Here is a 57671-nt window from a genome sequence, read left to right on the forward strand (position 1 = left end):
GTCTTTAAGAGCCGCCCTTCTCTTGGAGACGACCTGCCAGACGGAAGGGACCTTAAGGGGTTCTGGACGGACGGTAAGCGCTTATGTTTCTGCGGTTTTCTGGCTTTGTGCTACGAACTGCAGAGGGTGCGAAAAAGGGTGTTGACGGAGTTCGGACGGCCTCATATATGCCGCCCTCTCCTGAGACGCTCAACTGGTTGAGACGGTGCCGAAGGGCACGGATCGAAAGCCGGGTTTCGCGCTTCAAATTGCAGGTTTCGCGGGTCACTGCGAAGTTCTGCAGAAAGCGCAAAAAAGGGTGTTGACGGGGAATTCGGTGGCTCATATAAGCCGCCACTTCCGAAGCGGGGCAGACTGCTCCAGCCGAGGAAACGGGCTCCGGCCCGGGTTGTTTGACATCGTAGGATTATGGAAGAGAAACGCAGGCGGCATGAATGGCTTGCGGAGCCCTCAGGGGCTCCAATGCGATCATGACGATGCGTTTCAAGGAAATACCTTTCACTATTATTGGTTTCGGCCAGTGATTTTGTGAAAAGGGTTTCCCGTCAAAACGCAAAATTGCAATCAGCAATTTCCGGCCTCTATTCCAAGAGGTCGAGTACGTCAGAGATCGAGCACTCAACCTGAGAGTTTGATTCTGGCTCAGAACGAACGCTGGCGGCAGGCTTAACACATGCAAGTCGAACGACATAGTGGCAGACGGGTGAGTAACGCGTGGGAACGTACCCTTCACTACGGAATAGCTTCTGGAAACGGAAGGTAATACCGTATACGCCCTCCGGGGGAAAGATTTATCGGTGAAGGATCGGCCCGCGTTAGATTAGTTTGTTGGTGGGGTAATGGCCTACCAAGACTACGATCTATAGCTGGTCTGAGAGGATGATCAGCCACACTGGGACTGAGACACGGCCCAGACTCCTACGGGAGGCAGCAGTGGGGAATCTTGCACAATGGGCGAAAGCCTGATGCAGCCATGCCGCGTGAATGATGAAGGCCTTAGGGTTGTAAAATTCTTTCGCCAGGGATGATAATGACAGTACCTGGTAAAGAAGCCCCGGCTAACTTCGTGCCAGCAGCCGCGGTAATACGAAGGGGGCTAGCGTTGTTCGGAATTACTGGGCGTAAAGCGCGCGTAGGCGGGCTATTAAGCCAGATGTGAAAGCCCGGGGCTCAACCTCGGAATTGCATTTGGAACTGGTAGCCTAGAGACCAGGAGAGGTTAGCGGAATACCGAGTGTAGAGGTGAAATTCGTAGATATTCGGTGGAACACCAGTGGCGAAGGCGGCTAACTGGACTGGTACTGACGCTGAGGCGCGAAAGTGTGGGGAGCAAACAGGATTAGATACCCTGGTAGTCCACACCGTAAACGATGAATGCTAGTTGTCTGCGCGCATGCGTGCAGGTGACGCAGCTAACGCATTAAGCATTCCGCCTGGGGAGTACGGCCGCAAGGTTAAAACTCAAAGAAATTGACGGGGGCCCGCACAAGCGGTGGAGCATGTGGTTTAATTCGAAGCAACGCGCAGAACCTTACCCGCGTTTGACATGCCCTGTTTGGTTACCAGAGATGGTTTCCTTCATTTAGTTGGCAGGTGCACAGGTGCTGCATGGCTGTCGTCAGCTCGTGTCGTGAGATGTTGGGTTAAGTCCCGCAACGAGCGCAACCCTTATCCTTAGTTGCCAGCACGTTTGGGTGGGCACTCTAAGGAAACTGCCGGTGCTAAGCCGGAGGAAGGCGGGGATGACGTCAAGTCCTCATGGCCCTTACACGCGGGGCTACACACGTGCTACAATGGCAGTGACAATGGGATAATCCCAAAAAGCTGTCTCAGTTCAGATTGTCCTCTGCAACTCGAGGGCATGAAGTTGGAATCGCTAGTAATCGTGGATCAGCATGCCACGGTGAATACGTTCCCGGGCCTTGTACACACCGCCCGTCACATCATGGGAGTTGGATCTACCCGAAGACTGTGCGCTAACTTCGGAGGCAGCAGGCCACGGTAGGTTCAGCGACTGGGATGAAGTCGTAACAAGGTAGCCGTAGGGGAACCTGCGGCTGGATCACCTCCTTTCTAAGGATGCTTTCTGATTGTCTGCTCACGCAGACTTCGAAAGCTCTGATAGACATAGCTGCAGAGCCTGCTCTGACAGCAAAACATATGCGGCTGTTTGTGCCGTCTTCGTTTCTCTTCCTTCATTCGCCGTGCCGGCCAGCTGGACGGCATAGTTCAGCGAGCCCCCGGGTCCTGGTATAAGGGCCGGTAGCTCAGGTGGTTAGAGCGCACGCCTGATAAGCGTGAGGTCGATGGTTCAACTCCATCTCGGCCCACCACGACCCAAGGGAGTGCGCCGGGCCCTATGCTACAGCTTGATACTGGTACTTTTGGGGCCTTAGCTCAGCTGGGAGAGCGCCTGATTTGCATTCAGGAGGTCAGCGGTTCGATCCCGCTAGGCTCCACCATTCCTTGAATGGTGTGCGTAAGTTGCGAATGAAAGAAGTCATAAGTTTCCGGACTGCGGTCCGGGATGTTTGTAAATCGTAAGGGAAAGACTGATCCGGCCGACATGCCGATCCTCGTGATCGTTGTGTCTGCTTATAGCCGATAACGCAAGTGCCATAGGAGTATGGCAACACAGCTTGCGCCAAAGGGTCAGTCTGCAAGAAACCAACATGTCTGATCTGAAATTGTGAGCGGATTAATAATGTACTGCAAAGTGCATTCACCTCCGCACACGAGTTTCGAATGAGATCAAGCGTCAAAAGGGCATCCGGGGGATGTCTTGGCGGTAAGAGGCGATGAAGGACGTGGCACTCTGCGATAAGCACGGGGGAGGCGAGAGCACCCTTTGATCCCGTGATTTCCGAATGGGGAAACCCACCTCCGAGATGAGAGACTACAGGCTGGCATCCGTGTCAGCCCTTGGTCTTTCATTTCACTAGAGAGGTATTTCACACTGAATACATAGGTGTTGAAAAGCAAACCCGGGGAATTGAAACATCTAAGTACCCGGAGGAAAGGACATCAATTGAGACTCCGTTAGTAGTGGCGAGCGAACGCGGACCAGGCCTGGTCTGAAATAAGGAGAATGAGCTGGGAAGCTCAACCGTAGTGGGTGATAGTCCCGTATCCGTAAAATGAAGACCGTTTAGAGTAGGGCGGGACACGTGAAATCCTGTCTGAACATGGGGGGACCACCCTCCAAGCCTAAGTACTCCTTACCGACCGATAGTGAACCAGTACCGTGAGGGAAAGATGAAAAGCACCCCGACGAGGGGAGTGAAACAGTACCTGAAACCGGATGCTTACAAGCAGGTGGAGCTCTTCGGAGTGACACCGTACCTTTTGTATAATGGGTCAGCGACTTAGTGTTGCGTGCAAGCTTAAGCCGTTAGGTGTAGGCGTAGCGAAAGCGAGTCTGAATAGGGCGACTGAGTACGTAGCATTAGACCCGAAGGCAGATGATCTATGCATGAGCAGGCTGAAGGTGGGGTAACACCCACTGGAGGGCCGAACCGTTGCACGTTGAAAAGTGCTCGGATGACTTGTGCCTAGGGGTGAAAGGCCAATCAAATCTGCTGATAGCTGGTTCTCCGCGAAATCTATTTAGGTAGAGCGTCAGATGAATACTCCAGGGGGTAGAGCACTGGATGGGCTAGGGGGACTCACCGTCTTACCAAACCTTACCAAACTCCGAATACCTGGAAGTAATATCTGGCAGACACACGGCGGGTGCTAACGTCCGTCGTGAAGAGGGAAACAACCCTGACCACCGATTAAGGTCCCCAAATTATAGCTAAGTGTGAAAGGATGTGGGGTTGCTTAGACAATGAGGAGGTTGGCTTAGAAGCAGCCATCCTTTAAAGAAAGCGTAACAGCTCACTCATCAAGCGACCCTGCGCCGAAAATGTAACGGGGCTAAAGCTATATACCGAAATCGTGGGCTCCATTGGAGCGGTAGCGGAGCGTTCTGTAAGCCTGTGAAGGTGCACTGTGAGGTGTGCTGGAGGTATCAGAAGTGAGAATGCTGACATGAGTAGCGATAAAGCGGGTGAGAGACCCGCTCGCCGAAAGTCCAAGGGTTCCTGCGTAAAGCTAATCTGCGCAGGGTTAGCCGGCCCCTAAGGCGAGGCCGAAAGGCGTAGTCGATGGGAACACAGTTAATATTCTGTGGCCTGGGAGTGTGTGACGAATTCCGAAAGTTGTCTGTCCTTATTGGATTGGATAGGCAGCCTGGGAGTTCCTGGAAATAGCCCTCCCGTATAGACCGTACCCTAAACCGACACAGGTGGACTGGCAGAGCATGCCAAGGCGCTTGAGAGAACGATGCTGAAGGAACTCGGCAAATTACCTCCGTAACTTCGGGAGAAGGAGGCCTCATACTGGGCAACCAGCTATGAGGGGCACAGACCAGGGGGTTGCGACTGTTTATCAAAAACACAGGGCTGTGCGAAGCCGTAAGGCGACGTATACAGTCTGACGCCTGCCCGGTGCCGGAAGGTTAAAAGGAGGAGTGCAAGCTCCGAATTGAAGCCCCGGTGAACGGCGGCCGTAACTATAACGGTCCTAAGGTAGCGAAATTCCTTGTCGGGTAAGTTCCGACCTGCACGAATGGCGTAACGACTTCCCCACTGTCTCCAGCATCGACTCAGCGAAATTGAATTCCCCGTGAAGATGCGGGGTACCCGCGGTCAGACGGAAAGACCCTGTGAACCTTTACTGCAGCTTTGCTGTGGCATCATAAAGTGTATGTGTAGGATAGGTGGGAGGCTTTGAAGCTTGGGCGCCAGTCTGAGTGGAGCCGTCCTTGAAATACCACCCTTATTCTTTGTGATGTCTAACCGCTCCCCTGGATGGGGACGGGACCCAGCATGGTGGGCAGTTTGACTGGGGCGGTCGCCTCCCAAAGAGTAACGGAGGCGCGCGATGGTAAGCTCAAGACGGTCGGACATCGTCTGTTGAGTGCAATGGCATAAGCTTGCCTGACTGCGAGAGTGACAACTCGAGCAGAGACGAAAGTCGGTCATAGTGATCCGGTGGTCCCGAGTGGAAGGGCCATCGCTCAACGAATAAAAGGTACTCCGGGGATAACAGGCTGATGATGCCCAAGAGTCCATATCGACGGCATCGTTTGGCACCTCGATGTCGGCTCATCACATCCTGGGGCTGTGAGCAGGTCCCAAGGGTTCGGCTGTTCGCCGATTAAAGTGGTACGTGAGCTGGGTTCAGAACGTCGTGAGACAGTTTGGTCCCTATCTGCCGTGGGTGTTGGAAACTTGAGAGGATCTGTCCTTAGTACGAGAGGACCGGGATGGACATACCTCTGGTGGACCTGTCGTGGCGCCAGCCGCGCAGCAGGGTAGCTATGTATGGACGGGATAATCGCTGAATGCATCTAAGCGAGAAACCCACCTCAAAACCAGGTTTCCCTTGAGAGCCGTCGTAGACGACGACGTCGATAGGCTGGGTGTGGACGCGCCGCGAGGCGTGGAGCTAACCAGTACTAATTGCTCGATAGGCTTGATCTTGCGAAGCTTCGTGTGCGGTGGTGAATGCACCACCGCTTGAAGTTTCAGATCAAAAACACCTCTGATAAAATATAAGTGGTACATGCTCGAGAGTGAGCATGAGTGACATGTTGGAATTTGCGCCATTGCCCGTTTCCGCCGACCCGGTGGTTATGGCAGGGGTTCCCCACCCGATCCCATTCCGAACTCGGTCGTTAAGTCCCCTCGCGCTGATGGTACTGCGTCTTAAGACGTGGGAGAGTAAGTCGCTGCCGGGTCCGCCGAAACGGGCGATGCGCAAAACGAGGCACTTGCAGACAAGTCTTTTCCTTACAATTTACCGCCTTTCGGGCGGAGCGTGGCCGGCCGCATAAAGCCGGACCGCGATGCAGTCCGGCCCCAGTGGCCGGATTTCATGTTTCAGGGCTGGAGAAATCCGGTTCTGACAAAAAGCTGACGCGGGATGGAGCAGTCCGGTAGCTCGTCAGGCTCATAACCTGAAGGTCGTAGGTTCAAATCCTACTCCCGCACCCAAATAAGCCCCTGAATTCCTTACGGATTTCGGGGGCTTTTTCTTTTGTAGCTTACCGCGCCGAAAAATTTGGAAGCATATTGGAAGCAGCCGGATACGTTTCAAAATTCGTAGAGCTCGCGATGAAACGCGAGGTACTTTTTTTGTCCCTCTGAGAAACTACCGACATTACGGCTTCTAAGACCCGGAAAGCCAAGCTGATCTAGTATCTCATCGGAGACCTCAGCTTTAACAAGCACTGTGCCATCGTCTTTGAAAGATATAAGCCCGCGGTCGAAAAGCCGATCGGCATTCGGACAAAGCAGAAGTCCATTGTTGCCGTCTAGGCGCTCAGTAGCAGTCCTGCAGGCGCGCCATGGCAAGATGTGACTACCAATCAGATACCTAACGTCTTCAACGCCTGACAGCCGGCAACGTCCTTCAATGTCAATTACGCTCTGTTTGAACTGTCCTTGACCGCGCCTGGCCTTCACCAAGCTGTCTTTCTCCGAAGCGCTTAAATCGTCATCATCATTGATAGATTTTTCGATTACGTCCTCAGTCGTGCCGATTGGGTCGGATGGATAAGTGTCTTGGCGTAGGGTCTGCAGGGCTGTTCTGTCTTCATCCGAGCAATGCCTTAGGACGACGTCTAACAGGGCTTCTGAAACGCTAGCTAGATATGCAGTTTGATTACCGTAGCCGTTCACCGCTCGTATGGGTGAGTACTTTTCAGGGAGTTCTGGTGCTAATTCAGCGATAATGCTTTGCGGACGTACAGGCGCATCCAGTGAGTGCCATCGTACTGGCAGCATCCAGCCAATATTATTCCAGGCGTTGCCGTCGTCGTCATACTCCACTGGCTTTGCTGCGGTCGTCGCCTCAGACCGGACAACACCAATATCGTTGATTTCCGTATTTGCGAAAGAGATTACGAAATCGCCGGGCCTGGCAAGCGTCATGTTCGAGTAAAACCGATTGGCTTTGCCATTCGTTTTTCGTTTTGGTGACCAGAGATAGCCGCCTCTGCGTTCGAATTTGTATTTTGATTTATGATTTACCCACCAGACGCTCACAATATCATTCTCTACGTTGTTGTTAGTGCTCCAGGCTCATTGTGTTGGCCAAATGTGGCCTTCTAGCCTGCTTGAAATTCAAGTCGTCCAGCTTTGGCTGGCAAGTTCGACAGCCGCCCACTGGGATTGGCTTGATCTAAGTTCAAGTTTTAGTCTGCTGGTTCACTCGGCTAATCATGAAGCTATCACCGCTACAAGGAACAGCGCGTGCTGCCCCGATTTCTTTGGTACCGTCTCCGATGTCAAAAGCGAAGAAAGACCGAATGTGTTGGCCGAAGACGTCAGTGAATTGGATGTAGCCTTTAAATATCATCGCGGGCCTTTCATCTAAAGCTTTATCCTCGCGATGATCGGAGAGGTATTCTTTCATGCGCTCGAATGCTTCTCTGTAACGAGGCCTTTCGGCTGTGACCTCTGGTGTTGGTACCGCAGCGGTTTCACTTAGTCCTGGAGGGATACTAGGCAAAGAAACGTAAAGGTCGGACGGCCGGGTTAGTGTGCTCGGAACAAGGTCTTTTCGACGTCCGGCGAACACCATTCCATTTACGGAAACGTTGGTCGCGGGAGTACTGCCAGAGTTGAAAACTGTTACCTCCACGCTGGAAAGTACGCCGAGACGATTCGAGTTAGGGGCGTCGGGCGAGTTGCGGTCTTTGGGAACAAACCGGCAAGCGCTTGCTACAAGATAGGCTCGGGTTTGCTGTTCGCCGATCAACCGGGTCTCGACAGCAAGCCAATTTGTTTCTGCTAACGTCCAAACAAGAGCGCCTAAGCCCAGCGCTGTGAATACACCTATCCAGACAGTCCAGTGGGCCACCTGCTGTTGAGCAAGCAAATCCGCTTCAGCCGCTCTTTGCATCTGACCACTATGCGTCTCCCCATTTAAAGGGATGCCACTCAGGTCGCTAATAGATCTACTTTGACAGGAGAAAGTGAATACCGGCTGGCTATTCCAATTTATACTCCAATGATAATCGCCATCAGGGCAATGATCTTGAGCGATGTGGTTACTTTCGCCGTTGATCGGGGTTCTTGGAGTCGTTCCCCAGGCGAACATCAAAAGCACTAAGAGTAGCGCAAGGCCCGCTAAGACATTCCAATAACGCTTAGGCATTACTACGTGGAAGGTGCTTAGAACGCTGTAGGACTGTTCTAGGTCGAAGGCGCTTGATCATAATCTCCAACATAGCGGTCAGTGATCGCACCAGCTAGGCTTTTCTAAAAGCGCTTGGCTCCCGTCGTGTGGCCAAGGCGCAAGGTAACCGGCGTCCAAGCCCGACCTGGCAACGTCTTCCTCATCGGCAGATAGAGACAGCACCACTCGGCCGAAACGATCCGGGGCCTCGCGACTGGTGATTACGAGCTCTGCATCTTTTGTGAGTTCGACCATGAACGCTTTGGCCTCAAACCCAAGCTCTCGTTCTCTCTCGCACTCTGCCCCGCCTATGGCGGCTCCAACGCCGCCTGTCTCGGGGGCGTCGACGTCAGCCAATCTAAACTCTAACCCATCGATGCGGCCGCTATCACCATCAGACCAATAAATCGTATGGGCCAACTTCGGTTCATAAGTTTGAGCGGAGCAAGCTCCGAGCGCTATGATGGCAATGGTAATGCACTGCATTCGACGATCATGCCTGAGATATGGAATTCTGGCAGATGGCCCCATAATCGCGTTCCCACTGACTTAATTTTGGGTTCTTTTCTCAGCCGGTGTCGCCACTAAAGCGCGAAAAATAGCTGGCGAATCAGGGCAGGAAATAAATAAGGGGGCTGACTCGAAAGCCTTGCCCCCTTTTCCAAGTGGCCGAAGCCCTTGGGTGGATGCACTTTAAATAGGTCTGATTAATTGTGATGTCAATTTCTGAAGCTCCAAAAAGGGTTAATGTTTATATAGACGGCTTTAATCTGTATCACGCGATGAACGATCTAAACATTAGCCAAATCAAATGGCTAAACCTGTGGCACTTATCCACTACGTTCTTGCGTCCAAATGAAGAGCTTCAAAAAGTCGAATATTTTACTGCTGAGGTGCATTGGGATAGCGCCAAGGTAGGTAGGCATCGCCAGTATACCCGCGCTCTTCAAGCAAAAGGCGTAAAAGTAACCCAAGGCAATTTTAAAAAGGCTCCACGCTTCTGCCCGCGCGGCAGCACCAATTGCGATTTCAACGAAGAAAAGAAAACCGACGTAGCTATTGGCGTTACAATGGTATCGGAAGCTATGGCCGGGGCATTCGATCGAGCAATCTTAATCACAGCAGATTCCGACCAAGTACCGACGATTAACGTCATCAGACAGTATGCCTCGCACCTTGACCTGACTCTTGCTGCGCCGCCCGGAAGGTTGCAGGCCGCGCGTGAACTTGGAGCATTATTTAATGGGAAAGACAGGTTGGAAATCGGGGAAAGCCGCCTTCGCGCTTGTGTGCTTCCGCGTGAGGTAAAAGACCAAGGCGGCAGCCTGGTAGCGATTAGGCCCGTCGATTATGACTAGCTTATATGGCTGCTAAATACGCAAGCCGACAACGCTCAGGCATCTTTAATCTCGGTACAGTCCTGTTCGCAAACGTCGCTTCGAGCTTTCTGCCTCCCAGTTGAAACTAGAACTGATTTCCAAAGCTGCTTTTGTTGAAGCTTTTTGAGCAAAGGCCACTAGAGCGTGATCTGAAACCTCATCTATTGCGGCCATCGTTGCGAGTACGCCGCGGAATTGTGAGCTCAATCCTGATGAATGCTCCGTACGCAACCGACTAAGTGCGGTGTCACTCAACACAGCGTACGCTGGACCCCTTTCCGGGCTTGAAAAATTGTTGGATAGCGCCGTCCAAATAGACCGATACGGCCAACGAGAACGGTTGGAGTCAGCGGTCTGCTGGCGCCAGGAAATTGCGCGTGAAATATCTTGAAAAATTTCAGCGCTATTACTCTCGAAAACATCCCATCGTCGCGGTTTGACGTATTTTTCGATTTGATTTTTTCCGGCTCGTAATTCGATACGCCAAATACCTTTGGGAAGCTCTTTGTCGATGGCCAGAATTCCTAATTCGGAAAACTTTGCTTTGAAGATTTCTTCCCAAATAATATCGCGCTTGTCGGTTATCGCTTTGGATTTATCGTAAATGCACACCTGCTTTCCGGGCAATTTCCCAATACGCAGATAGGAAATTCGATCGCCATGAATTTCGCGGTCAATTTGGTCGGCTTTTGTAGTTCTCGCGTGGCTTACAAATTCATTCGAATTAAGCTCCAAATTGGGAGCCAAAAAATCAAAAGCAAAATCAGCCCGGCCGACCCGCGCATTCATTGGGTCAAAGGCCACGCCAATACTTTTAAGGAATTCATCGCATTCTGATTTCGCGGCCTGAAGGCCCTTTGTCGCCAATGCGTATGCGCGAATTTTGACGTGAATATCCCACTGATTATTGGACGGCCGATCGCGAAATTTCCAGATGGCGCCAAACGGGCCTGTGTTCACGCGGTACGCATACCCGCCTTGGCCGCCGCTCCCTTCGACAATCACAGTAAGGCCGTTGAAGGTAATCGGCTCTGCTTGGCGAGTCTCAGCAGCACGCTTTTTCGCGTCCGCGAGCTCGTCCAGGAAAGTTGGTGGCACCTTACCTTGATACGCAAGTTCGAGCGTATCGAAGCCGCTTCGAAGAAACATGAAATCGGTCATTGATTAGTCGATGTAGATGTAGGGGGGCGTGGTACAGAGACGCCCCCCTAGGATTACAATTCATGCCGCTTGGCGACGGCGCCATGTGGCAACCCATGAGTTTTCGTCGTCTTCAAAGACCGCGAAACTGAGGGCGGAGTCGAATGAAGGGTCATCGATCGTGACGGATAGAAACGTCTGCCCCTGTCGCAGACCGCGTTTGATCTCTCGGGCCCACGCGGCGCCGACTTCAACGGGCGCGGTGTCGTCTGAACCAACGTAGACGCGATGCGATGGAGCATCGGGATTGGTCGAATTGTAATCGCGTTCGATCGTGATTTTCGTACTGAGTTTGAGGGTGTGAATATGCCCGATCAGCTTAGAAAGCGGGTCGGCCGAATTCACGGGTCGTAGTTTTCCTATTTCGCTCATCGAATTTCCTTTCTTGAAGAGGCGATGGTTGGAGAGGCGCTTCGCGCAGAAACCGCATTGGTTTTTAGAGAGCAGGCAAGCCGCGCCTGGCGGGCTGAGCTTGAAGCTCAGCCCTTTTCAGGAGCTATGCTCTCCAAAAATCCCGCGAGGCGCGGTTAACTCCGTCGCGGGCAAAACTGGGATTATCGGAAAAAGCCCATGTCCGACGTGGATCGACGGGTCCGCTTGTCTGTCCAATCAACAAGGTCTTTAAGCCGATAGCGGATGCACCGTGCGGACACTTTCACGAACTTGGGCCCACCGCCGCGCGTGCGCCAATTCCGTAGCGTGCGTGGCGAAACCGCGAGGTAATTGGCGGCCTGGGACTCGCCCAGAAGCTGGTTGGGATCGGTTGGCAATTTCGAACTCATTGCGAGTCTCCTAAGACAATTGAAACGCACCTTTTGCGCCTCTATTGAGGTCACAATCGCGCCTATTGGCTCAGCCGTCACAGGGCAGAAAAAATCCCGATCCGGGAGTTTTGTTGCCCAGTGGTTCGAGGCTACGAGTCGAAATGTTGGCTGTGTTCTTTCATCGCACGTTCGATCTTATGTGCGGAAAGGTCTGGGTCGATAAGACCCGCAAGCTTGACGGTGAACTTCGTGGCATCGTTCTTAGGGATCGCTGCTGGTTCGTCGGTCTCATCGTCATAATCATCGAAGTATCGCGAGTAAGTCCGTCCATTCTGCTCCCAAAAACGTTTGATATTGCCGATCAGCCCGATGAGTGCCCAGGCTGAGTTGAACGGCTTGGCTTCGCGTTGTCCAGTTTGCTCTATGATTGACTCAAGACGGCTTGCAGTTCGTTGGGCTTGGTCCTGCAAGACGCGGACGCCTGCGGCGATAACCTCCAAAACCAAGTGGCGCTGGTCGATATCTACTATCTCCACTGCGGCGCGATGAGCTATAAGTTTCGCGAAATCCTCATAGAGGTATGCCGGCGTGGTGTCGTCAAACTTTACCGAAGCCACGGCAGAGGCCGTTCTCCCATCCAATCCATTGAGCTCATCGGCAAGAGCGGCCGCGCGTTTCGCAATCTCTCGTGCAGTGTCTCTCACCGTCGCAGTGGATGGCGCCTCATCATACATGGCGCGGTCGTTGCGATAAGAACGGGACCACTGCGCGAATTCGTCTTTGAGGGTCTGGGAGCTTGGCAGAGCGTAACTGTCGGTAAGCCGTTTAGCATCTTCGTCCGAAAGCGTTTGAGCCACGCTCATATCTAGCAGATTAGCGGAGTATCCCTTGGCTCGCTTTTTCGAAGGCATGGGCTATCCGTCCCTGCTGATCGGTATGACATTATTGGGGCCAGCCGGCGCATGACCTGTAAAGCCGGAAATGAGCCCGTCGACATCATCGGCCGCGTTGCGGGTCACTGTATCTGCCAAGTGCGCGTAACGGGCCGTCGTTTGGGCCTGTGTATGGCCCAGAAGTTTTCCGATCACAGGAAGAGAGTGTCCGGCCGCAGCCGCCAGGGACGCATAAGTGTGCCGCAAATCGTGGATGCGAACGTCTTCTAACTTTGCAGTCTTTCGGATGCGCCGCCATGGCTTTTGAAGATCAGTTGCGAACTGTCCCTCAACTTTGCCTGCAATGATATGAGGATTGTCTGGCAAGCGGGGCAGGGCACTCAGAACCTCTAAAGCCGACTTTGAGAGCATCACGCGTCGCGGGCCCGTCTTTGCATCCGGTAGAAGCAGAATGTTGCCGCGGACCCAGGACCATTTTGCTTTCTGAATTTCTGACAGGCGGCAGCCGGTCAAAAGCAAGAGTTTGAAGGCGCCGGCCACGTGAACGGTTTCAGTCCCAGCCGCGACGCTGCTGTCGAGAACACGCCAAAGCCGGTCAATCTCGTCGGGGTCAAGATAGCGCTCACGCTTTTGCTCTTTGTATTTCTGCACGTGGCGGGTTGGGTTCGACCCGTCCGGTCTAAGACCCCAAACTTCGGCTAGATTGAATATCTTGGATAGGACGCCTAGCACGCGATTAGCTTGATAGGGCTTGTCTCGGAGCTCGTGATGGAGTGCCGCGATATCCGGCCTGGCAATATCTTGGACGCGCATCGCGCCAATTTTTGGCCGGATAAAGAGGTCGCAGCAGCGCTTATATTCCTTCTCTGTCGACGGCTTGCAGCGCACCGGCACATACTCATCTAGAAAGCGATCACACAAAGCGGATACGGTTGGGGCGCGGCGTTCGATACGCTTTTGACCGGACGGATCGGCGCCGCGCGAAACATCGCCCAAAGTGCGCCTTGCAAGGTCGCGTGCTTCGTCCGGCGTGATTGCGCCGTGGACGCCAAGGCTGACCCGCTTGGTCCGGCCACCTAGGCGATATTGAACCGTGTACGTCTTGCGTCCCTTTGGAGAAACCCGGACCCCGAAGCCTGGGATTTGCGCGTCCCATAGAAAGTAGTCGCGGTCCTTCGCAGCGAGTGCGTCGACAGAACGTTTCGTGATCTTTCCCATGGCGCCAATTCCATTTGGAAGCATATTGGAAGCATATTGGAAGCAGGATGCAGCGCTTTCGCGTGTTGGCTTGGTGACGCATAGAGTCGGGCGCGTCAATGCAGTGCTTTGTATTTTTGTTATTTTTGTCGCCATGGCGTCAACGCGGGACAACAAGAGATATGGCCGGACTCTATCTCATAACCTGAAGGTCGTAGGTTCAAATCCTACTCCCGCACCCAAATAAGCCCCTGATCTTCGGATCGGGGGCTTTTTTTGTTTGTGCTCGGGCTTTGGTCGCAGCCGCAGCGCTCGCTGCCGTTTTCCGGCTCTCCGGAATGCTCTAAGTCACGGGCTATGGCGGCGCACTCTTCATGATACGGATCTCGGAAGACGGTGCGCTCCGCTCCTTCCGGAGCTTCAATTACCGCGTCTGGGCAAGCGGCTCGGTCGTTTCGAACTTCGGGACTTGGATCCAGCGCACGGCGCAGGACTGGCTCGTCCTGACCCAGTTGACCGATCACAACGCCACCGCGCTCGGTTTCGTTGTCGCCTGCCAGTTCGCCCCGCAGCTTCTCCTGCTGCCATGGAGCGGCTTTGCCGCAGACTATTTCGACCGGCGCAAGCTGCTGGTCTTCACACAAGTCTCCATGGGCGTTCTTGCGCTACTGCTAGGCCTGCTGACCGTGACCGGGCTTGTAGAGCTATGGCACGTCTATGTTTTTTCTTTTCTGTTCGGCTGCGCAGCCGCAATCGATGCGCCCGTCAGGCAGACATTTGTCAGCGACCTTGTCGGCGACACGGACCTGCCCAATGCCGTCGCGCTGAACTCAGCATCCTTTAACAGCGCCCGTCTTGCCGGCCCGGCGGTTGCTGGCTTCCTCATCGCCGCCTTCGGTACAGGCTGGGCCTTCCTGATCAATGGCGCTTCCTATTTTGCCGTTCTGCTTTCGCTCTTCTTTCTGAGGGTGCGAGAGCTGCACAAGGCGAAGCGAGCCGAGCGGCAGCGTGGCAATTTCACCGCGGGCTTCATCTATGTGTGGCGGAGGCCAGATCTTCGCGTCACGCTCATCATGCTCTTCCTGATCGGGACGTTCGGTTTCAAGTTTTCGATCTTTGTTGCGACGATGGCTGCGAAAGTCTTCCAGACCGATGCGCAAGGCTTCGGCGTCCTATCATCCTTTATTGCAGTCGGTACGGTTGCCGGTGCGTTTCTTGCCGCACGGCGCCGCACCCATACGATGGGGCTGATGGTGACGGGGGCAGCCTTCTTCGGCGTTGGCTGTCTCGGCGCGGCGCTCGCGCCTGGTTACTGGACGTTTGCGGCTGCACTTGTAGTCACCGGGATGGCGGCCCTCACCTTCATGACTACCACGAACAGCATGATGCAGCTGACTACCGCGCCAGAAATGCGTGGCCGTGTGATGGCGCTGCGCATCGCTGTTGCCTTGGGCGGTGCGCCTCTTGGCGCGCCGATCATTGGCTGGATTGCCGACGTGCTTGGCCCCCGTTGGGGATTGGGCGCTGGCGCAGCTGCGGGCTTCTCGGCCGCCATCATCGGTGCGCTCTATCTTAGAACGCACGACCAGAGCGAAGAAACCATCAGCGAGACTTGAGCGATCGGCGACAACGCCGCCGCTCCTGTGCTACCCTTCCGGCAAAGCAGGCTCTGACACTGCAGAAAGAATGGGAGGCGCGCCATGCCGGCAGATACGATCAACTCGCTTGATATGAAAGCAGACCTTTTTGAGCGGGCCGAGACGTGGCGTCCCATCCTCGCTGCGCGCGCTGAAGAAGCCGAAGCGGGCCGGAAACTCCCGCAGGACATCGCCGATGGTCTCGCGCGCGATGGCCTCTATGGCCTTTGCCATCCTGAAAGCGATGGCGGCTCCGGCACGACGCCTATTGAATATGCCGAACTGATTGAAACACTGGCGCGCGGCGACGCCGCGCCTGCTTGGTGCGCTTTCATTGCCTCGACGGCTGCCTTCGGCATGGCCTTCGCCGACAATTCTTCCGTGCGCGAGCTGCTTTGCCGGTCTGGCGTCAAGACGGCTGGCGTTTTCGCGCCGATGGGCCGCGCCGTGGAGGCTGAGCAAGATGGCCAGAAGGGCTATCGCGTCACAGGGCGGTGGGCCTGGGGGTCTGGCAGCCAGAATGCCGACTGGGTCAGCGGCGGCTGCTTCCTCGCCGATGAGGCGGGGCAGCTCATCATGTCGCCTAAGGGCGGACCTATCCAGCTTGCCCCCATCTTCGCGGCCGATCAGATCAGCTTCGTCGACACCTGGCACGTCACCGGCCTGAAAGGTACGGGCTCAACCGATTTTCAAGTGAAAGACGTGTTCGTCCCGGCTGACCGGGTGACCACCGGCTTTGGCCGAACGCGACAGGATGAGGCCGCTTTCCGCTTCCCAGCATTCGGCCTGCTCGCCATCGGCATTGCTGCTGTCGCGCTCGGCGCCGCGCGGGGCGCGATGGATGATTTCTATGAACTTGCAGGCGCGAAAAAGCCGTCAGGAAGCAGCAAGACCCTGTCTGAAAAGGCGCTCACACATCGCGATGTGGCGATGAGCGAAGCAGATATCCGGCAGGGTCGCGCCTTCTTCTTCGAAGCGATCGAGGCTGCCTGGCAGGCCGCGCAGGACGGACCGGTGCCGCTGGAGCTTCGCCGCGACCTGCGCCTCGCCACGACAAGCGCCGTTCAGTCAGCCAAGCGCGCGGTGGACCGGGTCTACGAGTTAGCTGGTGGCACTGCGGTCTATAGCCAGTCGCCCGTCCAGCGCCGCTTTCGCGATATTCACGTCGCGACCCAGCATATCATGGTTGGCGCGTCTACCTGGGAAACAACGGGCCGCCTCTATCTCGGCCAGCCTGCTGACACGGCAATGCTGTAGGGGCGTCAGCCGCCCTCTGGCAGCACAATGTCCCGGTGCGTATCGAAGAGCTCGGCGAGAAAGTCGCTCAACGCGCGGATTCTGGCGAGGGGCGCCAGATCCTCATGCGTCGTCAGCCAGAAGCTTCGCTCAACGCGAACCTCATCCTTCAGGACAGGTTGAAGCGACTCGTCGCGCGCCGCCATGAAGTTCGGCAGGACGGCGATGCCAAGCCCCGCCCGCGCCATCTGCAATTGCGCAATGATGGACGGGCTGCAGAATTGCAGCGTCAGATTTGGCGCAATTTCAGCGTGATAGCGAAGCTGCGGGGAGTAGATGAGATCGTCTACATAACCGATCAGCGTGTGGCGGGAGAGATCAGCGGGTGATTGCGGCGCGCCCCAGCGCGACAGGTAATCCCGGCTCGCGAACAGATGCAGCGCATAGTCTGACAGCTTGCGGACTTTCAGCCGGCCCGATGTCGGCCGCGCCAGCATGACGGCCATATCGGCCTCGCGCTTCGGCACGCTCGCAAAGCCGGACATGGCGATAAGGTCCAGCGCGATGGATGGATAGCGGTCGCGAAAGCCCGCAAGGGCAGGGGCGATCAGCGCATTTCCTAGCCCTTCAGTGACACCCAGCCTGACCCGGCCGCTCGCTTCCGTCCCGCCTATGTCGGCCTGCGCAGAGATTTCGAGCGCCGATTGCTCGATCGCCTCGGCCTTGGCGACAATCGCTTCGCCTGCCGATGTCAGGATGTGGCCGCGCCGTGTCCGTTCAAACAGGGACAGGCCAAGATCGGCCTCCAGCCGCCTCAGCCGCCGCCCAACCGTCGTAGCGTCGAGCCCTGTGCGCGCTGCCGCATCAGACAGTTTCGCATGACGGCTGATCTCGAGGAGGAGTTTGAGGTCGTCCCAGTTCACGGGGCTTGTCCTTGGCTGCAATCATGCAGGTTAAACCTGCATATGTGCGTGTTTAACTGCGTGTGCGCCAAAGATAAACTGCCGCCAGATAGATATGGGAGAAAGCCGTATGCGCAGCGTTCATCATTTCATTTCGGGTAAATCCGTCGAAACCGCCTCTGGCCGTTTCGGTGACATCTACAATCCGAACACCGGTGAAGTTCAGGCTCAGGTCGGCCTCGCGCTTGATGCTGAAGTGGACATGGCTGTTGAGTCCGCCAAAGCCGCACTGCCGGGCTGGATGGCGACCAACCCGCAGCGCCGCGCCCGCATCCTGTTCAAGTTCAAGGACCTGCTCGAGCAGAATATCGATGAGCTTGCAGAGCTTCTCTCTTCCGAGCACGGCAAGGTTGTTGCCGACTCCAAGGGTGACGTACAGCGCGGCATCGACGTGGTCGAATTTGCCTGCGGCATCCCGCACCTTCAGAAGGGCGAGTATACAGAAGGTGCAGGCCCCGGCATCGACGTTTATTCGATGCGCCAGCCGCTCGGCGTTTGCGCAGGTATCACGCCATTCAACTTCCCGGCCATGATCCCGTGCTGGATGTTCGCGGTCGCCGTCGCTTGCGGCAACACTTTCGTGCTGAAACCATCCGAGAAAGACCCATCCGTTCCGGTCCGCCTGGCAGAGCTTTTCCTCGAAGCTGGCGCTCCGGAAGGCGTGCTCAACGTGGTGCACGGGGACAAGACCTCGGTCGATGCGATCCTGAAGCACCCGGACGTGAAGGCCGTCAGCTTTGTCGGCTCGTCCGACATTGCCCAGTATGTCTACGCCACCGGCACGGCGCACGGGAAACGCGTTCAGGCGATGGGCGGGGCCAAGAACCACGGCATCATCATGCCGGACTGCAATATGGAGCAGGCGGTAAAGGACATTGTCGGCGCGGCCTATGGCTCAGCTGGCGAGCGCTGCATGGCGCTGCCTGTGGCTGTCACCGTTGGCAAGAAGACCGGCGACGAGTTCGTTGAGCGCATGCTGGAAGCGGCCCAGAACCTGAAAGTTGGTATCTCCACCGACGCCGACGCCCATTACGGCCCGGTTGTCTCCGCCGCCCACAAGGCGAAGGTCGAGGACTATATCCGCATGGGTGTCGAAGAAGGCGCAGACCTTCGCCTCGATGGCCGCGGTCACACGCTGCAGGGCCATGAGAACGGCTTCTTTGTCGGCCCGTCCCTGTTCGACCATGTGAAGCCGAATATGCGCTCCTATAAGGAAGAGATCTTCGGTCCCGTCCTTCAGGTCGTGCGCGCTGAAACGCTGGAAGAAGCGGCCGCCCTGCCGTCCAACCACCAGTATGGCAATGGCGTTGCGATCTTCACCTCCGACGGCCGCGCCGCCCGTGAGTTCGCCTCACAGGTCAATGTCGGCATGGTCGGTATCAATGTGCCGATCCCGGTGCCGGTGAGCTACCACACTTTCGGCGGCTGGAAGCGGTCTGCCTTTGGCGACACGAACCAGCACGGCCCGGAAGGCGTCCGCTTCTGGACCAAGATCAAGACCGTCACCCAGCGTTGGCCGGAAGGCGATGTTGGCGATCAGGCTTTCATCATCCCGACGATGCAATAGGGCGCAGCGTGAAGGCGTTCGCCGCATCGATGCTCCTCGCCTCGCCGTTGCTCGTCGCTTGTGCGGATGGTGAGGCGTCGAGCTGGCAGGCGCAATGCCGTCCGGCCATGGCCCAATCTGTCGATGCCAAGGTCAAAGAGTTGAAGGCACAGGTGCCGTCTGACTACCGGGGAGACTGGACAGTTCGTTCTGAATTTTCTGCCGGTGAGGCAACCGTCAGCATTGTGCCTGATCAGTCAATCCGGGGCGGGGGAGGCGTGTATCGCTTTTCCTGCGCGGACCAAACTCTGGAACTTGTCGAAGGCTACAGGTAGCTAATTCGCGCACTATGTCCGTTTCGAACCTTATATAACTAGCAGGACGCAAGATGATCCTCACTGAAGAACAGACGATGATTTCCGACATGGCGAAGAATTTCGCCGTGAATGAGCTGCGGCCAAACGCGGCCAAGTGGGATAAGGAAGGCTTTCTTGATCGCTCCAAACTGGAAGCGCTGGGCGAGCTCGGCTTTGGTGGCATCTACACGACTGAGGAGCATGGCGGTTCGGGCCTCACGCGCCTCGATGCGGCCTTGATCTTCGAGCAGCTCTCTCGCGGTGACATCAGCCACGCGGCCTTCCTGTCGATCCACAATATGGCAACATGGATGATCGATAGCTTCGCGCATGATCAGCTGCGCGCGAAATATGTCCCGCGCCTGACGGCCACCGAACTCATCGCATCCTACTGCCTGACAGAACCGGGCGCAGGCTCCGATGCGGCGAGCCTCAAGACGACAGCAAAGCTCGACGGGGACGAATATGTCCTCAACGGTGCGAAGGTCTTCATTTCGGGCGCGGGCTTTTCTGATGTCTATGTCGTCATGGCCCGCACCGATGATGGCGGAGCGAAGGGCGTATCGACCTTTATCGTCGACAAGGACGCGCCGGGTCTTTCCTTTGGCAAGCACGAAGACAAGATGGGCTGGCGCGCCCAGCCGACCGCCATGGTCAATTTTGACGATTGCCGTATTCCCGCGACGAACCGCGTTGGCGACGAAGGCAATGGCTTCAAATTCGCCATGGCTGGCCTCGATGGCGGACGCCTCAACATTGCGGCCTGTGCCCTTGGCGGCGCGCAGGACGCGCTGGACCGCGCCTTCGCCTATGTGCAGGAACGCCAGCAGTTCGGCCGCGCCATCATCGATTTCCAGGCGACACAGTTCAAGCTGGCCGACATGGAAACCGAGCTCGCGGCTGCCCGCGCGCTTCTCTATGAGGCTGCTTCCAAGCTCGACAAGAAGACGCCTGACGCGACCAAATTCTGCGCCATGGCAAAGCGCTTCGTGACAGACACATCCTCCAAGGTCGCCAATGACGCCCTGCAACTGCACGGCGGTTATGGCTATCTCGGCGACTATGAAGTCGAGCGCATCGTCCGCGACCTTCGCGTCCACCAGATCCTTGAAGGTACGAATGAAATCATGCGCGTCATCGTCGCGCGTGAAATGATGAAAGGCCAGGTATGACCGATCTACCCGTTATCGCCCGCAAGGAAGGCCGCGCTGGCCGGATCACGCTGAACCGCCCGAAAGCGCTCCACTCCCTCAATCAGGAAATGTGCGACCTGATGATTGAGGCGCTGCTGGCGTGGCGGGACGATGATGCGGTTGAGCTGGTCATTGTCGATCATCTCGAAGATACGCGCGGCTTTTGCGCAGGCGGTGACATCCGCATGCTGCAGGATTCCGGCAAGGCCGACGGCAAGGAGGCGCAGGCTTTCTTCGCGGCTGAATACCGTCTCAACACGCTGATCGAAGAATATCCGAAGCCCTACGTCGCTATCATTGATGGCGTCACCATGGGCGGCGGCGTCGGCATCTCCGTGCACGGCGATGTGCGCGTGGCGACCGCGAACACGACCTTTGCCATGCCCGAGAGCGGCATCGGCCTTTTCCCCGATGTCGGCGGCGGCTGGTTCCTGCCGCGTCTGGACGGTGAACTCGGCCAATGGCTGGCCCTCACGGGCGCGCGCCTGAAGGGCAAGGATGTGCTGGCGGCAGGCGTCGCGACGCACTTTAGCGAAGATGCTACCGGCCTTGCTGCGAAGCTCGCAGATGAGGGGCTTTCCGCTCTCGATGGGCTGGAACAGTCGGCAGAAGGCAGCTTCGCCGAACACCAGTCCGAGATCGATAACTGCTTCGGCAAGGACACGGTCGAGGAGATCATCTCCTGCCTCGAAGGGGGCAGCGATTGGGCCCAGAAGCAAGCCGAGACGCTGAAGACCAAGTCACCGCTTACGCTGAAAGTCGCTCATCGCCAGCTTCGCGAAGGCGGCGAACTGAACGATTTCCGCGAGAACATGAAGATGGAGTACCGGATCGGGTCCCGCATGGTCTGTACCGAGAACTTCATCGAAGGCGTGCGCGCCGTCCTCGTGGACCGTGACAATGACCCGAAATGGGTCCCGGCCGATCTGGCCTCAGTGGATGAGAAGCTGGTCGACAGCTTCTTCGCGCCGCTAGGGGCGGACGAGCTTACATTTCTCTAGGGAGGAGACCTCACCATGACGAAGATTGCATTCATTGGCCTTGGCAATATGGGCTCCGGCATGTGCGCGAACCTCGCCAAGGCGGGACATGATGTACACGCCTTTGACCTCAACGCCGACGCGGTGAAGGCCGCTGTCGCGGCAGGGGCGAAAGCGGCCGCCACTGTCGGCGAGGCGGTTGGCGATGTCGACGTCGTGGTGTCCATGCTGCCAGCTGGCAGGCATGTCCATCAGGTCTATTTCGGTGAGGATGGTGTCACAGCCCACGCGAAGCCGGGCACGCTTTTTCTCGACTGTTCGACCATCGCCGTTGAAGAGGCCCGCGATGCTGCCGGAAAAGCCGCGGACGCAGGCTTTTCCTATATGGATGCGCCGGTCTCAGGCGGTGTGGCCGCTGCCGAGGCAGGCACGCTGACCTTCATGGTGGGTGGCCCAAAGGATGGGTTCGAGAAGGCAAAGCCTATCCTCGATATTATGGGCAAGAACGTCTTCCATGCGGGCGACCCGGGCAACGGGCAGGTCGCAAAGATCGCCAACAATATGCTGCTCGGCATTTCCATGATCGGCACTTGCGAGGCGTTCAACCTTGCTGAGAAGCTCGGTCTCGATGCGCAGACTTTTTACGACATCTCGTCCACCGCGTCTGGCCAGTGCTGGTCCATGACCAGCTATTGCCCGGCGCCGGGGCCAGTGCCGACTGCGCCGTCCAACCGCGAGTACAAGCCGGGCTTTGCCGTCGCGATGATGCTGAAGGACCTTCGTCTTGCCATGGGTGCGGGCGATGATGTCGGCGCGGATACGCCGCTCGGCAATCACGCCCAGCAGATCTATGCAAAGCTGGACGAGGACGGCTTCGGCGACATCGACTTTTCCGGTGTTATGCGGCGTCTCAAGGGCGAGCTTTAGTCTTCGTCACCGCTGCCGGGGTCATCGAAGTCGCGCGTCCACTGGATCGAGAGTTCCTGACCCTGGTCCTCGCCCGTATTCGTGGCGGCCTCGACCTCGATATTCTCAATCGGCTCCCACTCAATAGCGATACCCGGCGCGCCGGTCGCGCCTGAGCGCACCTCAAGATAGACATTGTCGGTAAGGTACTTGCCGCTCGTCACCTCGACGCCGCCGCTCGCGCCGCTGCCGACATCGAATGTGTCCAGGCCGAGCGCGGTCTCGATGCCGCCAAGAAGGTCAAAACCGCCGCCGCCGGATAGCTGGGCGAGCGCCGCTGCCAGACGCGCGGTTTCCAGCGCCGTCAGCTGCGTTGGTGAGCGCCCGAACAGCACCCGCGAGAGAACTTCGTCTTCCGGCAGGACAGGCTCAGAGGTGAGCTCGATCTCGGGCCGCGACACCGTGCCGACCACGTTCAGGATGGCGGTGATGTCGTCGCGCGTCTCATGCTCGGCGCGCACAGCCAGCCGGCTTTCGCCAAGGTCAGGCGACAGGCGCACAGTGCTCTCCCCGAACTCGAAACGCTTGCCGATAAGGTCGAACCGGCCCCGCACGATTTCTGCCTCGCCTGTGATGACCGGGCTGCCAATCGGGCCTTCGATGTCGGCGTCGAGGGCAAGCTCTGCATTGACGCCGCGCCCGCTAATGTCGATGCGACCAGGTGCGTTGAGGCTGATGTCGAGCCGCGTCGCGGCTTCTTCGGCTTCTTCTTCGTCTTCATCCTCATCGGGCTCGCGGAAAGTGACGTCCAGCGTCGGCGGGCCGCCCTGCGGCAGGTTGGCGAGATTGATGGAGCCTTCGTCGACCGTGAGGTCGCCTGTGATCTCAAACAGGTCGGGCTGCTGGTTCAGCGACAGTGTCCCGCTCACCGTGGCGGAGCCCTCACGGCGTTCCGTCACGACGAGGCGATTGGCGCGGATTTCGACATCGCTGCGACCTGACCCATCCACCGCCATCGAGCCGCTGCCCTCAAGCGTGCCGCCAGACCGGCCACGCGCCGCAAAGCTCTCCAGCGTGACGGTGCCGCCTCCAAGACGCGCATCGGCGGAAATCCGGTTGAGGACCATGCCAAGGTCGCCATGCTCGAAGACGCCTTCGGAGAATTGCACCGTGCCGGAGAAGCTCTCATTCAGGGATGGCAGCTCACCCGAAAGGTCGGCGTTCACCACGCCCTGCAGCACCATTTGCGGCGGAATGAATAGCGCAGCAATCGCCTCGATCTGACCGCTGGCATTCGCCGAGAAGGGCATGCTCGCGCCCGCAACCGGCTGTATAAAAGGCGCGCTTTCATACGTGTTCACTGGCACTTCAATTGCCGCACGCGCTTCCAGCGTCTCATTGTCCAGCGCGCGGAGCGCCAGATCGAGAAGGTCAGGCTGCAGCGTGCCGCTGACAAACAAATCCACCGGTGGAAGGTCTGAGCCCGGGCGCGCGACACCGCGCATCTCTGCTTCGATGGGGCCGCTAAGCCCGCCTTCTGCCGTCTCGTCAAAGGCCAGCGACAGGTCCAGCGCGCCATCAAGCGCCGGGCGTCCCAGAAGGACAAGGAGCGGGGCTACTTCAAGCCCGCCTGCTGATGCGCGCAGCTCTGTGTCGCCGCGCGTCGTCAGGTTGGCCGACAGCGAACCACCAAGTGCAGCAAGCTCTGTCGACACTTCCATCCCGTCTTCGAACGAGGCGTAGCGAAGCGGTTCCTGCGTCACCAGTGTGAGGTCGCCGAGGCTTGCATCGAGGCCTGCGGTCAGCTCCATCGCGCCACTAGTCAACCCGCTGACATTGCCGTCGACATTCAAGAGCGTGCGATAGGAGAGGCCATCGACTTCGGTGCTGCCATCCATCTCGACGATGAAGTCGGCATTGTCCGGCGTGCCCGTCGCGCGAATGACCAGCGCATCTGCGCGGGTCGGCCCGGCGGCGACCTCTTCCAGCGTTGCATCAATGGTCAGCGCTTCGCCTTCGATAAAGGCACTGGCGTCAACGCGGCGGGCAGGCAGGCCTTCGGGCAGGTCGCCGCGAACATTCGCTTCGCCGCGGATCGTGCCGAGCTCACCGCCAGAGCCGCTGACGGTCGCGTTCGCAGCCAGCGGGCCCCAGCTCGCCTCGAGCCCCTCAACCTGCCAGTCCGACCCGTTAAGGGCGACACCGGTCTGGACATCTAGCGGACCATTCGTTGTCCCTGCGTTCAGCGAGACAGAGGCATTCAGCGCCCCGCCGCCATAGGTGCCGTCCGCGCCAAGGCCGATATCTGTGAAGGTCAAGCTCTCGCTCGCCAGCTGCGGCGCATTGAAGTTCACGACAAAGTCCATCGCGTCGAGCGTACCGGAGATATCCGCGCGCCCGCTCACGCTCTCCAGCGCATAGCCTGCAACATTCGCTTCGCCCGCCTGTAGCTGCAGCGATGCCGATATGGCCTGCTCATTGCTAAGCCGGCCAGACCCATTGAGCGACAGCGTCCCGCTCTCCAGCGAAATCTGGTTAAGGTCTACGGCATTATCTGGCTGCAGCACGCCGTTCACATTGAGCAGGGCTGCGTCCGATGCCCAGTCGCTAAGGGGGGCAGGCAGGGCGCCAAGCTCGCTCGCATTGATCTGCGTATTGAACCGGGTCGTGCCTGCGCCAGCGCGACTGGCTTCGAAATTACCCTGAAGGTTTACCGGTCGGGCGAGGTTGGCGGTGCCGCCATCAAGCTGGAAGCTGCCAGAGACATTGGCGCTTAACGATGGCGACAGGGCGACGTCGCCCTGGACGGCGATACGGCCAGCGCGTCCGCGCACGACGGTCTCTCGCAGCTCAATGGTCCGGTCTGCGATATTGTAGTCGCCGTTCAGCACGAGCACCGGCGCGCGCCCGGCAATTTGTCCGCTCATGCCTGGCAGGTTCGCTCCTGCGGCCTTGAGCGTGGTGCGAACACTCGCGCGGCTATCGCCATAAATGGCCGTCATCGGGCCGGACACTGTGTCAGCTGCGAAGGACGGTACATCAACACGGGAGGCCCGCACATCACCGTCAAAGCGCGCCGTGCCATCGGCATAGACGAGCACGCCGTCAAGCATGGCTTCGCCGATGTTTACATTCTCGACATTGGCATAGCGGGTCGGATTGTCCGCAGTCAGCCGCAGGTCAGCACGGTAGCCGCCATCTTCAGCCTGCTGCGCAATCGCGCTCAGCTCAAGACCTTCGGCGATGGCCGTGACGTCCAGCGTCGGGCCTCCATCGCCGCGCGACAGGTCACCCTCGATGGACAGCGTATCACCCAACGTGTCTGAGATCTGCCGGGTCAGCGGGTGCAGCGCTGGCTGGATGTCTGACTGGAAGCTGATGATCTCATCGCGTGCTTCTGCATCAAGCGTGATGAGCGGCGAGCCGCCAATCTCGATATCTGCATCGGCCTGCCACTCATTCAGCGCGCCCTGTGTATCCAGCGTCGCAGAGATAGACTGGTCCGGGTCGAGGCGGGCAAGGCTCGCAAACAGGCCACCTGCGGGGCCTTCGAGCTCCAGATTGCCCTGAACCCGGAAATCGTCCGACCAGGTGAGGTCTGCGAGCAGTTCATCGCCATTACCATCCAGCGGGACGACCGCCATTTCGGTCCGCCCGCCATCGCGGCCAATGGCGCCCTGTGCTTCGATATTCAGCGACAGTGCGCGCGGAATGACGCCTTCATCGGTTCGCAGCTCTTCGATCCGCAGGCGCCCAAGCTCACCTGCGCGCAGCGGCATGGAGCCACCGGACGAAGGTTCGCGCTCGGACGGCTGCAGGATAGGGCGGCGCAGGACGTGAATGAGGTCTGCTTCCAGCGCCTCGATCGTCAGCGCGCGCCTGCGCAGGTCAAACGGCTTCCAGTCAGCGAGGAGGTTTTCCGCGATCAGCCAGACACCGTCTTCATCGGCGACGGTGAGCCGCTCGATCCGGAATGTGCCGAGAAGGTCACCGGACAGGCCTTCGACCTCGATTTCCTGACCGGACGGGTCAGCCGCTTCGATCCGCGTCTCGACGAATTCGCGGCCAAAGCCGGACTGCGCCACATATCTCGCGGCCAGTATCAGGATAATGATCAGGGCCAGCAGCACGCCGAGGATTATCGCCGTCCATTTCAGAAGGCGGCGTGTCAGGCTCCGCTTCTGGGCGGGCTGGCTCGGGGTCGGGTCAGTGGTGCTCATTAAAAGGCCTGACCGATCGAGATGTAGATCTGGACCGGGTCGTCAAAATCTGTGGGGTTCAGCGGTGTCGCCACATCAAGGCGGATCGGGCCTGCCGGCGTGGTGTAGCGCACGCCAACCCCTGCGCCATAGCGCGCATCGCTGAAGTCGGAGAACTGGCTGGTGGAAACCGCCCCCGCATCAAGGAAGGCGACCACGCCAATATTCGGTCGCACGGCATAGCGGCCCTCAATCGAGGTTTCGATGACCGAAGAACCGCCCAGCGGCGTGCCGTCATCTGCCTGCGGTCCGATGGCCTGATAGGCATAGCCGCGCACGCTGCCCCCGCCACCGGAATAGAAACGCGTATCGACGGGCAGATTCTCGACGTCGGCCCCGACAACGGCGCCTGCCTTAAAACGCCCGGCGAGGACGAACTTCCTGTCTTCGTCAAAAGGCACATAGGCGCTGATCTGGCCGACCGAGCGCACATAGGGACTCACCTCGTCGCCAAAGGCGTAACTTGGTTCGACCCGGGCGTTGGCCCGCCAGCCTGAGCGCGGGTCAAGCAGGCTGTCAGTCTTGTCGAGGCGGGCGTCGGCATAGACGGAGACGACCTGCAGGTCGCGTTCGCCATACTCGTCTTCTTCCTTCGCGATTTCGCCCTGCACACCATAGGAATAGGTGAACTCTGGGCTTCGGACGACTTCAAAGCCGACGCCTGCGAACACAGCCTGACGGTCATAGGCGTCGGTCGTCTCATTCTTGACGCCCGCCGACAGGACCAGCCCGCGGCCATAGCCAAACTCATTCGGGCGGCGCCAGATGACTTCAAGCGATTGCTCAAGCTCAGCCACGGTAAGATCTGCGCTCAGCACGTCGCCGCGCCGGGTCAGGTTTCGGCGGGTCAGTTCCGCATTGAGACCGAAGCCTTCGCTGGTCGAGTATTTGCCACCAAGCCCGATCGAATTCTGCGGGCGCTCGGTAAGCGTGACGACCACATCGCGGATTTGCTGACCGTCTTCAGTTTCGCCGGAGGGCTCAGTCGCGAGATCGGCGCGCGCAACCTTGAACATGCGCGTTTCGGCAAGACGGGTGTTGAACTGGGAAAGCGCAGCAGGGTCGTAAACCTCGCCCGCTTCATAAGGGACAAGGCGGTCGAGATAGCTCGCCTTGGTTTTCATCTTCTCGTTCGGAAAGCGGGTCTCGCCAAACACGACGCGTGGTCCGGTGCGGGTTTCATAGGTAACGCTTAGCGTTTCGGCGTCGCGGTCTCCAATGACGCGGCGCTCGTCGACTTTTGCATAGGGATAGCCGGCATTGCGCAGCTCATTCGTGATCCAGCGCTCTGCATCGATCACATCTGCCGGAATGGCGGGCCGCCCCGCGCGAACAGGCAGTCCAGCGCGGATCACTTCCTGATCGGCTTCGGTTGGCACCGATCCGACGAATGACACCTTCACCCGGCCCAAAGCAAAACGCGGTCCCGTATCGACACGCAGCCGCGCTTCTGGCGCATCGGTGCCCAGCACGGCGAGGTCAATCTGCGGATCGTAATAGCCTTCGCTGTTCAGCGCGCTCCGGACAGCTTCGGCCGCGCGCCTTCCTTGCCGCCGCGCCTCCAGCGCAGTCTGCGGCGTGCTTTCATCGGCGAGGGCGTCCTGAAGTGTCGATCTCAGCTCGTCGCCGGGGCGGTCACCAGCGAATTCGATGTCAACTTTCTCCGCAGCGGCAGACGCTGTCATCGCCAGTGCGACGATCAGGAAAAAGAAAACTCGATTTAACATGTATCCCCAACTCTTCAGACGCTGCTCAATACCGCTATCGACGCGGGTTTGCCCTAAGCATCGATCACACCCTTAAGCGGTATGCTGCACGCGCAATAATTCAACGCCGTTCACGTTGTTATGTTTCCGCTTTCGCTGCGCAATTTACAGTTCGGACAGGTGACGCGGGATCCGCACGCTAAACCGATTGGGCATGGCTGCTTTGGGGCAAAGGCAGAAAGTTTCACTGGAATTTAGAAAGAGATTAGGAAATTGCGCGTTAGATGGCATCAGGCATAGTTGCGGCATTGGAGGGTGTGTGGCACCAGAGCGGACCTGATTTATTATCGCCGGGACGAAACCTTGAATAAGAAAAAGTCGTCTGCAGAGCGAGGCCGCAAATCGCCATCACCCTGGATGAACGAACCGCCTGTCGGTGAAGCCCTGCGAAAGGCTTATCGGGACGTGGCTGAAGAGCCAGTCCCGGAGCGTCTGCAGGACCTGATCCGGCGCCTGCGAGAGCAGGAAAACAAGAAAGATTGAAGCACGGCAATAGTCGGCTGGTGGGTGTTGGAGTTGGGTCGTTTGGTTGAAAATCTAGAAGCGTCGTTCGTCGCGCGCCTCGAAGCGCTCATGCCCGAGCTGAGGGCATTTGCCAGAGGTCTCTGCCGCGACGCAGCACTCGCCGACGACCTTGTTCAGGACGCTTGTCTGAAAGCCTGGACATCTCAAGAGATGTTTGACCCCTCGCAACCAATGCGACCATGGCTATTCCGCATCCTGCGCAACGAATTCTACATGCAGAAGCGCCGCTCATGGCGTTCGGTCAATCTTGAGCCGGATGTGATTGCCGCCGCGCTTGTCGCTGAGGCCCAGCAAGAAACCGCCAAGGATTTCGCGCGTATGGAGCACCTTATCAGCCAGCTGCCAGACGACCAGCGCGACGCGCTTATCCTGATCCTGGCGGCAGGCATGACCTATGATGAGGCAGGCGAGGTCTGCGGTTGCTCTGCGGGCACGATCAAGAGCCGCGTCAGTCGCGCGCGCGAAACGGTGAGACGGCGTTTCGTGTCGAGTGAGCGCTCTTCCTACACCGTCAAACGCCCTGAAGGGCAGGGACTTCCAGCGCTTCTCAACCGGATTGACGAATTAGCAGGGCCTGCCCGGCACCCGCTTTGACAATGCGCGGCGGCTCTATAGCTGCTGGCCCGGTCTGGGCGATCTCCGACAGGCGGAACATCCAGCACGGCCTTGAGCCTGCTAACGAGGCCGAAAAAACACGTGCATCCAGGCTTCGACAAAGCGAAGACGCGGCCGACTTCCTGCATGGCAGATGGCTCATGCGGCAGCTTATCCAGAAGCAGCGGCCACAGGCTGGAACGCCGGTTCTTCAAAGCTATGACGATGCCCGCCCGGAGCTAGTTGGCGCGTCTGACCTAGCTATCAGCTGGTCGAAGTCAGGGCCCGTCGCGGCGGCGGCGCTGATAGAAAACGCCGTGGTTGGTATCGATATCGAGCGGCTGGTCCCGCGTGAAACGGACGTGATCCTCTCCATGACCGCAAGCGATAGCGAGGCTGAGGCGGTTAGCTCGGCAGGCGACGAAGCTGCCCGTCTCGTCGCCTTCTATCGTCTATGGACGGCCAAGGAAGCGGTCCTGAAATGCCGGGGAGAGGGGCTGCGCGGCGGTGCGAAGAGCGTTGAAATACTGTCGGATTTCATTCTCGGGCGCGTGGATGAAACCGTCATCGAAGATCGCGGCGTGTCGCTAAAGCTGTCAGTGATCGACGCTGGCCCTGACGCGGTCTGCACGGCCGCGTTCAGCGCGCAAAAATCGATTTGAACATCCAGCCGGCGAGGGATTTGCCGCTCGTGTGACGATCATCCTGCATGTCAAAAACCATAAGGGAAACAGTGCCGAAGGGCGGCGCGTCGATGCCTTCCTTGCGGATGTCAAAGCCCATGGAGCCATAGAACTCACGCATCTGCGCTTCGGCCAGAATGGCGATATAGCGGTGCTTGTTGCGGGCCACATAGTCGAGCACGGCGCGCATCACCGGGCCGAGCGTCTTGGAGCCTCGCCTCTCTGGTGCGGTGACAAGTTTCGACACAACGACGCAGCTTTCCCCTTCAGCGAGGACTGATCCGAGGTCGAAAACCCGAAATCTTTCAGATGCTTCGCTTGCATGCACAGGGATGACCTGCGCGCTGGAAACAAGGTCGGCCCCATCAAATAGCGCGAAAGTCTCGCCAAGCAGATCAGCCTCATCGCGAAGCAGCCGGCTTTCATGGTCGGCGCCTTTCATGGCGAACTGTTTCTCGGCGCAATAGACCCGGTAGCGCAGGTGCTGGACCAAGGGGAGGGTGGCATCGGTGACGGGGATGATCTCAAAATTATCCATGGGGATCATCTCCGACAGACCAGGCGCGCGCGGCAGTATCGAAGCGCAGATCGTAACGGCTGCGGGCGTTCGGGCCGATGACGAAGGGTGGGTCTAGGGTCAGCTTCTGCGGATGGATGCCCCATTTGCGGGCGAAGAATTCCTTCACCGCGACGCGCTTGATGAGGTCAGCACCTGTCAGCCCGTCCAGTCCCCAGGCGGCGGCGACCGTGCCGGGCAGCCAGTCGCACGCCATGACATCGGCGGGCGCCACAAGGCTGCGATCGCCTTCCTGCCAGCTGAGCGGTGCGACCACCTCGTCACTTGTGCCGGTCAGAAAAACCTTTCTGGCCAATGGGTTGAGTGCGCCGAGCTTGCCTTTCGGATAAGCCTTTTCGATGAGGTCCAGCCTCGCCCAGAGCGTGCCGTTTTCTAGATAGGCCTCGACGAGGACGGGCAGGTCATCAGAGCCTTCAAGGCGAGCTTGCGGGCGGCCCCTTACGGTGAGTTTCCCGCTTTCCGGAAGCGGGCCGAGCACGCTCAGGCGGTCAATCCGGACAGGGTAGATGGCGGTGTTTTCCGCATCCTCGAACCATTCTTCAGGCGTTTCGTGCGGTGGGCCATGGACGAGGCCGTCCAGTATCACCGGGTCGAATGGGTCCCCGGGATTGATGCCCGCGGCAAGGTCCAGAACCGCTTCGAAACCCTTTGCGTCACGGCGCATCGAGACCACCGGCTGCATGGCAGGCCCATGGAAAAGGTCGCCGGAGGCATAAGGAGTAGCACGCTTCTTTCCATGCTTTTCGGCCCCAAGTTTTGGCTTCGGCCCACGCACCGGCTGACTGATCTTTCCGGCGGAAATTTCGTACCATGGCGCGTCGCCGGAGAGGGCATCGCGGCCGCGCAATCTCGCGTCGCCGTCTGGTGCCACCCTTGTCTCTACGCTGAGGCCATCACCGCTGAGGCTTCCCCAGCGCTTAGGAGAAAACGCTTTCAGTTCAATCGGGTAGCCTTCGAAGCCTGCCGCTCTTGCCTGCTGCAGGGCCATTCCGGCCTGGGCGAGAAGGGGGAGCGAGGGGAGGGTATGGGTTGGACGATGCGACTGTAGCCAGCCCTCGTTTCCAGCAGAAAACATGGTGCAGTGGCGGTGCAGTGACGGTGTACGGGCGGTGCATATACGGACACTCAATTCGCGCATCTCATAGATCTTCAGCCCATCGACCCAGAGCACGCCGCGCCCCTTCACGATGGTCGCGTGATCGCTTTCTTCGACGGCCAGAATCTCGACCATCGGGGTCGCCTGTTTCGCCGTTGGCATGACCTGACCGCGATAGGTCCAGTTCACGTCATTGGCCTCGGCAATCGGCTCCCAGACAGGATGCTCGAACCGGTCCGCAAGACCTTTAAGGTCTGCCGCGCGGGCGAGAAGCTGCACCAGCATATCGAGGCCGAGTGAACCGGGCTGGACCGGGTCAGAGAAGAAGTGCGCCTTGAAGTACCAGGCATAAGGGTCGACGGCCTGCCGAGCGCGGATCTGGCCAAGACCGGCGCTGCCGCCTTCTGGCTCGAACCGGTCGATGACGTCGAACAGGGCGAGACGGTTGCGGGAGGCCAGCAGGCGGGTGCCGTCCTCGCTCGGTGGGTCGGCTGGCGCGTTGACGAAGTCGCGGTCCGCGTCGGTTGGCTTAAGGCCAGCCTGCGCGGCGAGCGAGGCTTTGGTGAAGAAACCGAAGCTCGTCTCGAGCGAGATGATGGGGGTGCCATCGGCGAGCGTGGCTTCGAGCGCGAAGAAGACGATCGTCATCGGCCCCACGCGCGAGCAGCGGGTCAGCGTCGTTGCCGTGCGGACCATACCGTCGCCGGGGCGGACCTGACGATGCAGCTTGCCGCTGCCATCGAGATTGCGGAAGCGCGTCTCACCAGAGAGGGCAAAGCCTGAATAGGAAGCGAGCCAGCCGCAGGGTTGAAGGATGACTTCTGTCAGCACGCTGAAAGGCATGGTGCCCGTGCCGCCATCCTCGAAGTACCAGGCGTCTATCGGGACATCGTATTCGGCGACAGCTTTGAGGCCTGCAGACTGCTGGCCAGCAGGGCCGGAGACTGAGAGGACACGGCTGACCATGTGATAGGGCGGCTGTGGTAGGCGCGGGACAGCGCCTTTCGTGTCGAAGGGCGCATACATGCTGCCAAAGGCATTGCTCGGCGCCCCAGAGCCGCACTCCATGAGGGCCGCTTCGTCACCGCGCACGTCGCAATCAGCGTTCACATAGTGAGGTGGGGTGGCGGCTTTTGGCTGGTCTGGCCACTGGCGGCGAAGGCGGATGCCAAAGCGCGGACAGTAGAACACCTTCCGGCCATCAGAGCGGGCAAGAAGGCTGGCGAAGACCATCGGCTCCTCGCCGTCGATCACCTCGTCGACGAAGACCTCATAAGTGACGTCGTGGTCCGCATCGGGCGTGACCTGACCCCGGCAGTAGAAGGTCGCAGGCGCGCCCGGTGCCGGTTCAAAGACATGGCTGTCACGCTCAATGGTGAGACCAAGTCCTGCGGCAGTGAATTCCAGCGCCTGAACAGCCGCTTCGGCCATGAGCGTGCCGGGCATGCACGGGTCTTCGTGGAAATGGCCATCATAGAACCAGGCGTCCTTCGCCACCTTGTGGCGGGCCTTGAGATAACCGCGCCCCCATGGCCCGCCTGTGGGGTCAAACTCAGCCACATCATCAAAGAGCGAGAGCTTGCCAGCTGGCAGGCGGGCAGGTCGTGTGTGCGGGGCCGCGCGCTCAAACCCTTCGCCAAAACAGCGATAGGTGTCGCCAGCGCGGAAGGCGGCGACGTCGGCGGCGCTGAAGCTACGCTTGCCTGTCGGTGATTTCTTGTCGAGGCGCGGCTCTGCCGTTGGCGCGCCTTCGCTGGCGTCCCAGAGTACACCCTTGGAGTTGGCGAGTTCATCATCAGTGAAGAAGCCTGCCTGACCATTGCGGACAGACAGGAGCAGGCGCTCATCGGCGTAGCAGTCATATTCGAAGAAGAACATGCGGACGCCGGACAGCTCTGCATGGCCCTTGATCGAGATCTGGAAGCGCAACGTCTCTCCCACGCGCGGCAAGCCGCCTTCGTGGAAGGTAAGCTCGCAGCCGAGCAGGCGGTAGACGCGGTCCGAGCAGTTCAGCATGTCCGCGCCCATCCATGAGATGAGTGCAAGGTCTGCCTGCCCCGCCTCGATCAGGGGACCGGGGCGCAGCATGCCGTCACTTACCGCCCAGAGGTCTGCCGTCACATCGGTTTCGGTCCAGATGGTGCCTTTGCCCTGAACGAGGGCTTCGGCATCAATGCCGGTGATGCGGTCACAGAGCAGCATGGGCGGGCGCGGCATACGCACCTGACGGCGGTATTTGTCCTGCGCGGCGAAGGCCTCGCCGAAGACATCGGAAATGTTGCCGACGGCAGCCTGCTCGATCTGAGCGCGGGTGAAGGAGGGGCCTATGGGCGTCCGACGCTGCAGCGGCGTGACGGATTTGAATGCCTGAGCAGGAGCAGGCGAAATGCGCTTGGCCGGGGCGAGCTTTGGTGCGGGCGTCGGCGCGGTTGGGGGCGTCGCGGCCGGTGCAGGACGCCTCCGCTCAAGAACAGCGGTGCCGACTGTCTTCACCACGGGCGGAACCCAGCTTGTGCCGGGCGGCAATGGAAGTGTGCGCGCGTGCGCTGGTTTTGCGGGCGGGAGCGGGCCGGGCTTGAAGGATGGCCGTTTGGGCAGGGCGAGGCGGCGGCGCGCCGTCTGGCGCGAGCCAGATGGAAGCTGTGGCAGGCGCGGCGGCGCGGCATGCGCATCGAACGTGATGGCGCCCTTGTCTTTCACCCGCAAGGGCAAGGTGTTGGCGGAGGCCTCATCTAGCTGTGACTTCAGCCAGTCCACATTGAGCGCGCGCCCTTCAGCAAAGAGGCGCGCGGTGAGGGCGGCGATACTGTCAAGCGCGGGCGTGCCGAACCGGTCTGTTGGCAGCGCCGTGGCAGAAGCCCCCAGCGTTTCCTGAACGGCCCCGGTGAGCGTGTCGCGGGGCCCGATCTCGATAAAGGTCTGCACGCCGTCGGCATGCGCGGCGCGGAGCGTCGCCGGGAAATTGATTGGCGCGATGGCCTGCCCTGTCAGCATATTGGCGGCGCTGTCGGCCGAGACGTCATATGCGCCGTTGATGGCGTTGGCGTAGAAGCGCACGCCGCCCGGCGCCTTCGTCTTTCTGAAGTGAAGCTGATGCCAGGTCTTCTCATAAGGCAGCATGGCCGGGGTGTGCACGGTAAGGTCATGCGGCACGCGGATCGCTGCCGCGCCGAGCCGCTTTATGACGCGCTGGCAGGCGATCGCCTCACCAGAAATGACCACATCGCTAGCGCTATAGATGATGGTGATGTCGCAGCGCGGCTCTGGCTTGATGGCGTCGCGGACAGCCGCCTCGCTGGTGCGCAGGCGCCATGTTGCCCATTCAATCTGGGCCTTCTCGCCCCATGCCTTGCGGGCGGTTTCGAACGCGCCTGCGAGGTAGCGATCATACATGCCGCTTTCGCCAATCGTGCCCATCAGTCCGTCAGCATCGACCCATGCGCCAAAGGCGATGAGCGAATTAGTCTCGCCGGAAGAAAGCCCCATGGCGACTGTCGGGTTGAGACCAAGTTTCTTCGTCAGGAGGAGATGCTGGGCCTGCGAGACGAGCGTGGTGGCGCGCAGCTGGCTGAAGGCGCTTTCAAGGCCAGTGGCGAGCGTGTCGGCCACAGATTGAGCTGCCGGGAAACGCTGGGTGACAAGCTTGCCGAGAGATGGGAAGGCGGAGAAGAGATCGCGCCCCATGCCGGGATAAGCTGCAGCCGCGCCGGTGAAGACAAAGGCGAGATCACCCTTTGGCGCGCCCGCACCGAAATGGATGCCGTCGCCGCTCTCAAGCCTGCCTGAACGAAGGCGCGAGGCAGCTTCGAGGCGAAGCGCCGTCATCTCTTCAGGGCGTGAGGCGAGCAGGGCGACCCGGTGGTTGCCCTCGCTGGCTTGTTTCTGGCTTTCAAGGCAGGCGATGAGCGCGTCGCGGCTGTCGGCGCCATAGGTTTCAAGCTGCGGCGGCGGGCGCAGCAGGTCTGGCGAGGGTTGTGGGCGCGTCTTCAGTTTGATGGCGGCCCCCGCGACAGCTGGGCGCGTGGCTGAGTTGTCGAGCCGCGGGATGAGACCCGTATCGGCAAGTTCGAGGCCGCGCGCGGCGGCTTCGGCCTGCAGGCCAAGTTCGACGAGGCTGCCCGCCGCATGGGCATGGCCATAGATGCGGGAGATGAGGGCGTTTGGCGCCTGGCCCGCTTCAATGCGGAGCGTGCGGATCTCAGTTGCTGACGGCGCGTCCGCGCTGCGCTGCAGGATGAGGGCTGCGGCGGCGTCGCCTGTGCGCGCACTGCCCGTGGCGGCGTGAACCTCATCGCTGGACAGGTCGGCGGCGGCGACGATGGCGGCGTCGATCTCGCCCGCCTGAAGCGCGCGGATGGCAAGCTCTGCAACGCGAAGGCCGGACGCTTCCTCCTCCATCACGGCAAATCCCAGCGCGCGCCAGTCGCCGCGCACATTCAGCCGGTTTGCAGAAACGTTCGGCATCGCGCCAAGGACGTCGCCAGCTTTCAGTGGCGCGGCAATGGCGTTGCGGGCAGCGTCCGCCTCTGGCGATGATGCGCTAAGGCCCAAGCGCTCCGAAATCCGTGCACGGAGCATCCAGCGGGCCGCTTCGGGGGCACAGCTGAAACCGGTGTAGACGCCGACGCGCGCGCCGTCTGGCAGGGCTGTGCGCGAAAGCGCTTCGTCGACCGCGTCCCAGAGCGCGACCTGCTGGCCCTGTGCTGAAGAAAGATCTGAAGGCGGTGCGCGAAGCGCTTTCGGATCGGCATGGGTTTCTGTCATCGAGCCGCGCGCATCCTTTGGCGGGCGCATCAGGCGTTGAAGCACGCGCGCGACGCCGCGATCCGGGCCAAGGGAAAGGCCGGTGGCGGTGACGGCGATATGGGGCGGTTTCTGTTCGGGCTTTACGGCCTTTCGGCGCGCGCGATGACCGTCATCGGCGGCAAGGATCAGATGGGCATTGTTGCCGCCAAAACCGAAATTGGAGAGGGCCGCGACGCGCGGGCGGTCGTCCGGCCACTTGCCTTGCCGGGCGGGGGTCAGGCCGCCTGCGTCAAAGCCCGCGATGGCGTCGCCTTCAAGCCGCGTCGGCGGGATGATGCCCTCATTGACGGCATAAGTGAGCTTGATGAGGCTCGCCATGCCAGCGGCCGTGATGAGGTGGCCGAGATTGCCTTTGAGCGACCCCATCGGGAGGTCGTCCATGCCCTCGAAATGGGCGGCGGTTGCGGCGAGTTCGACAGCATCGCCCGTGCGTGTGCCGGTAGCGTGCGCTTCAACGAGACCAATGTCGCGTGACGGGTCGAGGCCTGCACCTGCCCAAGCGGCGGCCATGGCTTCGCGCTGGCCATCGCCATCTGGGGCGAGCAGGGATTTGCGGCGGCCATCATTGGAAAGACCAATGCCGCGAATAACGCCGAAGACGCGGTCGGCGAGGTCGCAGTCTGACAGGCGTTTGAGGACGATGGCGGCGGCGCCTTCTGCCGGGACAAGGCCATCTGCGCCGTCCACAAATGGCCGTGAACGGCCTGTCGGTGAGAGTGCGTTGAGGGCGGAAAAACCCTGATGAAGGATGAGATTGTCTGCGCCGTTTACAGCTGCGGCGACGACGATATCGAGGCTGTGATCCTGCAAGCGGTCGCAGGCGAGCTTGATGGCGTAGAGCGAAGACGCGCAGGCCGCATCGATGGCGAAGGCTGGGCCCGCCGCGCCGAGCGAGCGGGCAAGAAGCTGCGCGGGGCCGCCTGTGTTGAAGCGGTTTTGCGGGTCGATGTCGGACGTGCCATCGAGCCAGATGTCTGCGGCATAGTCAGAGAGCGCGCGGCTCGGATAGCCGAGATTACCCGCGATGACGCCGATCCGGTTCTTTCGCGCCTTGGGTTGTCCGGCCTCACGCCAGGCTTCGCGGCCAGCATGCAGCAGCCACTGAAACACGGGGTCGAGGTCGCTTGCGTCGATGTCATCGAGGTCATGGGCGGCAGGGGCGAAGACCTTGTCGAAGCCGGTGACGAAGGCGCCCTTGTAGCCTAGTGCTTCGTGTTCGGCGTCGGTAACGCCCCATTTGCCGGGCGGGGCGTCGGTGATGAGACTTTTTTCATCCAGCACTGCGCGCCAGAGCTCAGCAGGCGACAACGCGCCGGGGAGGACGCAGCCGCGCCCGACAATGGCGATCGGGTCGAATTTCGCCTCAGACATGCGCGATCTCCGCACCGGCAACGAGCTCGACCGGGCAGGCGGCGCCTGCGAGAACCGCGTCGGCGAAGGCGTTGGCCCCGGCGGCTTTCGATATCAGAGGGACGCCAAGCTCTGCGAATTTTGCGCGAAGGCCGTCATCCACCATGCCGCCATCCCATGGGCCCCAATTGATGGAGGTGATGGCGGCGGTCGGATTAGCCGATTTCAGCCACCAGGCCATGCGGTTCAGGATTTCATTCGCCATGGCGTAGTCGGCCTGGCCCGCATTGCCATAGCGGGCGGCGACGGAAGAGAAGAAGACAACGGTTTTTAGCTGGCTCGTGTCGAGCTGCGAGATAAGGGCTTCGAGGCCGCCAATCTTGGGGCCGAAAACGCGGGCGATCTGTTCGGGCGTTTTCTCGCGGATCAGCTTGTCGGCAAGCACGCCTGCGCCATGGACGAGGCCCGTAATCTCACCCAGCTGGCTGCGAATATTGGCGAGGGCTGCGCCGAGGGCGGCAGGGTCGGAAACGTCTGCCGGGATGTAGTGCGCCTCACCGCCCGCGCGGGCGATAGCGTCCAGCGTTTCGCGGATTTCAGCGCCTGACAGAAGGGCGCGGGCACGGCGGTTTAGCGCGGCAGGCGTGATCTTCTCGCCAGCGTCCTTGGCCGCCTTGGCGAGGGCGCCTCGCAGCGCCTTTTCATCGGTGGTGACGGGAAGGCCTGCGGGCCATGGCGTGATCTCTGAGCGGCCGAGCAACGCAAAGCGCGCGCCTGTGCGCCGGGCGAGTTCGATCACGCAGTCTGCTGTCACGCCGCGCGCGCCGCCGGTGACGAGGATAACGTCCTGAGCGCCAAGCCTTCCGGGTTGGTTGCGGGGCAGGGTGAAGTCTGTGTCCTGCGGCAGGTAACGCCCAGCGGGGCTGAGGCCTGCGGTAGGTGCTGTGCCGCCCGTGAGCAACTCTTCGGCAAGGTGGCTGGCGGCGAGGGCCGTGCCGAATCCAGCCACGTCGATATCGATCAGGCGGATTGTGGCGGCGGTGAATTCACGCGCGGCGGTGCGGGCGAGGCCGGAAAGCCCGCCGCGCCAGGCCCGGTGGTCGTGCGGTTGGAATAGGCCGCCTGTATCCTGAAGCAGGATGACTGTGCCGCCTTGTGCCTCGAGTTGCTGGGCGTTGATCTTTAGCGCAGCGACGGCATCTGCGTGCAATGTCTCTCGCGGGCTGGCGAGGCCGTGGGCGAGGATCAGGGCGCTGGCTGTCCCGCTGGGGCTGGTGACGGCGTTGACCCTGAAGCCCGATGCGTTGAGGGCGGTGACAAAGGGCTGCGCTGCGCTGAGGTCCGGCGTCACCCATTCAATCAGCGATGCTTCGCGCAGGCCCGGTGTCACCCGTCCGATGGCGGACTGGCTGACATAGGCCACAGCCTTGAGGGGCAGGGATGGAAGCGTTGCGGCCTCCTGCCCGGGAGCTGGCGAAGCGGGGCGGGCAGCGTCAGGCGACGCCGGCGCGCCCCCTAGCCAAAAAAATCGGCGATCTTTCGGATGGAGCGCAGCTCTGCGATCTGTTCCGGCTCGACCTCTGGCAGGTTCGGCATCTGCTCACGCAGGGCAGAGAGGATCTCGACCTGCTTGATGGAGTCGACACCAAGCTCGCCCTCAAGGTCCATATCGTCTTCGAGCATTTCAGGCGGATAGCCTGTCTTGTCGGCGATAAGATTGCGGACAAGTTCGGTCATGTTGATGCCGGACGGGGCTGCCGGTGTGGGCGCTGGCGCGGCGGTGTCTATGTGATGGCCGTAGCCATTGCCATTGGCGTGGACGGCTGGGGCCGCTGGTGCGAGCGCCGGGGTGGCGCTGGCCGATGGGCTGAGGAACGCCGCGATCTTCGCGATCGTGCGAAGCTCTGCGATCTGTTCAGGCTCGATTTCCGGCAGGCTCGGCATCTTTTCGCGCAGGGCCGAGAGGATCTCGACCTGTTTGATGGAGTCGACGCCGAGCTCCCCCTCAAGGTCCATATCGGGTTCGAGCATGTCGGATGGGTAACCGGTCTTTTCAGCGACCAGGCTGGTCACCAGCGCGGTGAAGTCCTGCGCCGCTGGCGCGGCAGGGGCAGGGGCAGGCACTGGAGCGGGGACCGGTGCCGCCATGACCGGTGCAGGTGCCGGTGCTGCCGGGGCGGGGGCTGGCGCAGGTTGAGGTGCAGGCGCTGCTGCAACCGGCGGTGGCGCGGGTGGCGCCACAGGCTGAGGCGCTGGCGCGGCCTGCGGTTGCGGCGCTACGGCAGGGACGGCGCTGGCCGAGGCAAGCATTGCCTGCGTTGCCTGCATATACTGAGCGTGCGCCGCCTGCAGCGTCTGCATGTAGGCATTGTGCGCCTCCGTCATCTGCGCGTGGATCTGCGCGGCGGCGGAGGCGGGAGCGGTCTGGCGGGGCTCAGTCATGGGCGAAGGTCCTGGCTGGAGTGACTTTACAGAAGAAGGTGTTGGCGGCGTCGGCTTCGAAGCAATCGGGTCTGGAGGGGCTGATAAGGTATCGACAGTCCTGGGCCGGACCTTCTCTGCATTCGGCGGCGGGAGGGCCGCTGCGCCGCCTTTGGGCGGATACGGTTTGTTGTAATTGGCGCCGGTAAGGTCGATCGCGTGTTTGGAGCGGGCTTTGCGTGGTTCGGGCGCTGGCATGTTGGCAAAGAGCGCTTCGAGGTCGACTTCATGGCCAAGGACAGCCAGCTTGCCGATGCCAGCGAGGAAGGCGGCAAGGCCGCTGCCTTTCTTGTCATCGAGCGCGACGGCCGTCGCCTTGCCCGGAAGGATCTGGCCGACAAGCGCGGTCAGCACCGTGCCCGGGCCAGCCTCTACGAAGGTGGTAACGCCGGCCTCATGCATGGCCTCAATGATTTCACGGAAGCGGACGGGGCTTTCGATCTGTCCGGCGAGGAGGTCGCGCTGCTTGTCATAGGCAAGCGGGTAACGTTTGGCCGAAGCATTGGCGAAAACCGGGAAGTCAGCCTTGGCAAAGTCGGTCTTGCCGAGCGCCTTGCGGAACGGGGCAACGGCCCCTGCGACGATGGGCGAGTGGAAGGCTGACGCGACCGGCAGGCGGCGCGCCTTGATGCCTGCCGCCTCAATCGCGAGACGGGCCGCTTCGATGGCTTCGACAGGGCCGGAAAGCACAGTCTGGGTCGGTGCATTGTCATTGGCGACGACGACGTCGGGATGATTTTTGAGGATCGGCGTGAGCTGCTCGCTTGAGGCCTGCGTCGCCAGCATGGCGCCTTCATTGTCGGCGGCGGCCTGGCTCATCAGCTTGGCCCGTTTGACCGCCGTCGAGAGAGTATCCTTGTCAGAGAGAACACCGGCGGCATTGAGCGCCATGATCTCACCAAAGCTGTGGCCTGCGGCCATGTCGGCATTGAGGCCGGACTTCTCCAGCACGGCGAGTACGGCCAGCGACGCGGCAGCGAGGGCTGGCTGTGCATTCTCCATGGCGGTTAGCGTATCGGCCTGCGCCTTGGCGTCCTCATCATTGAAAGCAGATGGCGGAAAGGCGAGCCGGTGAAGGCCCAGCTTGCCCGCTTTCTTGTGGCTTGCCGCAAAGTCCCATGCCGCGCGCGCCTCAGGGAAGGCGAGCGCGAGTTCGCGGCCCATGCCGACATACTGGCTGCCCTGTCCAGGCATGAGATAGGCGAGCTTTCCGGGCGCGGCCTTGCTGAGGCTGACGCTGGCGCCTTTCGGCAGGGGCGCCGTTTCGGCCGTGCCAGCGCGAATGAGCGAGGCAAGCTTTGCAGCCTTGGTCGCGAAGTCCTTATTGTCACTCGCCGTGATAGCTGCGCGGCAGACCGCGTCAGCGGCAAATGAGGCGTGGCTTTCGCTGGCCGCGATGGCGAGGTCTTCCTCATGCACCAGCTTCGAAGCGATGGCCTCAATGGACTTGGCGAGGTTGTCCGGCGTGTCGGCCGAGACCATGACCAGTTCGGCAGGCAAAATGCGGTCGGGGTGAGGGGCGAGCTGGCCGGTGTATTCTTCCAGCGTGACGTGGAAGTTCGAGCCGCCAAAACCGAATGAGCTGACAGAGGCGCGGCGGGCATGCGACTTGTCCCTGATCCAGGGGCGTAGCTCACGGTTTACGTAGAAGGGTGACCCGGCGAGCGCAGGTGCGGGCTGGTCGACTTTCAGCGTCGGGGGTAGCGCCTTGCGAGAGAGCGCCATGACGGTCTTGATCAGGCTGGCTGAGCCTGCAGCCGACTTGGTGTGGCCGATCTGCGATTTCACAGAGCCAATGGCGCACCATGGGTCTGAGACGCTTTCGCCTTCTTCGCAGAAGACTAGCTTGAGGCCGGAGATTTCGGCAGCGTCGCCGGCCTTTGTACCGGTGCCGTGTGCTTCGACCAGTTCGACAGAGCGCGGGTTATAGCCCGCCTGCTCATAGGCGCGCGCCAGTGCGCGGGCCTGGCCATCAGGCAGCGGGGCATAGATGGCGGTGGCGCGGCCGTCAGAGCCTGCGCCGATGCCCTTGATGACCGCGTGAATACGGTTTCCGTCCCGCTCTGCATCGGCGAGGCGGCGGAGCGCGAGTATGCCGATGCCTTCGCCAAGCATGGTGCCGTCGGCCTTGTCCGAGAATGGACGGCAATCTCCTGTCGGCGACAGGGCCGGGGTCTTGGAAAAGCACATATACATGAGGATGTCGTTCAGCGCGTCGACACCGCCCGTCAGAACAAGGTCACTGTCGCCAGCACGAAGTTCATGTATGGCGCCGTGCAGGGCCGAGAGGGATGAGGCGCAGGCCGCATCGGTCACATAGTTCGAGCCACCAAGGTCCATCCGGTTGGCAATCCGCCCGGCGACCACATTCCCGAGAAGGCCGGGGAAGGTGCTTTCTTTCCACTCTGAGAAATTTTCCGAAATCCTGTCGGCGATTGCCTGCACCTGCGTTTCCGGCAGGCCAGCCTCACGCAGGCCTTTGACCCAGGACGGGCGTTGCAGGCGGCCAGACATATGCCCGACGAGTTCAGTGGCGGATGCAACGCCGAGAATGCAGGAGGTACGCTTGCGATCGATTGTGCCATTGGTCGCCTTCTCAGCCTCATCCAGCGCGGTCTGCGCGACCATGAGGGCGAGCAGCTGGGCGCTGTCAGTCGCGTCGATCTGGTTAGGCGGGATGCCAAAGGAGAGCGGGTCGAAGCCCTGCGGCGAGAGAAAGCCGCCGCGCTCGCCATAGGTCTTGTCACGGGCGCGCGGGTTGGCGTCGTAATAGTCCTCGATCAGCCAATGGGTCGGCGGGACCGGTCCCAGCGTGTCGACGCCTTCTGCGATATCGCGCCAGAAGCCCGGCGTGTCCCCGCGGCCCGGGAACATGGCGCCGTAGCCCACGATTGCGATGTCTGCTGGTCCTGACGTTCTGTCTGCCATTATGTGTCTCAGCCCCTCAGCCAGAGATTACTCGAAAAGCCCCGCCCTGTAGTCGAAAGCAGATTGTGGAATGTTCTCTCCGCACGCGCGCCGCGCCTGGAGCCTCGTGAGATGCGCGGCCCCGTCGAGCAGGTTGAGCGCAATCTGTTTGACGGTGCGGGTCTCGAGCGCTTCAAGCGGGCTTCCCTTTACCCACTCATTGAAGGCGCCCATCGCCGGGCCGCACCAGATCTGATAGTCGCGCAGGCGGCTCTCATCGCCCTCGCGCGCCCACTGCGCCCCGAAGAACAGATAACGCCGGAAGACAAGCGCCAGCTGGTGGTGCGGGTCGGCTTCTGCTTTTGCGAGCTCTTTGGGATTGGTGCCGCTCATATAGGCGCGGGTCTTCTCCCACGCGGCGGCGTAGGGCTCACCGAGCGCGGTTTCGATGAAGGCCTGTTCCTGCGCCGTGCAGTCGGCAAAGCTGGCGCGCGTCTTGTGGATCTCGCGCATGCGCTTGCCACGCATGGCGAACAGCGTGCCGCGCTTGAGAACCTGCACCTCTACGCCCTGTTCGAACATGTCGGCGGCAGGGGCCATGGCGATATCTGCGGGGCCTGCTTCAGCGAGCAGTTTGCGCCCTGCGAGAGAGAGGCCGGATTCAACGGCGGCCTGATTGACCGAGCCGGTGATGATGTAGGCCGCGCCCATCTGGAAAGCGGCGGCGGCTGCCCATGGCGTGCCGATGCCGCCGCCAAGGCCGATGCGGATATCATCGGCATTGAGGCCGTGCTCTTCGCAGACCTGGCGGCGCGCCTGAACCAGCGAGGAGAAGAGGGGTCCGGCGGCGCGGTTGTCGGTATGCCCGCCGCTATCGGCTTCAGCGGTGATGTCGAGCGCGACCGGAACGCTGGCGGCGATCTCTGCCTGCTCGGGTGTGATGTCCCCCCGGGAGACAAGCTGTTTCAGAATGGCATCGGGGGCAGGGGCCATGAACTGGCGTGCAACTTCGGCGCGCGAGACCTTGGCGAAGACATGTGTGCTGCGCTTGATGCTGCCATCCGCGGCGCGTGACAGGCCTGCTGCGCTGTAGCGGACGATTTCGGGCGATAGCTGCATGAAGGCAGAGGCCGAGACACGGGCGACACCGCGCGACAGGAAGAGGTCCACGACGGCGCGCTCATAGCCCGGCTGCTGCGGCGTATGGATGAGGTTGGCGCCCCAGGCAGGGGCACCTTTGCCGAGAGCTGCCTCGATCTCATCGAGACCTGCGGCAATCGTTTCCGGCTTGAAGCCTGCGCTGCCGTAAAAGCCGACAAGCCCGGCCTGCACAGCCGCGATGACCATGTGCGGGGTCGCAATACCGCGCGCCATTTCGCCGACGATATAGGCAAAGCGGCTACCATGGGTCTTGGTAAAGGCGTGATCGCCCAGCCAGTCTGCATAGACGGCGTTGTCTTGCGAGGTGGCGTTTTTGGTTAATGGGGGGTGCCGCGTCTCAACCTTCTTGGCCGCGCCGCTGTAACTGTTGGATTCCCAGTGCTGGATCCTCATGCCTCAGCTATTCCCCTACAGGCTAAGAAGTAGAGCGTGAATTCACCTGCGTTGCAATGTTTCGGCCAGTGTTTCTCGCATGCGCAGCAAGTCTGCATGCAATCGTGACGCATAAGTCACGATTTTGCCCAAACCGTTGCAACTGCAACAGATGAGCTCACTACATAGATATATATGTATGGCTTGTTCGAGCCTTCAGCCCCATGCGCCAAAAGCATGACTTGTTGCAATGGACAGCCGGGAGACAAGCGCGCCGCATTGGCGGAGCGGTGCGATCAGCTCTCGATGTAGCCTGTCATAGCCCGCCTGGCTTTGCGCGCCGCTTTCATGGCCGGGCTCATTGATGTGCTGGAACAGGTCCGCTTCGCCGCGTGACGGCGGATAGATTTCCTCAAGCAGGTCAGCGGCTTCATCGATCCGCATGGCAAGGACCAGCGAGATAATGTCACTGCGGCTGGTATCATGGCGGGCAGAGAGGTCACTGAGGCGGCCCGTGAGGCTCAGCGCGTAAAGCATCAGTGCCTGACGGATGGCGTGCAGGGCATGGAAATCCAGCCGGTTCTCATGGCGGCTCTCGACACTCGGCGCATCATCCAGCGATGCGATCAGAGTATCGAATTCGATGAGGTCGACGCTCAGCCGGTTGGCGATCTTCTGCAGGCTGGCGGCAGTGTGGTTTTCGCCGAGCGTATCGGCGACACGGCGAAGGGCACTCGCTTGGGCTATGTCGCCATGCCGGGACACAGCGAGCCACACATGCGGATCGAAAACGCTGGCATAGCCTCGCAGGACCGGCAGGCTGGTCAGCATCCGCGCGCGGGTCGCCAGCATGATCAGCGCATGAAGGCGCGGCGAGGCGTTGATGATGTCGCGCATCCGCTCTTTCTCACGCGGCATGGCAGAGCCGATCCCGCAGGCTGAGTTTAGCGGCACGCCGAGCTGCTGGAGCATGGCATTATGGGAGATCGCGCGTATGGCAGACGGCCCGCTTGGCCCGCCCGCGCGTTTAACGGGGCGCGAGCCTGCCTTGACCAGGAAGCCGGCGGTGAACCCGCCCAGCATCTCCTCATAGTCGCTGTCGACAAACAGTGTCTCATGCCAGTTTCGAAGCGCGCGATAGGCGTCCCAGACAAAATCGGTTTGTGTGTAGAAGGCGTCGTCATCGGTCGAGGCCGGCTCTGACAGGATGTGTTCGCAGAAAGCGGCATAGGTGGCGCGTGAAAGCTCTGGCGTTGCGAAATGCAGGAAGCCGTCGCCGCCCTGGAAGCTCACTTCGTGGATGGGCTGGATGTCGCGGGCGAGAAGTTCGCCGCGCGTCCATGGCGTCAGCAGATGATCGTGGCGCTGCTGGAAGCTGCCGGGATAAGCGCCGCGGCCGATCGACTCGCCGTGCGTGTTGAAGACCAGAAGGCCCGTGCCGGGCAGCACATCGCCCAGCGCGCGTCCGATCAGGCTGTGTATCCGCTCAATCGCCATATTGCCGGCGACCTGTCCGATGAAGCGGCCTGAGTCGGAAAAGCCAAGCTGGATAGAGAGATAGCCGCGGGTTCTGACATAGTCCCTGAAGGCGGCTTCCTCGAGCAGCCGCTCGACGAAACGACCACCGGTTTCCAGCGCTTCCGGTGTCTCGAACAGCGGCGAGATATCAAGCTCGTGGTCGACGCCATACTGGCGGGCAAGGTGTAGCGCGCCCATCACCGTGGCGGGGTTCTCGCTCTCTGCGATGAGAAAGCGAATGGGTGAGCCCGCATCGATATGTTTCAGGATCTGCGCGCACATCATGAACTGGCGCCGCGCCGTGGACTGTTCGAGGAAGAGGTCGGCGAAGTTCACGGGGCGCACTTCGGTGTTGCCCGCCATCTCAGAAAGCTTGCTGAGGGCAAGGCGGCCAAGCTCACTGTCTTCGGTTTCGAGGTCGAGGTCGCGCTGAAGGACGGTGCGCACCTGCGCAGCATTCACGCGTAAATGGATGCGGGCCGTGCCAAGCTGGAGCGCGTCGATTTCGGCGCGCAGGATCATCAGGGCGGCGGCGGTCTCGTCAGGTGTGTCAGTGTCTTCGATGAGCGTTGTCAGCGGATCGGTCAGGGTGGCCGCGTCTGTGATCTTTGCGTCGGAGGCGGCGGTCAGGAAGTTGGCCGCGTCGCTGAGCACGTCCGGGTCGGAGAGGTCCTGGCCGAATTTCTCGGCGGCTGCTTCGGTATGGGCCTGCGCAGCGGCTAGTTGCTTCTCAAGCGCGGCCAGCGTCTCGAACTCTGCGAAATTAGAAAGGCGCCCGCGATAATAGGCGAGCTGGGCTGCCTTCTCGCGCAGGCGCAGCGTGATTGATTGCGACCAGTGAATGTCCGTGCGCCCATCAAGATCATAGCCGACCCAGCTTGCGAGTGTGGGCAGAACCGGGCGGAGGGTACGCCAGTCGTCAAGGGACTTCCTGGCCGTGTTGACGACGAGACTGGCATAGTGGCCGGCGGCGTCCTGCGCATTCGCGATCGCGTCCTGTGCTTCCTCATGCTCATGGGTCAGCGTGATCTGGTCCGGCCAGTCCGGCTGTGGGTCGCTGGCGGCAGATTTGAGGGTGGCAAGTTCGCTTTTGCCGGGCTGGCTTGCATAGTCTGCGAAGGCACGCCGCAGGCGCTGGGAGAGCGCGAAGGTCGGGTGAGCTGTGAAGACGATGCCGCCCGCATGACGCGTTACGGTTTCACGAAACCGCTCTGGATCCGACTTGGCGAGAGCCGAGAGCTGCGCGCTCACCCCGGCGAACGCATCTTTCGGTTTGCCGATCTCGGTGTGATGGGCCCGGAACTGGTCGGCGCGCGCCTGCAGCAGGTCAAAGTGCAGCACATCCACCGTTTCTGCGACGCTGGAGAGGCTGGTGCGGCCGGCCTCAAGGTCCTGAAATAGCTGGAGGGCGAAGGAGAAAACCGAATTGGTCAGCGGGTCGCGATCAATGCCCTCGGCGTGGTCGCGCAGGAATTTGCGGATGCGGGCCGGGTCGAGCGGCGTCTTTCTGGTCGGCATATGATCGGTCTCCCTGAAAGCAAGATAGCGTCTGAACGCTCATCTTGTTCAGCAGGCCGGTCTGACGAGTGCCGGTCAAGGCTGAGGGCAGGCAGTGGCGGGAGCGATCCCGCAACTGCCTGCCGACAGCGCAGAGCTTACTAGAGTGAGGCCATGATGCCGCGGCTCGGCGCCACCTTGTTGTCGAGGAAGTCGCGCCAGATCGCGGCGACGGCATCGGCGCCCTTCACCCGTTCGATCTCGATCTCTTTCGAGGCTTCGCGGGCAAGGCGTGCGCTTGCCTCGCTGGCTTTCAAATAGAGGACGCCGGGGCCCCAATCCTTGTTGCGCTTGGCGATCTGCGACGGCGCAAAGAAGAAGCGCGGCTCTGCGCCCGGCAGGCCGCTCGCCCGGCCTGCGCTCTCCCAATGGGTCGCACCAACCATACAGCTCTCGACCATGTTTTCCTGAAGATGGTTGTGCAGGGTGACCGTGAGGTCGCGGTTGCCGGACATGTCGACATAGGCGGTCTTTACCGACGGATCGATCTTCTCTTCCTCGCCATAGAGGAGGACCTCATCACAGCAGCCGAGATTTTCCACGAACGACTTGTTGCCCGCAGAGGTGAGACCGATGACGCGTTTGCCCGCCTTGCCATCCTCCTTGATGAACTGGGCAAGCCCGAAGCCCGTCTTCGATGAAACAGAGCCGATCACGACCTGCTCAGCCCCGAAATAATCATTGTCGGTCAGATAGTCGTAGAGAACAAAGGAAGTGATGAAGAGCGGGAAGTAGAGGCTGCGCTCATCTTCCATGGTGCGCAGGGCTTCCGGCTCCCCAGCGAGGCGCCGGTACTGGTTATAGACGGCTGCGAGGTCGGCCCGGTGCCGGGCGGCATCCATGAAATAGTCGTCCTTGATGCTGCCGACGGTAAGCACCGTCTCATTCGCCATTGGGAAAAAGCCATAGAGCCGTTCACCAACCGCAATGTCTGGACTGCGCGACTCAACGACATCGCCAAAACCCCAGACAGTGACCTTGCCCCAGCCTTCCTCAGCCGGAAAGAACCGCCAATAGCCAATGGCGTCACCAGAGATCGCATAACTCACATTGTTCGAGGTGATCGCGAACTTGTCGATAGCGACACGGACCTGTCCGTCCTCAAGCGTGGCTTGTGGCCGGGTGACGGGTTTCGTCTTCCGGTAGTCGCTGCGATTGATCCAGAGCTCGCTGACATCAGCCATCGGGTCGGTCCTTCCCTTGAATCTTTTATCCAGCGCAAGAATGAACCGTCTGGAGGCGAGTGCAAGGGGCGGGTGATTTGCTGCCGCGAGGGCAATCCTTCGCAGGGGCGAATGATTGTCCTATCAAGGGCGGGACAACATGATTTGAGGAGACGACATGGCCATCAAGACACGGATCACCGAACTGCTCGGCATAGAGCATCCGATCGTTCAGGGCGGTATGCAGTGGGTCGGTTATGCCGAAATGGCAGCGCCTGTTTCGAACGCTGGCGGCCTTGGACTTCTGACCGCGCTGACGCAGCCAACGCCGGAAGACCTCGCAAAGGAAATCCAGCGCACCAAGGACATGACGGACAAGCCGTTCGGCGTGAACCTCACCATCCTGCCGGCCATCAAGCCTCCACCATATGCCGAGTATCGCCAGGCGATCATCGAGGGCGGTATCAAGATCGTCGAGACCGCTGGCTACAAGCCGCAGGAGCATGTCGACGAGTTCAAAAAGCACGGCATCAAGGTCATCCACAAATGTACCGCTGTACGCCACGCGCTCTCGGCTGAGCGTATGGGCGTCGACGCGATCTCCATCGACGGTTTCGAGTGCGCCGGTCATCCGGGCGAGGACGACATTCCGGGCCTCATCCTGATCCCGGCGGCTGCCGACAAGGTAAAGATCCCGATGCTGGCCTCTGGCGGTATCGGTGATGGACGCGGCCTTGCTGCGGCGCTGGCGCTCGGCGCCGACGGCATCAATATGGGCACGCGCTTCTGCGTTACGAAAGAGGCGCCGATCCACGAGAACTTCAAGAAGCAGATGGTCGAGAATGACGAGCGCGACACCAAGCTCATCTTCCGCACGCTGCACAACACGGCCCGCGTGATGAAGAACAAGGTGTCGGAAGAGGTCGTCGCGATCGAATCCAAGGGCGGCGCCAAGTTCGAGGACGTCCAGCACCTCGTCGCAGGTGTTCGTGGCCGTAAGGCGATGGAAGAAGGTGACGCCGATGATGGCATCTGGTCAGCCGGCATGATCCAGGGCCTCATCCACGACATTCCAAGCGTGCAGGAACTGATCGACCGCATCGTTTCGGACGCCGAAGAGATCATCAAGAAGCGGATGTCGAATTTCGTTGTCAGCTAAGCCAGAATAGACTGATTGCTGAAGGGCGCCGGATTGTTTCAACCCGGCGCCCTTTTTCTATTCGCTGAGCAGGATGCCTTTTTCCGTTAGCTCAGACACGCGCGCCTCATCAGCGCCAATCCAGTCTTTCAGGGCATCGACATTGTGCTCGCCCCGGCGCGGTGGGCGCATGCCTGCGGCGATGCCGCTCTGCGACTGAGAGAACTTGTACGGCGACTGGACTGTGCGACGCGCATTGCCCCTGTCGTCTTCGACATCGACCAGAACGCCATTCGGCCCGACACTGGTCTGCGAAAAGGACTCCTCGCCAAACTTCCGTACCAGACCCCAGGCGAGGTTCATTCCGTCCAGCGCCTTGGTGAGCGCCTCAAAGTCTGGATAGGAGAGGATGTGTTCGGTGACCGCCTTGTGGCGCGCAGCAACTTTCTCTTCGAGGCTTGCGCCTTTCGGGGTCGGATCGACGAGGCCAGCCTTTTTCGACAGCACGATCCAGATCCATTTCATGTCAGAGGCAATCAGGATGCGCTTGCCCTCCGGCGCGTCCCAAACCTGGTTCTCTTTTGGCTTTGGCCAGACACCGTCCAGCGCCCAATGGGCGTAGTCGTCGGTCGCATGGATCACATTGATCATCGCAATGTCGACATGTTGGCCCTCGCCCGTCTTTTCAGCGACACGCAGGGCAGCGAGCAGACCGACCAGGCCGTGCAGCGAGCTGTAGCTATCAGCGAGTGAGTATTGGAGGTCAGTCGGTTGTCCGCCGCTGATCTCTGCCTGACGGGCGATGAGTCCCGCTTCGGCGTGCACAACGGGGGCATAGGCGGCGCGCTTTGCCTCTGGCCCCGTCTGGCCGAATCCGGAGATGGACAGCATGACGAGTTTCGGATTGACCGCGTGCACGCTGTCCCAGTCGAGACCAAAGCGCTTCATCACGCCGGGGCGGAAATTCTCCACCAGCATGTCGGCTTTCTTGCAAAGCTCCAGCACCAGCTCACGGGCGCCTTCGGCCTTGAGGTCGATGCAGATGTTCCGCTTGCCGATGTTCTGCTGAAGGTAAAAACCAGCAACGCCCTCATCCGACTTGCCGAAATGGCGGGTGACATCGCCTTCGGGCGGCTCGATCTTCAGGACGTCAGCGCCGAGGTCAGAGAGCATCCGTGTCGCAAAAGGGCCGGCTAGAACACGTGAAAGATCAAGGACTTTCAGCCCTTCGAGTGGAAATCCCTTTATGTCCATGACGCATGCTCCCTTTTGGTCTTATTTGCTGCAAGCGTTCTAGACCGGGAGTTCATTTCAGCACAGGCTGACCCCGCGTCCGCTCACTGCGCGCCTTGCTGACCGAGCAGGATGGCGCCGATGAGCCCGGCATTGTCGCCAAGGCCCGGCGTGGTGATCAGTTCGCTTGAGGGGGCGTGTTCGAGGTAACCGCCCATCTGCTGGTCGAAGGACTGACGTATGCGGGAAATCAGGTGAGGCGCGAGCATCAGCCCGCCGCCGAGAATGATGCGCTCTGGCCGGAAGGTGAGGGTGAGAGCGCGGGCGGCCTGCGCGAGATAGTCGGCTGCGATATCCCAGACAGGGTGAGCGGCCGGGAGGTCTTCCGGCGCACCGGCTCGCGCACGGATAGCGCGCACGGATGCAAGGCCTTCGAGACAGTCGTCATGGAAACGGCAGACGCTCTTGAAGTCCCCGTCGCCGGTGTGGCGGCGCAGCGCGATATGGCCAAATTCAGGGTGCGATGGCCGCCCCAGAAAACCGCCATTGGCAGAGAGTCCGGCCCCAATGCCCGTCCCTACTGTGACATAGGCAGCTGAGGCGCAGCCCTGTGCGGCGCCTTGGCTCATCTCTGCGAAGAGGGCGCCGTTCACATCGGTGTCCAAGGTGACGGGTAGGCCAAGCGCATCTGCGAAATGCGCGCGGAGATTGGTGCCCGACCAGCCCGGCTTTGCCGACCCGGTGATCGTGCCATAGCTCACCGAGTGCGGGTCGACATCGATCGGGCCGAAGCTCGCAATGCCGAAGGTCTTCAGACTGCCAGGCCCAGTCTGCTCGGTGAACCAGCCTGCGGCAGCCGCCAGCGTCTCTTCTGGCGTGGTCACGGGCACACGGTGTGTCGCGACCAGTGCACCTGACGCATCAGCAAGACCGCACTTGAAGGTCGTGCCGCCTGCGTCAATGCCGCCATGAAGCGCGTTTTCCGACATTTGCCTTGTGACCTTTTACCCTATCAGTCCTGCCAGACTATGCAGCCCGCGCTTCAATGGATAGGTCTTTGACCGCTTCAAGGAGACAGACCCCATGACCTATCCCGACCAGAAACTTGCCGAACAAATTGGCGCGCGTGTGGAAGCCTTTGTGCGCGATGTCGTGGCGCCATATGAGCGCGACCCGCGCCTTGGCGAACATGGCCCATCGGAAGAGCTGGTCGTCGAGATGCGGGCGAAAGCCCGCGAGGCTGGCGTGATGACGCCGCATATCCTGAAAGATGGCAGCCACCTGTCGCAGCGCGGCACCGCCTCTGTGCTGCAGAAGACGGGCCTGTCGCCGCTTGGCCCTGTGGCGTGCAATACTGGCGCGCCGGATGAGGGGAACATGTTCCTGCTCGGCAAGGTCGCGACGCCAGAACAGCATGAGCGCTTCCTGAAGCCGCTCGTCTCCGGCGAGGCGCGCTCTGCCTTCTTCATGACCGAGCCAGCCGAGGATGGCGGCGCTGGGTCTGACCCATCCATGATGAAGACCACCGCAAAACAGGACGGCAATCACTGGGTCATCAATGGCCGCAAGACCTTCATTACGGGCGCTGAAGGAGCGAAGGTCGGCATCGTCATGGCGAAGTCTGACGAGGGCGCGTGCATGTTCCTTGTCGACCTGCCGAATGACGCGATCCGGATCGAGAGGGTGCTCGATACGATCGACAGCTCCATGCCGGGCGGCCATTCAGAAGTCATCATCGACAACCTCCGCGTGCCGGCGACCGATATGCTGGGCAATCCGGGCGAGGGTTTCCGCTATGCGCAGATCCGTCTCGCGCCCGCCCGCCTGTCGCATTGCATGCGCTGGCACGGCGTGGCCACACGAGCCCAGGAAATCGCGACCGAATATGCGTGCAAGCGCCAGGCGTTCGGCAAGCTGCTGGTCGACCATGAGGGCGTCGGCTTCATGCTGGCCGAAAACCAGATCGACCTGCAGCAATCCTCGCTGATGATTGACTGGTGCGCCGATGCGCTGGACCGCGGCGAGAACGGCAATGTCGAAAGCTCAATGGCAAAGGTTGCCGTATCAGAGGCGCTGTTCCGCGTGGCCGACCGCTGCGTCCAGGTCATGGGCGGTATGGGTGTCAGCCGGGACACGATTGTCGAGCAGCTCTTCCGCGAAGTTCGCGCCTTCCGCATCTATGACGGCCCGACCGAAGTGCACAAATGGTCGCTGGCCAAGAAGATCAAGAAGGCTGAATTGGCCAGGACCGGCGCGAAATAAAAGCCGCAAACTTACCCACTATAAAACAACGCGTTAGCGCTTTCTCTGACCTGCCTCGAAGGTGGGGCAGAGGAACGCTGTGTTGTGGGCGCCCGTTTCCTCAACATGAAACTTTCGAAAACGGAGGCCAAAAATCAGAAACTCTTCGCCTCTCAGAGACAGAGAATGGTGCGACGCCAGCTCAAGGCGCGCGGGATACGTGACAAGGCATTGCTGCAAGCAATGAAGGAGGTTCCGCGCGAGCTTTTCGTGCCCGAGAGCCTCAGGGAATTCTCATATGATGATGGACCGCTGCCAATTGGCGAAGCGCAGACCATCTCGCAGCCCTATGTGGTCGCGCTAATGATTGAAGCGGCAGGGCTGACGCCGCAGTCGCGCGTACTCGAGATCGGTGCTGGCTCTGGCTATTGCGTTGCGATCATGTCGCGCCTTGCCGAGAGCGTTTATGCGGTGGAGCGGAACGCGGCCTTGGCCGGTGAGCTTCCATCGAGACTTGCTGCTCTTGAGTGCAGGAACATCAAAATTCAGACGGGTGACGGGTCTGCGGGGTGGCCGGAACATGCGCCATATGATGCGATCATCGTGTCAGCAGTCGCGCCCCAGATTGCCGATTGCCTGTCGCAACAGCTGAAGGTCGGCGGTCGCTTGGTCATTCCTGTTTCCGGCGGTCCTGATGACCAGCGACTGGTGCGCGTCACGCGCAAGGATGAGGGCGATTTTTCTGAGGAGGAGCTTGGTAGCGTCCAGTTCGTACCCCTGATCGGGGAAGAGGCGTTCCCGCCTTCGGCACAGCCGGGCTGATTGATCGAAGGGCCCTGCAGTAAGAGCGGGGTAGATTGTCAGCAGGCTGCAGCGCTATAGCTCGCCCGCAAGCAGCTTGAGCCGTCATTGATGCCCGACACGTCAGCCTATCCCACCAAGTCGACTTACCGGTTCTCCGTCGCGCCGATGATGGACTGGACGGACCGGCACTGCCGGATGTTTCACCGTGCCTTGTCGAAAGATGCGCTGCTCTGGACCGAAATGGTGACTGCGGACGCCGTCATCCATGGCGACCGCGAGCGGTTGATCGGTTTCAGTGACGCCGAACACCCTGTCGTGCTGCAGCTTGGCGGGTCTGACCCTGCCAAGCTGGCCGAGGCGAGCCGCATTGCCGAAGAGTTTGGCTATGACGAGGTAAACATCAATTGCGGCTGCCCGTCAGACCGTGTCCAATCGGGCCGGTTCGGCGCCTGCCTGATGCAGGAGCCTGCGACGGTTGCAGCCTGTGTGGCGGCAATGCGTGCGGCAGTCTCGATCCCGGTGACGGTTAAATGCCGGGTCGCCGTCGATGATGACCCGCCGCGTGAGACGCTGTTCGGTTTTGTCGACCAGGTTGCAGATGCTGGCTGTGAAGTGTTCACCGTTCATGCGCGCAAGGCTTGGTTGTCTGGCCTCAGCCCGAAGGAAAACCGCGATATCCCGCCGCTCGACTATGGCCTTGTCGCAGACCTCAAGTCAGAGCGGCCTGACCTGACGCTGATCCTCAATGGCGGGATCAAGACGATGGCGGACGCAGCCACCCATCTTGAGACCTTTGATGGCGTGATGTTGGGGCGGGCGGCCTATCAGACGCCGGCTTGCCTGCTGGCGGCGGACAAGCTGATCGATGAAGGCATCGGCGATGACAGCTTCGACATGGATGGCGCGCTCGCAGCTCTTGAACGCTATCGGCCATACATGGCGGCGCGGCTGGACGAGGGCGTAAAGCTCTCATCCATGACGCGGCACATGCTGGGGCTTTTTGCTGGCCAGCCGGGCGCGCGTGCCTGGCGCCGGACGCTTTCTGGGAAGGCCGTCAAGGAAGGCGCCGGCCTCGACGTGCTGGACGAAGCCCTGTCGCATGTTGCCGGCGTGGAGGTTGATGCCTGATGGACGCGTTTCTCGCCGAGTATGGCGTGCTCACAATTTCGCTCATTGCTGCCGGGATCGTCGCAGGGCTCGCGGCAGGCCTTTTTGGCATTGGCGGCGGCGCGGTCATCGTGCCGGTTCTATATTTCCTGCTGACGGCGCTCGGCTATGGCGAGACGGCCATGCATGTCGCCGTCGCGACCTCTCTTGCCACGATTATCCTGACCTCGATCCGCTCTGTCATGTCGCACAATCAGCGCGGCGCGGTGGACTGGGTTGTGCTGAAGTCCTGGTCGCCGTGGATCGTGATCGGGGCCTGCCTCGGTCAATTGGTGGCGGGTTTCGTGTCGAAAGAGGCAATGACGCTGACCTTCGGTTCGCTGCTCCTGATCCTCGCGCTGCAGCTTTATTTTGGCCGGCCGACCTGGAAGCTTGCAGATGACCTCCCTGGCGGTGCGCCACGTGCAGGACTAGGCACCGGGCTTGGTGCACTGTCAGCAATCATGGGCATTGGCGGCGGCACGTTCGGCGTCAGCCTGATGACGATCTGTGGCCGCCCGATCCATCAGGCCGTCGGCACAGCTGCAGGGTTCGGGGTCGCCATCGGCCTGCCGGGCGCAATCGTGGCGATCCTCAACGGGCTCGGCCGCGAGGGCCTGCCGCCATTTTCGCTCGGCCATGTGAACCTGCCAGCCTTCGCGCTGATCTCCGTCTGTACGGTCACGATGGCACCGTTTGGCGCGGCGCTTGCCCACAAGCTTGATGCAGGCCTGTTGCGCAAGCTGTTCGGCGTGCTGCTCGTGCTCGTTTCGGCGCGGATGATCTGGAAGACTATTGCCGGATGATCAGGCGGTCGCTGCGAAACTCATAGGAATAAAGTTCGCGCAGGAAGCTCATGCCGAGTAGCGATTGCGTAAGCACGTCCTGCATGACGACGCCGCGCACATCGCGGATTTCCACTTCGCCGATCCTGATCGAATCGATCATCACATCAGCGCCATAGGTAATGCCGCCAGCGGTGCGGATCTCGATGTCATAGGCAAGGTCGCGTGGGCGCAGCCCCATCTTCTGGGCATCCTCCTGCGTCAGCGCGACGGTGCTCGCGCCGGTATCCACCATGAAGTCGACGCTGGCCTTGCGGTTGACGAGGGTGCGCGCCCAATAATGGCCGTCTGACTTGATGAGCATGACGGCAGTCCGGCGCATTTCGCCGGGGTCCTCAGTGTTGACGACATTCACAGTTTCGACGGCCTGGCTCTCAGACGCAGCTTCGGCTTTCTCGATCTTTGGGATGAGGATGAGCACCAGCGCGGCCGCGATTGCGCCAGCGCTTGCCATCAGACTGAAGAATTTATGGTTCATTCGCCCTTGCGTCCTCGTCTCAGCCGAGTTTTCCGAGCGAATTGAGGCGCTCCATCCGCTCATCGAGCTCGTCCATCACCTGCTCGCGTTGATCGGGTGTGAAGCTCGACCAGCCACCGATTTCACGCAAGGTCCGTCCGCAGCCAAGGCAAAGTCCGGTCTGTCCGTCTACGGCGCAAACCTTCTTGCAGGGCGAGACAATCGGGGTGGGGCGGGGTGTGGTCATCAGGGCCTGTTCTTCAGCAGCAAAAGGACTATGTCAAAAATTCACGAAAGTTTCGTTGACTTCGACGGCTGGATCATGCGGTTTCCCGTTAAATCCAGTGAGAGGGAATCGTGTGAGCAAGGCGCTTGAATCTTCTACACCTTTCAGTGACGTCCGCGAGCTCGCCATGCGCGATATCGCTCCGGATGCGTCCTGCAGTGAACAGGTGCACAATGCGCTGCTCGGCATGGGGCGTCAGGGCGACTTCGGCAAGCTTGGCAAGGCGGC

The 57671-nt window shown here is 60.4% G+C and carries 39 protein-coding genes, 3 tRNA genes and 3 rRNA genes (1 of these 45 cut by a window edge); 23 read left to right on the plus strand and 22 right to left on the minus strand.

Going from position 1 to position 57671, the window contains the following annotated elements; genetic code table 11:
* Positions 1 to 619: 619 nt before the first annotated feature.
* From D1222_RS15145 to D1222_RS15170, 6 genes are all read left to right on the plus strand, one after another.
* A 16S ribosomal RNA gene (locus tag D1222_RS15145) occupies positions 620 to 2073 on the plus strand.
* 183 nt (positions 2074 to 2256) lie between these two features.
* A tRNA-Ile gene (locus D1222_RS15150) sits at positions 2257 to 2333 on the plus strand.
* A gap of 53 nt (positions 2334 to 2386) precedes the next feature.
* Positions 2387 to 2462 (plus strand) — tRNA-Ala (locus D1222_RS15155).
* A 287-nt stretch (positions 2463 to 2749) separates the two neighbouring features.
* Positions 2750 to 5528, plus strand: a 23S ribosomal RNA gene (locus D1222_RS15160).
* A gap of 142 nt (positions 5529 to 5670) precedes the next feature.
* Positions 5671 to 5785, plus strand: a 5S ribosomal RNA gene (rrf, locus tag D1222_RS15165).
* The 16S, 23S and 5S rRNA genes sit together here with 3 tRNA genes alongside, the layout of an rRNA operon.
* Before the next feature lie 179 nt (positions 5786 to 5964).
* Positions 5965 to 6041: transfer RNA gene (locus D1222_RS15170), tRNA-Met, on the plus strand.
* 99 nt (positions 6042 to 6140) lie between these two features.
* Here D1222_RS15170 and D1222_RS15175 read toward each other — a convergent pair.
* From D1222_RS15175 to D1222_RS16000, 3 genes are all read right to left on the minus strand, one after another.
* The gene (locus tag D1222_RS15175; protein WP_147371898.1) at positions 6141 to 7094 is read right to left on the minus strand and encodes an HNH endonuclease; all 954 of its coding nucleotides are present in this window, start codon (positions 7092 to 7094) and stop codon (positions 6141 to 6143) included.
* A gap of 142 nt (positions 7095 to 7236) precedes the next feature.
* Positions 7237 to 8208, minus strand: coding sequence for a hypothetical protein (locus D1222_RS15675; RefSeq protein ID WP_147371899.1), 972 nt, complete (start codon positions 8206 to 8208; stop codon positions 7237 to 7239).
* Between the two features lie 78 nt (positions 8209 to 8286).
* A complete protein-coding gene (locus D1222_RS16000; RefSeq protein WP_119455087.1) occupies positions 8287 to 8760 on the minus strand; it encodes a thermonuclease family protein in 474 nt (157 codons plus the stop codon).
* Between the two features lie 185 nt (positions 8761 to 8945).
* Between D1222_RS16000 and D1222_RS15185 the strand changes: the two genes are divergently transcribed.
* Complete coding sequence (locus tag D1222_RS15185; protein WP_119455088.1) at positions 8946 to 9587, plus strand: NYN domain-containing protein; 642 nt, start codon at positions 8946 to 8948, stop codon at positions 9585 to 9587.
* A gap of 45 nt (positions 9588 to 9632) precedes the next feature.
* On the opposite strand, the gene D1222_RS15190 is transcribed toward D1222_RS15185, so the two are convergent.
* The 5 genes from D1222_RS15190 to D1222_RS15210 all read right to left on the minus strand — a co-directional run bounded on the left by D1222_RS15190 (position 9633) and on the right by D1222_RS15210 (position 13683).
* The gene (locus D1222_RS15190) at positions 9633 to 10769 is read right to left on the minus strand and encodes a hypothetical protein (RefSeq protein ID WP_147371900.1); all 1137 of its coding nucleotides are present in this window, start codon (positions 10767 to 10769) and stop codon (positions 9633 to 9635) included.
* A 60-nt stretch (positions 10770 to 10829) separates the two neighbouring features.
* Positions 10830 to 11180 carry a DUF736 domain-containing protein gene (locus D1222_RS15195; protein WP_119455090.1) on the minus strand — a complete coding sequence of 117 codons (351 nt, stop codon included), beginning with the start codon at positions 11178 to 11180 and terminating at the stop codon, positions 10830 to 10832.
* A 182-nt stretch (positions 11181 to 11362) separates the two neighbouring features.
* Positions 11363 to 11590, minus strand: coding sequence for a helix-turn-helix transcriptional regulator (locus D1222_RS15200; RefSeq protein ID WP_119455091.1), 228 nt, complete (start codon positions 11588 to 11590; stop codon positions 11363 to 11365).
* A gap of 131 nt (positions 11591 to 11721) precedes the next feature.
* The gene (locus tag D1222_RS15205; RefSeq protein ID WP_119455092.1) at positions 11722 to 12483 is read right to left on the minus strand and encodes a hypothetical protein; all 762 of its coding nucleotides are present in this window, start codon (positions 12481 to 12483) and stop codon (positions 11722 to 11724) included.
* 3 nt (positions 12484 to 12486) lie between these two features.
* On the minus strand, positions 12487 to 13683 hold the full coding sequence (locus D1222_RS15210) for a tyrosine-type recombinase/integrase (RefSeq protein WP_119455204.1): 1197 nt from the start codon (positions 13681 to 13683) through the stop codon (positions 12487 to 12489).
* 356 nt (positions 13684 to 14039) lie between these two features.
* Between D1222_RS15210 and D1222_RS15215 the strand changes: the two genes are divergently transcribed.
* Together D1222_RS15215 and D1222_RS15220 are read left to right on the plus strand one after the other, a co-directional pair.
* Positions 14040 to 15278: an MFS transporter gene (locus D1222_RS15215; protein WP_407646770.1), complete on the plus strand. Its 1239-nt coding sequence runs from the start codon at positions 14040 to 14042 to the stop codon at positions 15276 to 15278.
* Between the two features lie 84 nt (positions 15279 to 15362).
* On the plus strand, positions 15363 to 16556 hold the full coding sequence (locus tag D1222_RS15220) for an acyl-CoA dehydrogenase family protein (protein ID WP_119455094.1): 1194 nt from the start codon (positions 15363 to 15365) through the stop codon (positions 16554 to 16556).
* Positions 16557 to 16561: 5 nt separating this feature from the next.
* Here the strand turns inward: D1222_RS15220 and D1222_RS15225 are convergent, their stop codons facing one another.
* The gene (locus tag D1222_RS15225; RefSeq protein WP_119455095.1) at positions 16562 to 17458 is read right to left on the minus strand and encodes a LysR family transcriptional regulator; all 897 of its coding nucleotides are present in this window, start codon (positions 17456 to 17458) and stop codon (positions 16562 to 16564) included.
* A gap of 109 nt (positions 17459 to 17567) precedes the next feature.
* Between D1222_RS15225 and D1222_RS15230 the strand changes: the two genes are divergently transcribed.
* The 5 genes from D1222_RS15230 to mmsB are packed head-to-tail and all read left to right on the plus strand — an operon-like array spanning position 17568 to position 22499.
* Entirely contained in the window at positions 17568 to 19064 is a 1497-nt protein-coding gene (locus D1222_RS15230; RefSeq protein WP_119455096.1) for a CoA-acylating methylmalonate-semialdehyde dehydrogenase, read from the plus strand.
* 8 nt (positions 19065 to 19072) lie between these two features.
* Positions 19073 to 19378 (plus strand): hypothetical protein, encoded by a 306-nt coding sequence (locus D1222_RS15235; protein ID WP_147371901.1) that lies wholly within the window; start codon positions 19073 to 19075, stop codon positions 19376 to 19378.
* A 53-nt stretch (positions 19379 to 19431) separates the two neighbouring features.
* Positions 19432 to 20571: an acyl-CoA dehydrogenase family protein gene (locus D1222_RS15240; protein WP_119455098.1), complete on the plus strand. Its 1140-nt coding sequence runs from the start codon at positions 19432 to 19434 to the stop codon at positions 20569 to 20571.
* Entirely contained in the window at positions 20568 to 21593 is a 1026-nt protein-coding gene (locus D1222_RS15245; RefSeq protein ID WP_119455099.1) for an enoyl-CoA hydratase/isomerase family protein, read from the plus strand. Before D1222_RS15240 ends, D1222_RS15245 begins: the two co-directional genes overlap by 4 nt.
* 15 nt (positions 21594 to 21608) lie before the next feature.
* A complete protein-coding gene (gene mmsB, locus D1222_RS15250; protein ID WP_119455100.1) occupies positions 21609 to 22499 on the plus strand; it encodes a 3-hydroxyisobutyrate dehydrogenase in 891 nt (296 codons plus the stop codon).
* Here the strand turns inward: mmsB and D1222_RS15255 are convergent.
* Together D1222_RS15255 and D1222_RS15260 are read right to left on the minus strand one after the other, a co-directional pair.
* Positions 22496 to 26698, minus strand: a complete 4203-nt coding sequence (locus D1222_RS15255) for a translocation/assembly module TamB domain-containing protein (RefSeq protein ID WP_119455101.1) — start codon at positions 26696 to 26698, stop codon at positions 22496 to 22498. The two genes, mmsB and D1222_RS15255, sit on opposite strands and share 4 nt — an antisense overlap.
* Complete coding sequence (locus D1222_RS15260) at positions 26698 to 28464, minus strand: autotransporter assembly complex protein TamA (protein ID WP_119455102.1); 1767 nt, start codon at positions 28462 to 28464, stop codon at positions 26698 to 26700. The genes D1222_RS15255 and D1222_RS15260 overlap by 1 nt, the downstream gene beginning before the upstream one ends.
* A 342-nt stretch (positions 28465 to 28806) precedes the next feature.
* Between D1222_RS15260 and D1222_RS15680 the strand changes: the two genes are divergently transcribed.
* The 3 genes from D1222_RS15680 (at position 28807) to D1222_RS15270 (ending at position 30284) form a co-directional block, all read left to right on the plus strand.
* Positions 28807 to 28986, plus strand: coding sequence for a NepR family anti-sigma factor (locus D1222_RS15680; RefSeq protein WP_147371902.1), 180 nt, complete (start codon positions 28807 to 28809; stop codon positions 28984 to 28986).
* Between the two features lie 42 nt (positions 28987 to 29028).
* Entirely contained in the window at positions 29029 to 29622 is a 594-nt protein-coding gene (locus tag D1222_RS15265; protein ID WP_147371903.1) for a sigma-70 family RNA polymerase sigma factor, read from the plus strand.
* A gap of 161 nt (positions 29623 to 29783) precedes the next feature.
* Positions 29784 to 30284, plus strand: coding sequence for a 4'-phosphopantetheinyl transferase family protein (locus tag D1222_RS15270; protein ID WP_182482012.1), 501 nt, complete (start codon positions 29784 to 29786; stop codon positions 30282 to 30284).
* Here the strand turns inward: D1222_RS15270 and D1222_RS15275 are convergent.
* The 7 genes from D1222_RS15275 to D1222_RS15305 all read right to left on the minus strand — a co-directional run bounded on the left by D1222_RS15275 (position 30262) and on the right by D1222_RS15305 (position 49314).
* Positions 30262 to 30843 carry an N-acyl amino acid synthase FeeM domain-containing protein gene (locus tag D1222_RS15275; protein ID WP_119455105.1) on the minus strand — a complete coding sequence of 194 codons (582 nt, stop codon included), beginning with the start codon at positions 30841 to 30843 and terminating at the stop codon, positions 30262 to 30264. The two genes, D1222_RS15270 and D1222_RS15275, sit on opposite strands and share 23 nt — an antisense overlap.
* On the minus strand, positions 30836 to 38155 hold the full coding sequence (locus D1222_RS15280; protein ID WP_119455106.1) for a beta-ketoacyl synthase N-terminal-like domain-containing protein: 7320 nt from the start codon (positions 38153 to 38155) through the stop codon (positions 30836 to 30838). Before D1222_RS15280 ends, D1222_RS15275 begins: the two co-directional genes overlap by 8 nt.
* Positions 38148 to 39557 carry an SDR family NAD(P)-dependent oxidoreductase gene (locus tag D1222_RS15285; RefSeq protein WP_182482013.1) on the minus strand — a complete coding sequence of 470 codons (1410 nt, stop codon included), beginning with the start codon at positions 39555 to 39557 and terminating at the stop codon, positions 38148 to 38150. The genes D1222_RS15280 and D1222_RS15285 overlap by 8 nt, the downstream gene beginning before the upstream one ends.
* Positions 39558 to 39649: 92 nt before the next feature.
* Positions 39650 to 43543 (minus strand): type I polyketide synthase, encoded by a 3894-nt coding sequence (locus tag D1222_RS15290; RefSeq protein ID WP_119455108.1) that lies wholly within the window; start codon positions 43541 to 43543, stop codon positions 39650 to 39652.
* Positions 43544 to 43570: 27 nt separating this feature from the next.
* Positions 43571 to 45076 (minus strand): PfaD family polyunsaturated fatty acid/polyketide biosynthesis protein, encoded by a 1506-nt coding sequence (locus tag D1222_RS15295; protein ID WP_119455109.1) that lies wholly within the window; start codon positions 45074 to 45076, stop codon positions 43571 to 43573.
* 195 nt (positions 45077 to 45271) lie between these two features.
* Entirely contained in the window at positions 45272 to 48091 is a 2820-nt protein-coding gene (locus D1222_RS15300; protein ID WP_119455110.1) for a phosphoenolpyruvate carboxylase, read from the minus strand.
* A 140-nt stretch (positions 48092 to 48231) separates the two neighbouring features.
* On the minus strand, positions 48232 to 49314 hold the full coding sequence (locus tag D1222_RS15305; RefSeq protein ID WP_119455111.1) for a DUF2855 family protein: 1083 nt from the start codon (positions 49312 to 49314) through the stop codon (positions 48232 to 48234).
* 157 nt (positions 49315 to 49471) lie between these two features.
* On the opposite strand from D1222_RS15305, the gene D1222_RS15310 reads away from it, so the two are divergent.
* Positions 49472 to 50452 carry an NAD(P)H-dependent flavin oxidoreductase gene (locus D1222_RS15310; protein WP_119455112.1) on the plus strand — a complete coding sequence of 327 codons (981 nt, stop codon included), beginning with the start codon at positions 49472 to 49474 and terminating at the stop codon, positions 50450 to 50452.
* Positions 50453 to 50509: 57 nt separating this feature from the next.
* Here D1222_RS15310 and D1222_RS15315 read toward each other — a convergent pair whose 3' ends face one another.
* Positions 50510 to 51685 (minus strand): CaiB/BaiF CoA transferase family protein, encoded by a 1176-nt coding sequence (locus D1222_RS15315; protein WP_119455113.1) that lies wholly within the window; start codon positions 51683 to 51685, stop codon positions 50510 to 50512.
* Between the two features lie 83 nt (positions 51686 to 51768).
* Entirely contained in the window at positions 51769 to 52653 is an 885-nt protein-coding gene (locus tag D1222_RS15320) for an ROK family protein (RefSeq protein ID WP_119455114.1), read from the minus strand.
* A gap of 94 nt (positions 52654 to 52747) precedes the next feature.
* On the opposite strand from D1222_RS15320, the gene D1222_RS15325 reads away from it, so the two are divergent.
* The 4 genes from D1222_RS15325 (at position 52748) to D1222_RS15340 (ending at position 56661) form a co-directional block, all read left to right on the plus strand.
* A complete protein-coding gene (locus D1222_RS15325) occupies positions 52748 to 53926 on the plus strand; it encodes an acyl-CoA dehydrogenase family protein (protein WP_119455115.1) in 1179 nt (392 codons plus the stop codon).
* 105 nt (positions 53927 to 54031) lie between these two features.
* A complete protein-coding gene (locus D1222_RS15330; protein WP_119455205.1) occupies positions 54032 to 54727 on the plus strand; it encodes a protein-L-isoaspartate(D-aspartate) O-methyltransferase in 696 nt (231 codons plus the stop codon).
* 90 nt (positions 54728 to 54817) lie between these two features.
* Entirely contained in the window at positions 54818 to 55837 is a 1020-nt protein-coding gene (dusA, locus tag D1222_RS15335; protein ID WP_119455116.1) for a tRNA dihydrouridine(20/20a) synthase DusA, read from the plus strand.
* Positions 55837 to 56661 (plus strand): sulfite exporter TauE/SafE family protein, encoded by an 825-nt coding sequence (locus D1222_RS15340; RefSeq protein ID WP_119455117.1) that lies wholly within the window; start codon positions 55837 to 55839, stop codon positions 56659 to 56661. Before dusA ends, D1222_RS15340 begins: the two co-directional genes overlap by 1 nt.
* On the opposite strand, the gene D1222_RS15345 is transcribed toward D1222_RS15340, so the two are convergent.
* Both D1222_RS15345 and D1222_RS15350 read right to left on the minus strand, forming a co-directional pair.
* Positions 56648 to 57178: a retropepsin-like aspartic protease family protein gene (locus D1222_RS15345; RefSeq protein ID WP_182482014.1), complete on the minus strand. Its 531-nt coding sequence runs from the start codon at positions 57176 to 57178 to the stop codon at positions 56648 to 56650. The two genes, D1222_RS15340 and D1222_RS15345, sit on opposite strands and share 14 nt — an antisense overlap.
* A gap of 19 nt (positions 57179 to 57197) precedes the next feature.
* Complete coding sequence (locus D1222_RS15350; protein WP_119455119.1) at positions 57198 to 57404, minus strand: DUF1289 domain-containing protein; 207 nt, start codon at positions 57402 to 57404, stop codon at positions 57198 to 57200.
* Positions 57405 to 57516: 112 nt separating this feature from the next.
* Here D1222_RS15350 and D1222_RS15355 point away from each other — a divergent pair, with 112 nt between their 5' ends.
* Positions 57517 to 57671, plus strand: partial view of a nicotinate-nucleotide--dimethylbenzimidazole phosphoribosyltransferase gene (locus D1222_RS15355; protein WP_119455120.1) — the start only. Its footprint extends 859 nt past the window's final position; the window shows 155 of its 1014 coding nt (coding positions 1-155); its start codon is at positions 57517 to 57519; the stop codon falls past the right edge of the window.

Source organism: Henriciella algicola (assembly GCF_003576245.1).
Classification (GTDB): Bacteria; Pseudomonadota; Alphaproteobacteria; order Caulobacterales; family Hyphomonadaceae; genus Henriciella; species Henriciella algicola.

Coding starts and splice junctions, on each gene's coding strand:
- D1222_RS15315 (WP_119455113.1), bottom strand. CDS start 51,685: ATGGACATAAAGGGATTTCCACTCGAAGGGCTGAAAGTCCTTGATCTT.
- D1222_RS15675 (WP_147371899.1), bottom strand. CDS start 8,208: ATGCCTAAGCGTTATTGGAATGTCTTAGCGGGCCTTGCGCTACTCTTA.
- D1222_RS15325 (WP_119455115.1), top strand. CDS start 52,748: ATGACCTATCCCGACCAGAAACTTGCCGAACAAATTGGCGCGCGTGTG.
- D1222_RS15290 (WP_119455108.1), bottom strand. CDS start 43,543: ATGGCAGACAGAACGTCAGGACCAGCAGACATCGCAATCGTGGGCTAC.
- D1222_RS15340 (WP_119455117.1), top strand. CDS start 55,837: ATGGACGCGTTTCTCGCCGAGTATGGCGTGCTCACAATTTCGCTCATT.
- D1222_RS15275 (WP_119455105.1), bottom strand. CDS start 30,843: ATGGATAATTTTGAGATCATCCCCGTCACCGATGCCACCCTCCCCTTG.
- D1222_RS15195 (WP_119455090.1), bottom strand. CDS start 11,180: ATGAGCGAAATAGGAAAACTACGACCCGTGAATTCGGCCGACCCGCTT.
- D1222_RS15280 (WP_119455106.1), bottom strand. CDS start 38,155: ATGTCTGAGGCGAAATTCGACCCGATCGCCATTGTCGGGCGCGGCTGC.
- dusA (WP_119455116.1), top strand. CDS start 54,818: ATGCCCGACACGTCAGCCTATCCCACCAAGTCGACTTACCGGTTCTCC.
- D1222_RS15240 (WP_119455098.1), top strand. CDS start 19,432: ATGATCCTCACTGAAGAACAGACGATGATTTCCGACATGGCGAAGAAT.
- D1222_RS15320 (WP_119455114.1), bottom strand. CDS start 52,653: ATGTCGGAAAACGCGCTTCATGGCGGCATTGACGCAGGCGGCACGACC.
- D1222_RS15220 (WP_119455094.1), top strand. CDS start 15,363: ATGCCGGCAGATACGATCAACTCGCTTGATATGAAAGCAGACCTTTTT.
- D1222_RS15245 (WP_119455099.1), top strand. CDS start 20,568: ATGACCGATCTACCCGTTATCGCCCGCAAGGAAGGCCGCGCTGGCCGG.
- D1222_RS15295 (WP_119455109.1), bottom strand. CDS start 45,076: ATGAGGATCCAGCACTGGGAATCCAACAGTTACAGCGGCGCGGCCAAG.
- D1222_RS15200 (WP_119455091.1), bottom strand. CDS start 11,590: ATGAGTTCGAAATTGCCAACCGATCCCAACCAGCTTCTGGGCGAGTCC.
- D1222_RS15185 (WP_119455088.1), top strand. CDS start 8,946: ATGTCAATTTCTGAAGCTCCAAAAAGGGTTAATGTTTATATAGACGGC.
- D1222_RS15345 (WP_182482014.1), bottom strand. CDS start 57,178: ATGAACCATAAATTCTTCAGTCTGATGGCAAGCGCTGGCGCAATCGCG.
- D1222_RS15270 (WP_182482012.1), top strand. CDS start 29,784: ATGCGGCAGCTTATCCAGAAGCAGCGGCCACAGGCTGGAACGCCGGTT.
- D1222_RS15260 (WP_119455102.1), bottom strand. CDS start 28,464: ATGTTAAATCGAGTTTTCTTTTTCCTGATCGTCGCACTGGCGATGACA.
- D1222_RS15330 (WP_119455205.1), top strand. CDS start 54,032: ATGAAACTTTCGAAAACGGAGGCCAAAAATCAGAAACTCTTCGCCTCT.
- D1222_RS15310 (WP_119455112.1), top strand. CDS start 49,472: ATGGCCATCAAGACACGGATCACCGAACTGCTCGGCATAGAGCATCCG.
- D1222_RS15350 (WP_119455119.1), bottom strand. CDS start 57,404: ATGACCACACCCCGCCCCACCCCGATTGTCTCGCCCTGCAAGAAGGTT.
- D1222_RS15255 (WP_119455101.1), bottom strand. CDS start 26,698: ATGAGCACCACTGACCCGACCCCGAGCCAGCCCGCCCAGAAGCGGAGC.
- D1222_RS15205 (WP_119455092.1), bottom strand. CDS start 12,483: ATGCCTTCGAAAAAGCGAGCCAAGGGATACTCCGCTAATCTGCTAGAT.
- D1222_RS15230 (WP_119455096.1), top strand. CDS start 17,568: ATGCGCAGCGTTCATCATTTCATTTCGGGTAAATCCGTCGAAACCGCC.
- D1222_RS15300 (WP_119455110.1), bottom strand. CDS start 48,091: ATGCCGACCAGAAAGACGCCGCTCGACCCGGCCCGCATCCGCAAATTC.
- D1222_RS16000 (WP_119455087.1), bottom strand. CDS start 8,760: ATGGGGCCATCTGCCAGAATTCCATATCTCAGGCATGATCGTCGAATG.
- mmsB (WP_119455100.1), top strand. CDS start 21,609: ATGACGAAGATTGCATTCATTGGCCTTGGCAATATGGGCTCCGGCATG.
- D1222_RS15210 (WP_119455204.1), bottom strand. CDS start 13,683: ATGGGAAAGATCACGAAACGTTCTGTCGACGCACTCGCTGCGAAGGAC.
- D1222_RS15305 (WP_119455111.1), bottom strand. CDS start 49,314: ATGGCTGATGTCAGCGAGCTCTGGATCAATCGCAGCGACTACCGGAAG.
- D1222_RS15190 (WP_147371900.1), bottom strand. CDS start 10,769: ATGACCGATTTCATGTTTCTTCGAAGCGGCTTCGATACGCTCGAACTT.